Genomic DNA, 57,671 nt, shown 5'->3' on the forward strand with positions numbered 1-57,671 from the left:
AAGCGCCTGCGCGAGCATACGGCGCCGCTCGGCCGCATGCAGTCGCGGCACGGCAGCTTTCTCGTGACGGGCAACCACGAGTATTACGCGGGTGCGCATGAGTGGATCGACGAATTCCGGCGCATCGGGCTGACGGTGCTGCTGAACGAGCACGTGCTGATCGAGCACGACGGCGCGCGCGCGGTGCTCGCGGGCGTGACCGACTTCACCGCCGGCGGGTTCGATCCCGCGCATCGCAGCGACCCCGAGCAGGCGCTGGCGGGCGCGCCGCCCGACGTCGGCACGAAGATCCTGCTCGCGCACCAGCCGCGCAGCGCGGAAGCGGCGAACCGCGCGGGTTTTACCGTGCAGTTGTCGGGGCATACGCACGGCGGCCAGTTCCTGCCGTGGCCGCCGTTCGTGCGGATGCAGCAGCCGGTGATCGGCGGGCTGAACCGCTTCGGCGATCTGTGGCTCTATACGAGCCGCGGCACCGGATACTGGGGGCCGCCGAACCGCTTCGGCGTGCCGTCCGAGATCGCGCTGATCCGGCTGACGCGCGGCGGTTAGCGAGGCGTCATTCGATGCGGGCGATATCGTCGAAGTCGAAGCGCGGGCTGCGCGGGAACAGGCCGGCCGGATCGCCGTAGCCGAGATTCACGAGGAAATTGCTCTTGATCGCGGTGCCGGCGAAGAATTCGGCATCGACCTTCGCGCCGTCGAAGCCCGACATCGGGCCCGCATCGAGGCCGAGCGCGCGCGCGGCGAGGATCAGGTACGCACCTTGCAGCGACGCGTTGCGGAATGCGGTGGCCTCGATCAGCGCATCGTTGCCGGCGAACCAGCTCCGTGCGTCGGCGTGCGGAAACAGGCGCGGCAAGTGATCGTAGAACGCGAAGTCCATGCCGACGATCACGGTAACGGGCGCGGCCATCGTCTTCGCGCGATTGCCTTCGGACAACGCGGGCTTCAGGCGCGCCTTCGCCTCGGGCGACTTGACGAACACGAAGCGCGCCGGGCTCGAGTTCGCCGACGTCGGGCCGAATTTCGTCAGGTCGATCAGCCGGTGCAGCAGCGCGTCGTCGACGGGTTTGTCCTGCCACGCGTTGTGCGTGCGCGCGGTGCGGAACAGTTGATCGAGGGCGGAATCGGAGAGCGTCGTCATGATGGGATCCGGAAAGAAAGCGGCCGGGGCGCGCCGGCCGGCATGGCGGAAGAAAGCGGCGGCACTCGGCAGGGCGCACCGCGATACGCCGCGATGATAGCGTGATGTGCGAAAGCGCATCGCGGTGCGCGGCGGTTGCCTTTGATCGGCCCTTTCATCGGCGAATGACAGCGCATGGCGGCGCGCGGCGCCGTTGGCTAGTATGCAGACATGCGCTGTTCGCCCCGTTCATCGCCCGTTTCTTTCCGACATGTCGACGCCCGATCTTTTCTCTGACACGCCCGCGCCCGACGTGGACTGGTACCCGGCGTGGCTCGCGCAGCCCGACGCCGACCGCGCGCTGGCCGCGCTGATCGGCGAAGTCGCGTGGCGGCAGGACACGATCCGCACGCCGCGTGGGCGCATTCCGTTGCCGAGGCTCACGGCATGGCAGGGCGAGCCGGATGCCGTCTACGTCTATTCGGGGATCCGCAACGTGCCCGCGCCGTGGACGCCGGCCGTGCTCGACCTGAAGCACGCGGTCGAGGCGACGTGCGGCGCGCGCTTCAACAGCGTGTTGCTCAATCGCTACCGCAACGGGCAGGACAGCCTGGGCTGGCATGCGGACAACGAGCCCGAACTCGGCGACGCGCCGGTGATCGCGTCGGTGAGCCTCGGTGCGATGCGCGTGTTCGATCTCCGCCATCGCGCGACCGGCGTCACGCATGCATATCGCCTCATGCACGGCAGCCTGCTCGTGATGCGCGGGCGTACGCAGGCCGAGTGGCAGCATCGCGTGCCGAAGGCGCCGAGCGTGCAGGGCGAGCGCATCAACCTGACGTTCCGGCGCGTGATGCCGGTCGATACGGGCCGGTAGCCGCCGGCCGTCACAGCGGTGCCCGGGGGGGCGGACCATTCCCGCCCCGTTTTCATGACCCAGGAACGGCCGACACAAGCAATCGGCCGCATGTGCGGCACGTTGCCGCATGAGCGTCGCGTCGTCCGGCCAGAAACGGCACTGAGGCCCGTCCCATATAGGTTTCAGACATACTCGATCGACCGTTGGGTTCCGATAGATGAGTGAAACCTCTGATGGTGCGTCGCAACAATCATTGGCTAGACTGTCGAATGGCTGAAACGCGCCGTTCGTATACTGGCGCAACCCTTTCGACATGCCCCGTGCGTTGCCGATGCAATGCGCAAGGGGGCAGGAGCATAACGCGTGACCGTACTCGACCCTTCCTTCGAACCCTCGCTGCACGTCTTCGAACAAGACGGCGGATGGCAATGGGCGCTGACGGTGAAGCGGGCGACCGGCGTCGGGGTGAAAGTCGTTGCATTCAGTCGGGATGGCTTTCGCGGCGAAGCCGAGGCTTATGCCGCCGGCCGGCTTGCCCGCGCCGAGTATGCCGACACCGTGACGGCCTGACGCCCGTCGCGTCGATTCCGCCCGAGGATCGCCTGCACCGCGTGCCGTCCGCTGCCGGACGGCTTTTTCCCGATCGTTTCCCGTTTCCCGTCTTCCGTCTGCCGCGATCGTAACTCGCGCGATACCGCATGCGGTGCGCCGGCGCGCCTGTCCGCCCGCGCTTGCCGCGCCAAATGGTCCGTACCATTCGACACGTGTGTGCCATACGCCGCGCTTAACGTCCTTGCACGGCGCCCGGCGCGCCGGCGATGCGGCCTGCGCCGCGGTTCGGGCGCCGGACGCCGGGCGACGACCCATCGACAAGAATGCAGGTCATGTGCGACGACAGAACCGACTACAACCGCCATGCGCGTGGCGGATCGCGCACGGCGCGGGCGCCGGAACGGGGATTCACGCTGATCGAGGTGCTGATCGCGCTGGCGATCGTGGCGGTGGCGCTCGGCGCCGTGATGCGCGCGATCGGCGCGCTCGCGTCGGATACCGACATGGCGCGCATGCGCCTGCTCGCGTTATGGAGCGCCGACAACGCGCTCGGCGAGATCCGCATCGCCTCGACCTGGCCGTCCGTCGGCACCAACACGTTTGCCTGCCCGCAGGGGCGCTACCGGTTCGTGTGCCGCCAGTCGGTGGCTGCGCTGCCGAGCCCGCTCGTGCGGCGCGTGACGGTGAGCGTCTATCCGTCCGCATCGAGCCGTAACGTGCTCGCCGAAGTCGTCACGGTGATCCAGAATGAAGCGCGCCGCTAAACCGCGCGCGGCGGCGCGTGCGCGCGGCTTCACGCTGATCGAGATGCTGGTCGCGATCGCGCTGCTCGCCGTGATCGCGCTGCTGTCGTGGCGCGGCCTCGACGCGACGATCCGCGGCCGCGACGATATCGCGTCGAATCTGGCGCAAACGCGTCTGCTCGGCCGCTACTTCTCCCAGTTGCAGTTCGACCTGACGAATCTCGTCACGGCCGACGAGGTGTTCGGGCCGCCGCTGCGCATCCGCCCGAACGAACTGGTGATGGTGCGCCATCTCGGGGTCGGCGGCGGGCCGACGCAGATGCAAGTCGTGCGCTACCAGCTCAACGGGCGCGAGCTCGTGCGCAGCGCGTCGCAGCCGCTCGCGTCGCTGGCCGAGGTCGAGGATGCGCTGCATCGCATGGATGCGTTCGCGCGCGTGGTGGTCAGCAACGATGCGCGGACGATGCAGCTTTCCGTATGGATTTCGCCCGGCGGATGGACGACCAGCCAGGCCGACATCGAACAGTCCTATGCGCAGTTTCTCGCGCAGCACGGCATCAGCAACTTCACGTCGATCGGCGTGCCGGTGCCGCGCGGGGTTCGCTTCTCGGTGACGATGGGCGCGCCGGCGGACGAATACGTGCGGACGATTCCGATCGGCCAGTGACGGCGGCGTGCGCGACGCCGGCTCGGCGGGTGTTCCGTCCCCCGGACAAAATGGTCCGTAACTTTCGTCATACGTCTGTTATTGGCCGTCCGTTAGTCTCGTGACGAGCACGGCTGCCGCGACCGGTTCCATCGAACCGGATCGGCGGCGGCATCGGCAAACGGGAAGGGGGCGAACGTGACGGTCGAGCACCGGCATGAGGCACACGCGGGGGCGTCGGGACTCGACGCGTTTGGAGAACGGCAATCGGCGGCGATCCTGAGCCGCGCACAAAACTGGCACAGCGCCGGGCGATTCGACGACGCCGCGCGCGAATATCTCGCGGTGCTCGAGAAGGAGCCGGACAATCCCCAGGCATTGCACCTGTACGGCATCCTGCAGTTCCAGCGCGGTGCGGCGGACGATGCCGAAGCGTTGCTGCGCCAGTCGATCGCGATCGCACCCGGCACGCGCGTGCTGTCGGATCTCGGCGCGATCGCCGGCGAGCGCGGCCGCGTCGGCGAGGCGCTCGAGCATTTCGCGGCCGCGCTGCGAACGACGCCCGACGACGTGCAGACGCTCGTGCGCCGCGGCAACACGCTGCTCGGGCTGCGCCGCCATGACGACGCGCTGGCGTCGTTCGACCGCGCGCTCGCGGTATCGCCGCTGGTGCTCGATGCGCTGTGCAATCGCGGCAGCGCGCTGCGTGCGCTGCGTCGCTTCGACGAGGCGCTCGATACCTACGATCGCGCGCTGATGGTCGACCCGCGTTCCCTTGAATCGTGGTTCAACCGCGGCCTCGTACTGCGCGAGATGCAGCGGCCGGCCGATGCGCTGCAGTGCTTCGAGCGCGCCAACGCGATCCGGCCCGGCATGGCCGCGATCATGGCCGAGCGCGGCCGCACGCTGATCGATCTCGATCGGCCGGGCGAGGCGCTCGACGCATTCAACGAAGCGATCGCGGCCGATCCCGGGCGGATCGACGTGCTGTACAACAGCGCGGTCGCGCTCGAGCGGCTCGGCCGCGCGGACGAAGCGCTCGCACGCTGCGAGCGCGTGCTGAGTCTCGATCCGGACCATGTCCGCGCCCATGCGAGCCGCGGCAACGCATTGCTGCAGCTCAAGCGCCACGACGATGCGCTGGCTGCCTATGCGCGTGCGCTGGCGCTCGATCCGCACTCGGCGGAGACCTTGTGCAATCGCGGCACCGCGTTGCGTTACCTGAAGCGTTACGACGAAGCGCTGGCAAGCTACGACGCCGCGCTTGCGCGCGACGCGCGGTTCGCCGAAGCGTGGACCAACCGCAGCAGCGTGCTGCAGGACCTGCATCGCTACGACGAAGCGATGGCGTCGCTCGACCGTGCGCTCGCGCTGCGCCCCGATCACGCGACGAACTGGCTCAACCGCGGCAACCTCCATTTCGAAACGGCGCGCACGGACGATGCGCTTGCCGCGTACGACCGCGCGATCGCGCTGCAACCCGACTACGCCGAAGCGCATTTCGCGCGCGCGTCGCTGTATCTGATCGACGGCGATTTCGCGCGCGGCTGGCCCGAGTACGAATGGCGGCTGCGCGATGCACAGCTGGCGCGGCACTACCGGCCGTTCGTGCAGCCGGCGTGGCAGGGCGACACGCCGCTCGACGGCCTGACGGTGCTGATTCATGCGGAGCAGGGGTTCGGCGACACGCTGCAGTTCTGCCGCTATGTGCCCCTGGTGGCGGAACGTGGCGCGCGGGTCGTGTTCGAGGTGCAGCCGCAGTTGCGCGCGCTGATGGCGTCGCTGCCTGGCACGGCCCATGTGATCGCGCGCGGCGACCCGTTGCCGGCGTTCGACTGCCAGACGCCGTTGTTGAGCCTGCCGCATGCGTTTCGCACGGAAGAAGCGACGATTCCGCAACCGGGTGCCTATCTGCATGCCGACCCGCAGCGCACGTGCCAGTGGGACGCGCTGCTCGGCGCGCGTCGGCGGCCACGGATCGGGATCGCCTGGGCAGGCAACCCGGAGCACCGGAACGATCACAACCGGTCGATCGATTTCTCGCGGCTCGCGCCGCTGTTCGATCTCGACGTCGACTGGATCAGCCTGCAAAAGCCCGTGCGCGAACGCGACGCGGCGCTGCTCGCGGCGGCGCCGGTGCTTCGCGTCGACGACGAACTCGGCGACTTCGCGGACACGGCCGCGCTGATCGGCGCGCTGGATCTCGTGATCGCAGTCGATTCCGCCGTCGCGCATCTGGCGGGTGCGCTGGGCCACGCGGTCTGGGTGCTGCTGCCCGATCCGGCGGAGTGGCGCTGGATGCGTACGCGCGGCGACAGCCCGTGGTATCCGTCCGCGCGGCTGTTCCGGCAGGCGGCGCCGGGTGACTGGACGGGCGCGATCGAGGCGGTGCGTGCCGCGATCGAGCCGATGACACGTTAGACACGACACGCGATACCAACAGCGACAAGTGGGGGCCACACGATGACACCGAACGGGGAAGGGACGACACTCGCGAGCGCGCCGGTCGCGCCGGATCGCCGTCCGCCCGATACCGCGCAACTCGAACGGCTGCTCGTGCGCGCGCGCAAGGCGCACCACGAGGGCGCGCTGCAGCATGCGGAACACGCTTATACCGAATTGCTGACGCTCGATCCCGAGCATCCGGAGGCGCTGCACCTGCTCGGCGCGGTGCGCTTCCAGCAAGGGCGGCTCGGCGATGCCGAGCCGCTGATGCGGCGCTCGATCGAGCACCGGCCGGTGCCGCTCGCGCTCGCGAATTACGCGGCGGTGCTGACCGGGCTCGGGCGCGAGCACGACGCGCTCGCGCGTCTCGACGAAGCACTTGCGATCAACCCCGTTCATCAGCGCGTGCTGTTTCAGCGCGCGGGCCTGCTCGGGCAACTCGCCCGGTACGACGACGCATGCGCGGTCTACGATCGGCTGCTCGAGCTGACGCCCGGTTTTGCCGACGGCTATGTGAAGCGCAGCGACATGCTGCGCGCGCTCGGCCGTCATGACGAAGCGCTTTCCGATTGCGATCGATCGATCGCGCTGGCCGGGCGTTCGTTCGATGCGATGCGCGGGCGCGGCCTCGCGCTGCGCGAACTCGGCCGCTTCCGCGAAGCGGTCGACAGCTATGGCCACGCGCTCGCGCAGACGCCCGGCAGCGCCGAAGTGCTGTTCCTGCGCGGTGTCGCGTATCTCGATCTGCACGACCCCGAGCGTGCGCTCGCGGATTTCAATGCGGCGATCGCGGCGAGCCCGACTTTCATCGATGCGATCTTCAACAGCTCGATCGCGCTCGAGCAGCTCGGCCGGCACGACGAAGCGCTCGTGCGCTGCGACCGCGTGCTCGCGATCGATCCGCGCCATGCGCGCGCACTGGCGAACCGCGGCAACGCGGCCAGCCACCTGGAACGCTATCGCGACGCGGCCGACAGCTATGCGCGTGCACTCGACGCGGAGCCGCGCAGCACCGGTGTGCTGTGCAACTACGCGAGCGCGCTGATGCGCATCGAACGTCACGACGATGCGCGCGACATGTGCGACCGTGCGCTCGCGCTCGATGCGGGCTACGTGCCTGCGTGGTTCACGCGCGGCCGGGTGCAGCTCGAGACGCATCGCTACGAGGCCGCGCTCGACGATTTCGCGCGGGTGATCGACGCGACACCGCGCGACAAGCTCGCGCATTTTCATAAAGCCAACGCCCTGCGTGCGCTGCGGCGGCACGACGCCGCGCGGCAGGCTTATGCGGACGCGATCGAGATCGATCCCGATTACGTGCTCGCGCACTGCATGCGCGCGTTCCTGTGCCTGTCGATCGGCGATTTCGAAGCGGGGTGGGCCGAGTATGAATGGCGTTGGCGCGATACGCAGCTCGATGCAAGCCGGCGCACGTTCGCGCAGCCGCGCTGGACACACGGGATGCCGCTCGACGGCAAGACGATCCTGCTGTACCCGGAACAGGGGCTCGGCGACACGCTGCAGTTCTGCCGCTATGTCCCCCTCGTGAAAGCGCTCGGCGCACGCGTCGTGCTCGAAGCGCCGGTCGAACTGAAGGCGCTGTTCGCGACGCTCGACGGCGTCGATACGCTCGTCGCGCGCGGCGAGCCGCTGCCGCCGTTCGACCTGCATTGCCCGCTGCTGAGCCTGCCGCTCGAATTCCGCACGGACCTGGCGTCGATTCCCGCCGGCGTGCCGTATCTCGCTGCCGACCCCGTGCGTGTCGCGCAGTGGCGCGAACGGCTCGGCACGGCCACGCGGCCGCGCATCGGCGTCGTTTGGTCCGGCAACCCGCTGCACCTGAACGACCGCAACCGCTCGATGACGCTCGCGGATCTGCTGCCGCTGTTCGACGACCGTTACGAGTGGATCAGCCTTCAGAAAGTGGTTCGCGACGAGGATCGCCCGGTACTCGACGCGAGCGCGGTGCGCTTCGTCGGCGACGATCTTGCGGACTTCGCCGATACGGCGGCGCTGACTGCGCTGATGGACGGCATCGTCAGCGTCGATACATCCGTCGCGCACCTCGCCGGCGCGCTTGGCCGCCCGCTTGCGCTGATGATTCCGCATACGCCCGATTTCCGCTGGTTGATCGATCGGGACGACAGCCCGTGGTATCCGTCCGCGTGCCTGTTCCGCCAGCCGGAGGGCGGGCAGTGGGCACCTGTCGTCGAGCGGATCGCGGCCGAGTTGCCGACGCTCGTCGGCGCAGGCGCGCGATGAGTGCGCGCCGCGAGGCCGCGTCGATGGCGAGCGCCATACCGGGCGCCGCGGCCATGCCGCTGCATGCGGTGCTCGCCGATGCGTTGCGCCAGGCGCGCGCGCGTCTCGAACAGCGCGACTTCGCGGGGGCCGGGCGACTCTACGAAGGCGTGCTGACGATGGCGCCCGATCATGTCGAGGCGCTGCACCTGCTGGGCCTCGTGCACCTGGAGCTCGGCGATCCCGCGCGGGCCGAGCCGCTGATCGCGCGGTCGATGAAGTTCGGATTGAGCCAGCCGTGGAATCTGGCGAACCACGCGGCGGCGCTGACCGGTGTCGGCCGTCATCGCGACGCGCTCGCGCTCGCCGATCGCGCACTCGCGGCCGATCCGGACCATGCGCCGTCGCATGCGGCGCGCGGCGATGCGCTGCTCGCGCTCGGGCAATACGACGCGGCATTGGCGGCCTACGATCGGGCGCTCGTGCGGGAACCGGCTCATGTCGCGGCGTGGCGCAAGCGTGGCGAGACGTTGCGCCGGCTCGAGCGGCCCGCCGATGCGCTGATCAGCGTCGAGCGCGCGTTGCGGCTCGACCCGGGCGATGCGGCCGCGAACATCGAACGCGGGCATGCGTTGCGTGCACTCGGCCATCGCGAGCAGGCGTTGCACAGCTATCAGCTCGCGATGGTCGTGCGTGGCAAGACGCCCGAGCTCGTCTACGCGTGCGGCGTCGTGATGACCGAACTCGGCCGCCCGGCCGACGCGCTCGCGTGTCTCGACGAAGGCCTCGCACGACACCCGAAAGACGAGCAGTTGCTGTACGCGAGTTGCGTCGCGCTGGATCTGCTGCACGCGCGCGACGAATTGCTGAAGCGCTGCGACCGGCTCCTTGCGCTGAATCGCGGTAACGTCGCGGCGTGGGTGGGGCGCGGCAATGCGCTGCTCGGGCTCGAACGTCACGCGGACGCTGCGGAGGCCTACGCGCAAGCGCTGGCGCGCAATCCCGACGATATCGACGCGCGCCGCAACCGCGCGGCTGCGCTGCGTGCGCTCGGCCGGTTCGACGACGCGCTCGCCGATTACGACGCGGCGCTGGCGCTGACGGGCCCGCATGCGGAGCTGCATTACAACCGCGCGCTCGCGTTGCAGCAGCTCGGCCGCTACGACGAGGCGCTCGCGAGCCATGCGGCAGCGGCGGCCGCACCGGAGGAATCCGTGCAGGCATTGTTCACGCGTGCGCTCGCGCGCCAGCATCTCGGCGACGACGATGCGGCGCTGGCGGATTATGTCGATGCATGCCGGCGCGAGCCGAACCACGGCGCCGCGCGCCGTTCGGAGGCGTTCTGCCGGCTGCTGACGGGCGATTTCGACGCGGGCTGGCGGCTGCACGAGGCGCGCTGGGATGCGGCCGACGTGATGCTGCACCGGCGTCATGCGGACCGGCCGCTGTGGACCGGTGACGAGCCGCTCGCCGGCCGCACGCTGCTGCTGCATGCGGAGCAGGGATACGGTGACACGCTGCAGTTCTGCCGTTACGCGAACCTCGCGCACGACGCCGGCGCGACCGTGATCGTCGAGGCGCCGGCCGCGCTGGGCGAATTGCTCGGCACGCTGCGCGGCGTGAGCCGGGTCGTCACCGAAGGGCAGCCCATGCCGGCGTTCGACCTGCAGTGTCCGCTGATGAGCCTGCCGTATGCATTCCGCACGACGCTCGAAACGGTGCCGGCCGACGTACCGTACCTGCGTGCCGATGCGCGACGGCGCGACGCGTGGGCACAACGTCTCGACGCGATGTCGCCGCCCGGCCGGTTGCGAATCGGGCTCGTATGGTCGGGCAACGCGCGCCACGCGAACGACGAAAACCGTTCGATACCGTTTGCCGCGCTCCTACCGCTTGTTGCAGCGCACGACGCGACGTTCGTGAGCCTGCAGCCGCAGGTGCGGGCGCGCGATGCCGACGCGTTCGCCACGAGCGGCGTGCTGTCGTTCGCGGATGCGCTGCACGACTTCTCCGAAACGGCTGCGCTGGTCGACACGCTGGATCTCGTGATCAGCGTCGACACGTCGGTTGCGCACCTCGCTGGCGCGCTCGGGCGGCCCGTCTGGCTGCTGCTGCCGCGCGTACCGGATTGGCGCTGGTTGCTCGAGCGCGACGACTGTCCGTGGTATCCGTCCGCGCGGCTGTTCCGGCAAGCGCGGCCCGGCGACTGGCCGGCCGTGACCGGCCGGGTGGCCGACGCGCTCGGCACGGTGCGCCGCACGCCATCTGTGGCAGCGTGACCGGCCTTCCATGACAAAAGCTACGGACCTTTTCACGGCGGCCGGAATGGTCCGTAACAGTCGCCATGTCATTGCCATTCGCGCTTCGTATGGTCTTCGGATTCCAGCGGCCTGCTTCAGGCGCAACGACATGTACGGTGCCGGACCGGCGCCGCACGCAAATTCCTAGCATCGGGGTGGCAAGAATGGCAGCACGCGCACGTACGGAACGGCAACTTCGCGCAACGGCCTCGCGGTCGGTCCTGAAATCGGAGCTGAGCCCGCTTTACCGCGCGGTCGTGCTGATGCTCGCGGCGGGCGTAACTGCCCATGCGCATGCGGCGGGCATCATGAACCTCGGTCACGTGGCCGCGAGCCCGGCGGGCGGCGGCGCGGGCGGTGCCGGCGGCGTGCCGGGCATGCCGAATCTGGGCGTGTCGCCGCAGCAGGCGCTGCAGGCGAGCCAGCCGTCGATCCGCAACCTCGGCTATGCGGCGCACGCGATCGCCGCGCAGATCGCCGCGCAGCAGAATGCGGCGGCGGCCGCGGCAAAGCTGCCGTCGACCGTGCCGAACGGCCTGGCGCCGGGCGGGCTGCAGGTGGCGGCGGGCGCATCGGGCGATACCAACAACCCGGTGCTGTGGTTCAACGCGAACGCGCCGACGCAGAACGTCGACGCGAGCGGCCACGTGAACGTCGACGTGAAGCAGACCGGACAGAACGCGGTGCTGACGTGGGAGACGATGAACGTCGGCCGGCAGACGACGCTGAACTTCGATCAGTCGGGCGGCACGCAGACGAACGGCGCGAACAACTGGGCCGTGCTGAACCGGATCAACGATCCGAGCGGCAGGCCGAGCCAGATTCTGGGGAACATCACGGCGCAGGGGGCGGTGTATGTGATCAACCGGAACGGGGTACTGTTTGGCGCTGGGTCGCAAGTGAACGTGCATTCGCTGGTGGCGTCGTCGCTCGACGTGCTGAACATGAACAACTACAACCAGACCCTGCAGAACCGGGTGCCGGTTGTGACGGACAGCAGTCTCGCGCAGGACGCGGCGGGGATCGTCGCGAGCAACAAGCAGTTCCTGAGTTTGCCGGCCGGGACGACGGGCGGGCTCGCGTATGCGGAATCGGGCAGTTCGGGCGGGTTGAACGGCAACAGCCGGCTTCCGAACGAGGTGCTCGGTCTGGGCAACCAGGTCAACCTTACCTCCGCGAGCCAGTATCAACCGTGGGGCGACGTCACGATCGAACAGGGCGCGTCGATTACCACGCACGCGAACGGAAACGCGAGCGACGGCGGCTTCGTGATGATCGCCGCACCGAACGTGACGAACGCAGGGCATATCAAGGCGACGGACGGGCAGGTGGTGCTGGCGGCCGGCGTCGGGGTAAGCCTGCGGCCCAACAGCGGCGCCACGACGAATCCGCAGGTGCTGCTGCCGGAACTGAGCGGAAAGATCACGCTGCTCGGCCCGAATGGCCAGATGACCGACATCACGCCGGCCGGTACGCTGACCAATACCGGCATCGTCGAGGCCGCGCGCGGCAATGTGAACCTGCTCGGCAGCCGCGTTGCGCAGAACGGCGTGGTGGGTGTGACGACGAGCGTCAATTCGCCCGGCACGATCACGATTTCCACGGTCGACGAATATTCTTCCAACAATCCGACCGGGGCGGCCTATCTCGGTCAATCGCTTCAGACGACGGACGGTACCGGTGGCGCCAACGACACGCACCGCGCCGGCCTGTTGAGCTTCGGCCCGGATTCGGTGACCACGGTGATGCCGGACGGCAATGGCCAGACGACGCCGTCGACGCCCGGCGCGACCTTCACGCCGGGCAGCATCGGCATGACGGCCGGCTCGGTGTGGTTCCAGGGCGGTTCGCTGATCGAGGCGCCCGGTTCGAAAGTATCTGTTGCGGCGCTGACGCCTTTGGCATCGGGCGCGCAAGCGCCGGCCGGCCAGACCGCCGTGCCAGGCCGGATTTATGTCGACACCGGCGCGACGATCGACGTGTCGGGCCTCGCGAACGTCGAGGTGCCGATCGGGCAGACACTCGTGACGGTCGACCGCATCGGCCAGAACGAACTCGCCGATTCGCCGCTGCTGCGCAACGGCTTCCTGCTCGGGTACAAGAATCTCGTGTTCGACAGCACGCTGACGGGCACGCGCAGCGACGGCGTGCAATGGGTCGGCAGCCCGATCCTGAATCTGTCGGGTTATGTGAACCTGATTCCGCGCACGGTCGGCCAGTTGTTGACCAATGGCGGCTCGATCACGCTGTCGGGCAACGAGGTGATGACCGCGACCGGTTCGTCGATGAACCTCAATGGCGGCTACGTGCATTACGACGGCGGGATCGTCAATACGACGCGGCTCGTCGACGCCAACGGCGCGCTCGTGCCGATCGGACAGGCAAGCCCGAACGACACCTACGTCGGCATTGCGGGGCAATTCGTCGAATCGCATCCGCGCTGGGGCGTGACGAAGACGTGGTACAACCCGCTGCTGACGATGGGCGGCTATCAGGGTGACTACATCGTCGGCGGGAACGCGGGCACGCTCGATATTTACGGGCTGCAGTCCACGGTGCTCGACGGCGACATCAGCGCGCAGGCGTTCGGCGGCGCGAAGCAGATGCAGGGCAACAGCCTGCCGAGCGGCGGGACGTTCAACCTCGGCGCCGATCCGAAGCTCGACGGCGCCGCGCTGGTGCACCTGACATCGAACAACAGTGACGTCGCGTCTGGCACGGCGGGCATGGTTGTGCTCCAGGACAATGCGCCGAAGCTCGCCGACATCGCGCCGGGATTCTCGATCGATACGCCGCTCGACAAGACGGCACTGCAGGCGCTGCCCGCGAACGATCCGCGCAACGTGCTCACGACCACCGTGGTACCGGTCGCGACGCTGAGCAACGGCGGTTTCGCGAACCTGAACGTCACCGAGGACAAGGTCGGCGGCAAGGGGGTAGTGGTTCCGCAGGGCACGCAGCTGAACCTGCAACCGGGTGGGTCCATTACCTTGAACAGCCCGGTGCCGGGTACCGACGTCAACGTGGCCGGGCGGTTGTCCGTGCCGTCGGGATCGATCTCGATCACGAGCGGTGGCAACCTGATCGTCGGCCCGCAGGGCGGGATCAGTGCGGCAGGGCAGTGGGTGAACAACGATGTGCAAGCGGCACCGGGCACGACACCCGGAAACAGCCAGTTCATCAACGGCGGCAGCATTACGCTGTCTGCGCTGCTTGGATCGAACGTCGTCGGCGGCGGGCTGTTCGGCGATACCTCGGGTTCGGTGCTGCTGCAGCCCGGTAGCGTACTGGACGTGTCGAGCGGCGGCGAACTGCTGTCGAACGGGCAGATGCTGATGCAGAACGGCGTGCCTGCCGGACGAGGCGGGAACGTGACGTTGCAGGCGTATTCCGCGACACCTTTGAAGCAGTTTGGCGCGTCGGACGGCGCGCCGACCCTGCCGACCGCACAGCCGACGGCCGGCACGATCGCACTGGGCGGCACGATCCTGAGCGAAGGGTTTTCGGGGGGAGGAACGCTGACGCTGCAGGCGCTCGGATTCCGGATCGGCGGTGCAGAGGCCGCAGCGTCGCCGTGGGATATCGACCTCCCGGAAACCTTCTTCGCGAGGCAGGGCTTTGGCAAGTATGTGCTGAATGCGTTCTACGACACGACGGTCGCACCCGGCGCGTCGGTTGCCGTCACGCAATTGAACCGTATCCCGGACATGCTCGCGCTTCAGCAGGCGGGCACGGGTGCGAACCTGTCGGCGGGGGGGCTGACCACGATTGGCCAGCTCGATGCCTATCACAGGCAGGCAACGAATCTTGTCCTGACGGCGGGCAACGATACGTCGTGGCGCAGCCCGGCCGGCGCGGCGCCCACCTATCCGGGCGTCACCGGCGCGGTCACGCTGTCGGAAGGAGCGTCGATTCACACGGACGCCGGCGCGAGCGTTGGCCTTGGCTCGCCGGCGCAGGTCACGGTACTCGGCTCGATCATTGCACCGGGCGGGTCGATCACGCTGAGCGCGGACGGGAACGGCACGTATGCACAGGCGGGCCAGTTCAACAGTGGTTTCAGAAGCTCGAGCCAGTCGGTGTGGCTCGGCGCGGACGCTTCACTGGACGTATCGGGTACGGCATTGGCCAATCCGCTCGCGGCGCCGGTCAAGATGGGTGGGACGACGGTGGTGCCGAACGCGGGGAAGGTGCTGCCAGGCGGTTCGGTGACGATGTCGAGCGATACGGGCTACGTGGTTGCGCAGGCAGGCTCGAAAATCGATGTGTCGGGTACCTCGGCGAATTTCGACCAGTTGCAGGCAAATGGGGGATACGCGTCGCAACCGGTCTGGGGCGATGCAGGATCGATCACGCTGTCGGCGGCGAACGGATTGTTTGCCGACGCAACGCTGGTGGGGCGTCCGGGCGCGACCCAGGCGCGCGGCGGCACGCTGACGATACTGCCGCATCAGAACGATGGCGCGAGCGGTACGGCGTTGGTCGTGCGGCAAGGCGGAACACTCGTGCCCACGGGGTTGACGCCCGGACAGGATTTCACGTCGGCGATCGATCCGACGACCGGGTTGCCGATCGGCCAGCCGAACGGTGTGCTGCAGTTTGCGGCGGACAGGTTGACCGGGTCCGGCATTGCGAACCTGGTGCTCGGTACGGCCACGCCGCCTGATCTGAACGGCGTGTCGCCGACACCGATTCTGTTCGCGGGCAACGTGACGTTGTCGCTGCCGGAGTCGGTGACTTTGAATGCGGGGCGACTTGCAGCCGTCGACATGGGACAGTTGTCGACGCTGCTGTCGACGCCGGTGCGCAAGCCTGACGGCACGATCGTGCCGGTCGTCAATACCGTGCTGGCACAGGCGCCGCAAGCGCCGCTCGGCGCGGCAGTGGAAATCGATGCGCCGTACGTCGCGTTGTCGGGGCCGATGATTCGGCCGTCGGCGCCAAAATTCACGCCGGTCCCGGCGTTGTCGAATGCGACGCTAACCGTGAACGCGTCGTTCATCGATCTGATGAATCAGGTTCAGCTCAACAATTTTGGCCGAGCGAACTTCACGAGCAGCGGCGACATCCGCTTGAGTTCGACGAACGTCAGCCAGACTCAGACACCGGGCCTGACGCCCGGCATGCTTTATACGCCGGGCGACCTGACCTTCAAGGCGGCCGATCTGTACCCGTCGACTGGCAGTACGTTCGTTGTCGATGCAGTTGGCCCGATCGATCCGGCAACCGGCAAACCGGCACCCACGACGGTCACGTTCGCGTCGAACGGCGCGTCGGGCACGCCGCTGTCCGCGGGCGGGACGTTGCTCGTGGACGCAACGCACATCGTGCAAGGCGGCACGGTGCGTGCGCCGTCCGGCACGCTCGTGTTCGGCGTCGGCGATCCGTCGAATGCGGCGACGCAGGCGCAATTCGGCGGGCTGCCGCTCGTTGCGACGGATTCGGTCAAGCTGGCAAGCGGGAGCGTGACGTCGGTCTCAAACCAGGGCACCGTGATTCCGTATGGCACGACGGTCGACGGGGTCGAGTGGCAGTTCAATCCTGTCGCCGGCAACACGACGCCCGACTTGACCGCGCCGCCCGCGAAATACGTGGGGGTGAACGCCGGCAACGTCGCGCTCGACAAGGGGGCGACGATCGACCTGTCGGGTGGCGGCGACCTGCAGGCGGCCGAATGGGTGCCGGGCACGGGCGGTACACGTGATGTGCTGTCGCAATACAACGTGAGCTACGCGGGCGGCAAGGGCGGGACGGCGGTGCCGGTCAATGCCGGAGCCGGCAACGTCTATGCGATCCTGCCGGGCAAGCAATCGCCGGTCGCGGCTTATGACCCGACGTTCGCGCAAACGGTGCAGCCTTCGACCAATGCGAACGGCACGGCAACGACCGCCACGGCGGCGCTCGGCGTCGCCCAGGCCGGTATGAACGATGCGGTCGGCAAGGCCGTGTATCTGTCGGGCGTACCGGGGCTGCCGGCCGGCTATTACACGCTGCTGCCGGGAAAGTACGCGACAGTGCCGGGCGCGTATCGCGTCACGGTGTCGAACATCGCAGGCAATGTCGCGCCGGGCGCGAGCCAGGTGTTGCCGGATGGCACGGTCGTGACGGGCGGCTATTTTGCCGATGCGCTGACGGGCAGCCGCAGCGCGACGCCGACGCTGTTCAACGTGCAATCAAACAGCGTGTGGCAGCAATATTCGCAGTACACGCTGACCGGCGCGAATGCGTACTTCACGAAACTCGCTTCGACCAAGGGCAACGTGACACCGCCGTTGCCGGTGGACGGTGGCCAACTGGTGCTGGCCGCAACCAAGGCGCTGACGCTCGGCGCGACACTGAATGCGTCCGCCGGCGCGGGCGGTGCGCCGGCCGAGGTCGACATCGCGTCGCAGGACATCCAGATCACTGGCAACGGTGCTGCGGCGCTGCCAGGTTATCTGCAGATCGGTAGCGATGCGCTTGATTCGCTGACCGCAGGCAGCCTGCTGATCGGCGGCACGCGTTCGGCGACGTCGAGCGGTGTCATGATCACGCCGATCGCGAATAGCGTCGTCGTGTCGAACGACGGGAGCACGCCGCTGAAGGGTCCCGAGATCCTGCTGGTCACAAAGACGGACGCCAGCAACGGCGATCCGGACGCAGCGAACGGATTGCGCGTCGACGCTGGTGCATCGATTGCCGCGCAGGGCGATTACCCGGCAGCCAAAGATCAGCCGATCACGATCGCCGGCGATGGCGCGCTGCTGCGCGTGTCCAACGGCGCGATGGTACCGCTCGCACGCACGGGTGGCACGGGCATGGGCCTGCTGACGGTTGGCGCGGGCGCGACGCTCGCGGGTGGCCAGGCGTTGCTGCTCGACTCGTCCGGCAACCTGAAGGTCGATCCATCTGCGGCGCTCTCCGCCAAGGCGATTACCGCCGACGGCTCGGCAATTACGTTCACGAACGCGAGCGGTAGCGCGGCGGCCGGCCTGCCAGGCTTCGTGGTCGATCCGGCCGGTCTCGCCCAGTTCGCGAACGCGCAGCAGGTGACGCTGCGCAGCTACGGCGCAATCGGTTTCATCGGCGACGTGAACGCGACATTCGGCAACAGCATCGATCTGAGCGCGGGCATGTTCACGAGCGATGGCGGGCACGTGACGCTGAATGCGCAGAAGGTCGCGTTCACGAACGAGATGGGTGCCACGCCCGGCACGACGACGGTCGGGAGCGGCACGCTGACGGTCAATGCGCAGGAGATCGACTTTGGCAGCGGCACGAAGACGGCGAGCGGTTTCGGCTCGGCGGCGATGAATGCGACCGGTGGCGTAGTCGGGCAAGGAACCGGAACATTCGACTTCGGTGCGCTGCCGGTGACGCTGAATGCGCCAGTCTACCTGGCGGATACGAGCTCGGCTGCCGCGGTGAAGACGACGGGCACGTTGACGCTCAATGGTGCGTCGGGTACGCCGCTGACGCGCGGCGCGGTTGGCGGCGCTTTGATCTTCATCGGCGGCACGGTTGCCGACAACGGCGCGACGATCAGTGCGCCGGCGGGCAACGTGACGCTCGAAGCGACGAGCGGCAACCTGACGATCGGCAGTGGATCGACGGTCAGTTCGGCGGGCGTATCGAAGCAGTTCTTCGACGTGATGCGTTACGCGCCGGCCGGGTCGATTACGCTGACGGCCGATGCCGGCACCGTTGACGTGCAGGCCGGCTCAACGCTTGATTTCTCGGGGGCCAGCGGCGGTGGCGCGGCAGGCAGCCTGTCGCTCTCGGCGCCGCAGCAGGTCGTGAACCTGAACGGCACGATCAAGGGCGCTGCGGCGAGCGGCTTTGCGGGCGGCTCGTTCTCGCTGAATACCGGTGGCGCGGCCGACCTCGACGCGCTGTCGAAGACGCTCGCTTCCAGCGGCGTGAACCAGTCGATTGCGATCCGTACGAAGACGGGCAACCTGACGCTGTCGCAGGGCAACACGCTGAGCGCGAATTCAGTGCTGCTGACGGCCGATGGCGGATCGGGTAGCTCGGCCGATACGGCGAACGGCAACGTGAATGTGCTTGGGACGATCGACGCATCCGGCAAGGCGGGCGGTGCGATCGATCTGTATGGCCGCAACGGCGTGGATGTCGAAGGTGCGTTGCTGGCGCGCGGTTCGGACCCGCACCAGCGAGGCGGCAAAGTCAACATTGGCACGGCAGCGCTATTCGACCCGACGATCGTCGATGCAAATGGCGATTCGATCGCATACAACACGACTTACGGCTACGAGAATGTTCTGCGCGCGAATGCCGGCACGATTACGCTCGGCGCGAATGCGCTGATCGACGTGTCGGGTGGGACCGCCGGCGGTTTGTCGGGCGGCACGGTGAATTTCCGTGCGCCGCTGCTGATCGACAGCGGCGTGAAGATCAATCTGCCCGAAGCATTCAACGACGGCAAAGGAATTGTCGGCTCGCGTGCGACTTCGCTCGAGGCATATGCCGTATGGAGCACGACGGATGCGACGACAGGCGCGAAGCACTTCGATGGCGTTATCGATCCAGCTGGATGGTATGACCGTAGCGGATATTTGCTGGCAGGCACGTTTACCGCGCAGGGCACGTCCGGCACGCCGGCGACGTTTTCGTTCGCGCCGGACGGTTCAGGCGGTGGCACGCTGACGAACCAGGCGACGGGTGCAACGGCGACCGTCACGCAGGCGCAGCTTCAGGGGGGCAATAGCGCGATCGGGTTCGGCGGACTGAACAACATGTATTTCGCGCCGGCGAGCAACGGTGCGAATACGGATCACCAGACTTTCTACGGATATCAGAACGGCGATGCCTCGACGGCGGCGCCGGGCACGCTGATGGGGTTCGTGCAGCACGGACTCGATACACTGGCCGATCCGTTTGCCGGCAAGAACATTGCGAATACGCGCATCGTGCCCGGAATCGAGCTCGACAACCCGAGTTCCGCAATCAATGGCGGTGACATCCAGGTGCTGACGAACTGGAACCTTGGCGCGGGTGCATCGCCGACGAATCTCGCGTTCCGCTTCGACGGGCAGGCGCCGGTCGTGACGCTGCGCGCGGAGAACAACGTCAAGGTGAACGCGAGCCTGTCGGACGGGTTCTTCCAGATCGCGAACCCGCTGGGCGGTGGGGGGACGATTGCGGTGCCGCCGTTGTCGACCTCGGGCGAAGCCGATGCCATCTTCAAGCTGCCGTCGGGTTACAACGCAGTCTACGGCTATGGAATCTGGTACTACGCGTCAAAGAATGTCGCATTCGCCCCGGGAGTGCCGGCAGGCGGTACGCCTGACGAGGTCGCTGAGTACTACGCACTCTACATGGCGTACGCGAACTTTCTCGACCAGAAGGCGACCAGTCTTTCGTCGGCACTGAACTACGATCCGAATTACAACAATATCGGTATCGTCTACAAGTTGAGAATCAACGGCAACGGTTCGGTTGTAACAGGGCAGCCGAAGGGCCCGGTTGCCCCTTCGGCCGCCGAGCAGGCCGCGAATCCCGGCTCTTACCTGATTTATCTGAATCAGTATCAGAAATACCTCGCCGACTCGGTGCAATTCAAGATTCAGAGCGGCAAGAATCCTCTGGTGGACGTGCTAGCGGCACCGGCCGTCCAGCCTGTTTCCGTCATCACGACACCCACGATCAGCCTTCCGGCGGTGACCGACAACTCACCGTCGCCTACGCCAGTTGCTATCAATCCAATTCCGCTGCAGTCTGCATCGCTAGCGGGCGGCGCGAGCAGTTCGTTCCGGGTAGTGGCGGGTGCGGATCTGAACAGCACGAATCCGCTCGCGCTTCAGGCTCTGCCGGCAGGCGGAGAGACGGGCGGCAAGAGCGTTGTCTTCGATGGGCACGCCACGTATGTCGACAGCAGCGGTTTCGCCGTGCTCGCGCCCACGATGCTTCGTACCGGTACTGGAGCCATCGACGTGGCAGCGGGTAACGGCATTGCATTGTTCAATGCTGCCGCGGCACAAGCGAACGATGCGGATGTGACCGTGCCGGGCGTGATTTACACGGCGGGGGCGCCGGTGGCGTCCGCGCCTTCGGGGGGGCCGACGTTGGCGATCGTACATGCCGGAACCGGCTATCAGGACATTCTCGTTACGCCGGCCGTCAACCCCGATTCAGCCGGTGACATCACGATTCGCGCGCAGGGCGACATCACTGGCGCTGAATACCTGACCGACACAAACGGCGCGGTGACCGGTCAGAAGGGCGCCAATATCAGTCAGTTCTGGTGGCAGTGGATGCAGATCGGCAATCCGACAGGGCTGGTCGGTGCCACCAATCCCGTGATGCAGACCGTCCAGACGTCGATCAACTTCGGCGCATTCGATCAAGGTGTATTGAGTGCGGGCGGGAATGTGTCCGTGTCGGCTGGAGGAAATATTTCGGACCTGTCGGTGTCGTTGCCGACCACATGGTGGCTGACCGGAACTCGGACAGACACGCCGACCGTCAATACGGCTGGCGGCGGCAACCTGTCGGTGCGGGCTGGCGGAGACATTCTGAGCGGCGGCTTTTTCGTCGCCAAAGGAACCGGAACCATTGCGGCCGGCGGGAAGATCGGATCGGACGTTACCGCGCCCGCGCAACTTGACGGTCAACCGCCCGTCACGGTGGATACGTTGCTGGCGACGCAGGACGGCGTACTCAACGTGAATGCGCGACAAGGCGCCAGCATTGGGCGCGTATTCGATCCGTCATATGTGCAGAACAACACGTTGCTTGCCGCATACCGCCAGCAAGCCGACATGCAGGGGTATTCGTCGACATCTGCAGTCAATATCTCGTCGACGACAGGTGACGTGGCGATCGGCACGCTCTCGGCGGTCGACCTGATTGGCGGCGGTGCCACCGCAACGCAGACACCCGGCAGGGTCGACCTGTCGTCCATTCTGCCAGCCTCGGTGAATCTGACCGCATTCACCGGTGGCATTACGGTAGCGGCGAGCGGTGAGCTGTATCCATCGGCGTCGGGCAATCTGAGTCTGATCGCGGACCAGTCGGTCAATCTGTCGAGCATCAATGGATTGGCTTCCGATGGGCGGCCGGTGTTCGGTATGCTCGATGTCGATCCTTCCGCGATGCCTTCACCCGTCGAGCCGAATGTCTTCGTCGTGAATCCGGCGCTCGCAACCGCGGCAGCGCATGATCCGGTTGCCCTGCACGGCGGCGATGTCGTACCCGCACGGATCTACAGTTTGAACGGCGATATTGTCGATGGCATGCTGCAGACGACCGGCGCCTATGCCGGCTTGTACAGCGGCCTGGTGCCCGTCGCGATCGACAAGGCCGCATTGATCCAGGCTGGCCGTGACATCGTCAATCTCTCGTTCATGGGGCAGAACCTGCGCAAGTCGGACGTGACCCGCATCGTGGCAGGGCGGGACATTTACGATACACCGCTCATTCGTTCGACGAGCGCCGTCATACCCGCGTTGGTGCTCGGCGGTCCGGGCACGTTCGATGTCGAAGCCGGCAGGAACATCGGACCGTTGACGAGTCAGGCTCAAGCTTATGCGAGCCTGGGCAGCGGGAGTTATGTCTCCGGGCTTCCAACCGGCATCGACGCAATCGGCAACGCAAACAATCCGTATTTGCCGCATGAAAGCGCGAGCGTCAATGTGTTGTTCGGTGTGGGGCCGGGCATCGACACTGCGTCGTTCATCTCGACGTATGTCGATCCGGCGAAGTCGGTCGCCGGTGTTTCCAGTGCGACGCCGGCGCTCATCACGTTCATGGAGCAATACGAGGCCGGACTCTCGGTCGATTCGGGGCTGGTCAACGATCAGCCGGCGGTCAAGCCGTTGAGCGCGGACGAAGCATGGTCGAAATTCAGGGCGCTACCGCAATATGTCCAGCAACTGTTTGCCGAGCAGGTGCTGTTCAAGGTGCTGACTGCGGTCGGCGAGGACTACAACAATCCCGCCAGTCCTTACTATCAGAAATATGCGCGCGGATACGAGGCCCTCAATACGATGTTCCCCGCCTCGATGGGATACACGGCCAACAATCTCGACGGAGGCAGCAACGGTTCGAACAAGATGCTCGACACGGGCGATCTGGACATTCGCAGCACGACCATCCAGACCCAGCAGGGCGGCAACGTCACGATCCTCGGCCCTGGTGGGCAGGCGTTGATCGGCAGCACTTCTGCGCCGCCGCAGATCATCGATGCCAGCGGCAAAGTGATCGCCGGGCCCGGGACGATGGGGATTCTCACGCTCGAACAGGGGGATATCGATATCTTCACGGATCGCAGCGTGCTGCTCGCGCAGAGCCGGATCTTCACCGAGCAGGGCGGGGACATGACGATCTGGAGCTCGAACGGCGATATCAACGCGGGCAAGGGTGCAAAATCGTCAGCCGATACGCCGGCCCCGCAATATGTTTGCGATGCGAACCACTACTGCACGGTCGATGCACGCGGGCAAGTCACCGGCGCGGGTATCGCGACACTGCAGAGCGTGCCGGGCGTACCGCTCGGCACGATCAACCTGATTGCACCGCGCGGTACGGTCGATGCGGGCGATGCGGGTATTCGTGCCGGCAACCTGAACGTCGCGGCACTGCGCGTCGTGAACGCGGACAATATCCAGGTAACCGGCAAGGCGAGTGGCATTCCGCTCGTGCAGGCGGTGAATACCGGCGCGCTCACGGCTGCGAGTGCAGCCGCATCGGCTGCGACCCAGGTCGCCCAGGATATGGCCAAGAACAACGCATCCGGTGTGTCGTCACGTCGCTGGACGATCTCGGTGCAGGTCGAGGGGTTCGGCGATGCGGGGGGGGACGGCGGGAAGAAGCACAAACAGCAGGTAGGCTACGACGCGTCGAGTTCGGTGTCGATTCTCGGGTTTGGTCAGGCGGGGCCGTCGCAGAGGGCGGTTCTCACGGCCGAGGAGCGTGCACGGTTGGGCAAGATTTGAGTGCAAGACGGTGTGCAGGTTGCCGGAGTGACGGACAGCCTGCACGCTGCCGCATATAACCACGCTCAAACGTGAGCGCACCGTTTCCGCCTTGGGCAAAAGCGGTGCAATGCGGACTTGCCGGATAGACGTAACTTTGTCGTGCTAGCGGCCGGTTCCGGCGCAGACGCTCATGTTGCCGATGTCGAGATTGAAGCCGCTGACATTGCTCAGGAAATCGTTCGAAATGGCTGCCTTGAATGCAGAAGGAACCGTGTCGAAGCCGTTTCCATGAAAGATCGACGCGAATGCCGCACTGTTGTAGTGAGCATTCAGGTAGTCGTGCAGGGCGGTCGCGACTGCTGGATCCGCGTAGCATTGGCTCAGGACGATCTGGCTCGTTCCAGAAACCGGGTAACCCGAGAGCGGATTGCCGCTGTTCGGCACCCAGTTGGCCTGATTGGACGCAGCGGCCCCCAACCTGGGTGGGGTTGCAGGGCCGAGTGCCGCGGACGCATTCGCGTAGGACGGGGCATAGTAGAGCCCGCTCCCGGTATTCACCAGACTCGCGACGGGCAGTTGATATGCACCGGGCGAACTGACGATCACGCTGCATGGTGCGAGAAACGTATTGGTCCAGCTGGGCCCAAGATACGCGACGGCTGCAGTGCCTGCCGACGCCATCGACGTGAGCACGTTTCGTACAGAGCCACTGTGGGTTGCGCCGACAAAAATCGAGCCGACCGGGAAGCTGCCGGGAAACGAGTTCGTGAAGGTCATCGAGTCGACGAAGGTCACACCCGGAGCGGTATTGGCGTTCGTGCAGACTGTCGCCAGATGGTGCGTCAGCAGTTCGGTCGTGCCGCTTCCGTCGACGCGGTAGACGACCGTGATCGGCACGTTGATCGGATACGTAGAACCTGTTTCCAGATTGACAACCTGATTCCACCTGGTGAGCTTGCCGGAGAAGATGCCGCAAAGGTCGTCGTCGTTCAGCGCGATGCTGTGCGCTTGGCTGTGCGTCGTTTTCGGTGTCGTCGTGCTCGTCACGGTTGGTCCGCTGACGATGGGGATCGTGATCGGCGTGACAACGTAAGGAATCTGAATCAGCGGGCCGTCGGTCGCGCCGCGGCCGATCCGATACACAGTGAGTTGCGCTGTCGTTAATGCCGCGTCGCTGTTTGCGAAGGCCACGGTGCCCGTAATACCGGCTCCGAAGTACGACGGCTGATTGCTCAGGAATGCGTTCTGGCCGGCGGCGGAATCGACGGAGTAATACGTGAACGAACCTTCGGCGGTGCCGAACAGGCCGATCTCGGTCGCCGGGTTGCCGATCCAGCCGATCATCGGTGCGACGTTCGACGACCCGCCTCCCATCACGACAGGAAAGGCCATCGAGGTCGATGCGCACATCTCGGTAATCAGCAGGGCGATGAGCTGGTAAATCTTGCGTTGATGAAATCTCATGGGACTGCTCCAGTCAAAGGTGACGCGGAGGCTGGCCGAGTATTTCCATTCAGCAGGCTTGGGTGTGCTGCTGTACGAGATGTACGGGCACGAAGCGTGATCTGTCTACCTGCCTGCGTGTCGGGTACCGTCGCTCGGTGCGAGCGTGACGATCGTGGTTCGATGCCTTTTGCCGACATCGTGCAAGCCGTCGCGCAATGCGGATCGAAAGGGCATATGAAAACTGCGCCCGCGGTTACCCGGAGGCGCAGTCTGTTCGACGACGGACCTTGTGGTCCGTCAACCGCTTAACGACCGGTGACCGAGCCCGTGCAGACGCCCGTGTTGCCGATGTCGAGGTTGTAGCCGCTTGTGTTGCTCAGGAAGTCGGCCGAAATCGCCGTCTGGAAGTTCGACGACACGGTATCGAAGCCGTTGCCATGAACGATCGACGCAAAGCTGGCGTTCGTGAAGTGAGCGTTCAGGAAGTCGTGCACGGCGGTCTTGACCGACGAATCCGCATAGCACTGGCTCAGGATGATCTGGCTGGTGCCGGAAACCGGATAGCCCGAACCCGGATTGCCGACGTTCGGCACCCAGTTGGCCTGATTGGCGGCGCGAGCTTGGCCGCTCGGCACGGTTGCCGTGCTGAGCGCCGTCGTTGCGTTCGCATACGTCGGTGCGTAGTACACGCCGTTCGTCGCGTTCACGAGGCTAGCAACCGGGATCTGGAATGCGCTGGCCGGCGTCACGACCGTGCTTTGCGGAGCCAGGAACGTGTTCGTGTAGTCCGGGCTCAGGTAAGCGACAGCAGCCGTACCGGCCGACTGATAGCTCACCAGTTGCGAACGGACGCCGCCGCTACCCGAAGCCGGCGTGAAGTTTGCCGGTACGCCGCCCGGGAAAGAAGCCGTGAACGTCAGCGAATCGACGAACGTTACGCCCGTGGCCGTATTGGCGCTCGAGCAGACAGCTGCCAGGTGGCGGGTCAGCAGTTCGGTCGTGCCGCTGCCGTCCGAACGGTAGACGACCTTGATCGGCGAGCTGGTCGTCGTGTACGCAGAACCCGTTTGCGGGTTGATGACCTGGTTCCAGTCGGTCAGCTTGCCCGAGAAGATGCCGCACAGGTCGTTATCGTTCAGCGCGATGCTGTGCGCTTGACCCGGCGTCGTTTGCGGCGTCGTCGTGCTCGTGACGGCCGGGCCGTTGACGACCGGCACCGTGATCGGCGTGACGATGTACGGGATCTGGATCAGCGGGCCGTTGGTCGCGCCGAGGCCGGCCTTGTACGACGTGAGCTGGGCGGTCGACAGCGCCGCATCGCTGTTCGCGAAGTGGACCGTGCCCGTGACCGTCGAGCCGAAATACGTCGGCTGGTTGTTCAGGAACGCGTTCTGGCCGGCACCCGAGCCAACCGAGTAGTACGTGAACGAGCCTTCGGCGGTGCCGAACAGGCCGATTTCGGTCGCGGTGTTGCCGATCGCGCCGATGGTCGGTGCGACGAGCGACGAACCGCCGCCGTGGATGTCCGCGGCCATTGCGGCCGTGGCGCCCAGACCGGAAACAACGAGAGCGAGGACTTGACAGATCTTGCGCTTGCTGGATTTCATGAGAAATTTCCTTGAACGAAGATAAACGGGAACCCCTGCTACTGCGGTTGGAATGCTTATGGACCGCCGGGTAAATGTAGGGGGAAATACGAATGACGCGTGTGAATATTTCATAACGAATGGTGCGTAACATTTTTATTGGTTAAGCCATTGCTTTATTCGGCTTGGTAAGGCGTGAATTGGAGCGCTATTCGGTACAGGTTGAGGCGTCCAGATATTGGGATGCAGCCGGGGCCGTTCGACGGATCGTGCGCAGGAGACCACATCACGCGTGGTGGATGCCGTTGGCTTCGCACGTGAGCAATGCACCGCGCTATCCCAACTTCAAGACGGTTTTGTGGCGGATGTTACGGAACATTTCGCGCGCCGATGAATACCTGTGCCTTTGATATATTACTTTCGTTTTGCCGGTGAGCCAGCAAATGGACGGTTGGATAAAGTCGTGTGTATTTAATATGCGATCGATTGGTTTGGTTGATAAAAATGAAATCGTTTTTAAGTTATAAGAATAACGATGCAAGGTAATAAAACCCGTCCAAAAAGGTAGCCCAACATCCGTCACAAATCTGCGCTGGTTCGCTCCGTAGTCTTCCCCGGCGACTCCGTCCGGCACATGGCGCGCCGTCGCCGAAAAAAGTCGCACGCGTGACAAGAGGGCACTGACATGTCGGCATTCCGCTACGAAGCGATCGATCCCACCGGCCGCACGCTGAAAGGCGTGCTCGAAGCCGACAGCGCGCGCGCCGGGCGCAGCCATCTGCGCACGCAAGGTCTCACGCCGCTGATCGTCGAGCTGGCCGCGCAACGCCTGCACGGTGAACGTCATCAGCGCCTGTCGCTCGGCCGCAAGCTGTCGCAGCGCGAGCAGGCGATCATCACGCGTCAGCTCGCGAGCCTGCTGGTCGCGGGGCTGCCGCTCGACGAGTCGCTGTCGGTGCTGAGCGAGCAGGCCGAACGCGACTACGTGCGCGAGCTGATGGCGTCGATCCGCGCGGAAGTCGTCGGTGGCCATTCGTTCGCGAACGCGCTGAGCCAGCATCCGCGTGATTTCCCGGAGATCTATCGCGCGCTCGTCGCGGCCGGCGAGCACACCGGCAAGCTCGGCATCGTGCTGTCGCGCCTGGCCGACTACATCGAGCAAAGCAACGCGCTGAAACAAAAGATCCTGCTCGCGTTCACGTATCCGGGCATCGTCACGCTGATCGCGTTCGGCATCGTCACGTTCCTGCTGAGCTACGTGGTGCCGCAGGTCGCGAACGTGTTCACCAGCACGAAGCAGCAGCTGCCGACGCTGACGGTCGTGATGCTCGCGCTGTCGGACTTCGTGCGGCACTGGTGGTGGGCGTCGCTCGCGGCGATGGTCGCGATCGTCTATGCGATCCGCAAGGTGCTGTCGCGCGATGCGCCGCGGCTCAGGTTCGACACGTGGGTGCTGACCGCGCCGCTCGCCGGCAAGCTCGTACGCGGCTACAACACGGTGCGCTTCGCCAGCACGCTCGGCATTCTCACGGCGGCCGGCGTGCCGATCCTGCGCGCGCTGCAGGCGGCCGGCGAGACGTTGTCGAACCGTGCGATGCGCGCGAACGTCGACGATGCGATCGTGCGCGTGCGCGAGGGCTCGGCACTGTCACGCGCGCTGGCGCATACGAAGACGTTCCCCCCGGTGCTCGTGCACCTGATCCGTTCGGGCGAGGCGACCGGCGACGTGACGACGATGCTCGATCGCGCGTCCGAAGGCGAATCGCGCGAGCTGGAGCGCCGCACGATGTTTCTGACGAGCCTGCTCGAACCGCTGCTGATTCTCGCGATGGGCGGCGTGGTGCTCGTGATCGTGCTGGCGGTGATGATGCCGATCATCGAGCTGAACAACATGGTGCAGTGATGCGCCGCTCAGCGCACGTACGCGTTGGCCTTCTCCGCGGCGGGCAGAGCGATCTCGCGATGCAGCCCGTTGCGGTCGACGACGATCGAGCGTGCGCGAATCTCGGCCAGCTTCGCGGCTTCGCCGATCGCCGCGCCGAGTGACACGACGCGCGAGGCGTCGCCGCCGACGCTGACGATCGCGGCCGCACGGCGCGCATCGAAGGCGAGCACGCCGAGCAGCTGGATGGCATCGCGGCCGTCGTCGGGTTTTGCACCGAACAGCCGCGCGCCGGCAGCAACGTCGATCGGCGCGGGCGGCGGTGCAAGCGTCGCGACCGGCGCATCGGCAGCGCTCAGCATGCGCACGGCCCACAGCGACACGGTCACGAGTGCGGCCGCGGCAGCGAGCGTCGCGGCGAGTGGAACGAGATCGGCGCGCGACGGCGCGATGCGAAGCAGGTCGAGCGGTTTCATGGCGACAGGTCGGTGCGATGAACAGAAGATGTTTTCCATTCTTTGTTGCGAGGGTGAATGCATGATGACGGGGCCCAACGAAACCCGAACGCGATACGCCCGCCACGCGGGAGGACACACACAACGCGGCTTCACGCTGATCGAGATCATGGTGGTGGTCGCGATCCTCGGGATTCTCGCGGCGCTGATCGTGCCGAAGATCATGAGCCGTCCGGACGAGGCGCGCCGCATCGCCGCGAAGCAGGACATCGGCACGATGATGCAGTCGTTGAACCTATATCGCCTGGACAACGGCCGCTATCCGTCGCAGGAGCAGGGGCTGACCGCGCTGATCCAGAAGCCGGCCACCGATCCGGTGCCGAACAATTGGAAGGACGGTGGCTATCTGGAGCGGTTGCCGAAGGATCCGTGGGGCAATCCGTATCAATACCTGAACCCGGGCGCGCATGGCGCGATCGACGTGTTCAGCTACGGCGCGGACGGCAAACCGGGCGGCGAGGGGAACGATGCGGACATCGGCTCGTGGCAGTGACGGCATGACGCTCGCACGCGTCAGGCAAAGGCGTCCGCTCGCGTCGCGCCGCGCGGCCGGCTTCACGCTGCTGGAGATGCTCGTCGTGCTCGTGATCGTCGGGCTGCTGGTCGCGGTCGTGACGCTCGCGCCGTCGCGCAATCGCCGCACGGATCTGGCCGAGGAAGCGCAGCGCCTCGCGAACCTGCTCGAATCCGCCGGCGACGAAGCGCAGGTGCGCTCGACGCCGATCGCATGGCAGCCGGTCGGTGGCGGCTATCGCTTCGTGCAGCGCACCGAAAGCGGCACGTGGGCGCCGATGACCGACGACCTCTATCGCGCGCGCCGCTGGGGCGCCGAAGTCACGGGTGTGTCGGTGCGTTACACGGGCGGCGGCGAAGCGCCGTCGCGGATCGTGCTCGGCAGCGAAGGCATCGATGTGCCGGTGACGATCACGCTGTGGTCCGGCGACGTGCGCATGGCCGTCGTCGGCACGGGCATCGGCAACTTCGTCGTGCGCCGGCCATGAGCCGCTTGTGGCGCTCGCCATGCGCGTGACGCTCGAAAGTGGTGCGCCGAAGTGATTCGCGCGGCTGCACGGTTCACCTGACTGTCACAGTGCCCGCTCACAATCTGACGTTCGCTTGCGACGGAACTGCTCACGGGGGAGCGCGTTCCGGCATGCAACGTGCAACTCCACTTCCGTCCAGGAATTCATGACTCGTTCACGGGCGCCAACCGGTGTCCTGGCGCTCGTCGCGTGGCTCGCGTTCGTCGTGCTGTGCATGCGCGGCGCGCACGCGCAGGAGACCGGTTCCATCGGCCGTCAGCCGGGCAGCGCGGTGCACTTCGATCTGCCCGCGCAGCCGCTCGCGAAGACCTTGCAGGACTTCGCGCGGCTCACCGAGCTGATCATGCTGGCGCCGGCGCCGCTGCTCGACGGGCGCACGAGTGCGCCGGTCCGGGGCGAATTCACGCCGCGCGACGCGCTCGAGCGGATGCTGGCCGGAACGGGGTTGCGCGCGGAATTCTCGCGTCCGGACGAAGCGATCATCGTCGCGCAGCCGGCCGCCGAGGCGGCGCCCGCGACGGCCGACACGCCGGCGGATGCGTCCATGCCGATCGACGGGATCGGCGATTCCGGCGAGCGGCGCGCGTTCGCGGGCCTGCTGCAGGCGCATCTGATCGATGCGCTGTGCGCGCAGCCGGCGGCCGTGCCGGGCAGCTATCGACTCGTCGCGCAGGTGCGCATCGACAACAGGGGGGCGGTGGTGGCGGTCAACATGGTGGCATCGAGCGGTTCGGCCGCCCGCGACGCGGCGGTGATGCGCGCGCTGCGTGCGGTGAAGCTGGACGACGCGCCGCCTGCGGACCTGCCGCAGCCGGTCACGATCCTGTTGCGGCCGGCCGGCAACGGCGTGCATTTCCGTTGCCCGGCGCCGCAGCCGGCCGTTCGGGGCTAGGCCGCGATGACCGACAGCAACCGCACCGGGCTCAGGAAACTGCTGGCGACGCGCTATGCTTATCTGGTCAGGCGCCTCGAACGGGTGACGGGGTCGAAGGACGGCGCCGCCGACGCGCTGCACGAAACCTGGCTGCGCCTCGAGAACGCGAACGTCTCCACGCAGGTGGCGAATGCGGACGCGTATATCCTCGGGATGGCGAACAATGTCGCGATCGACCAGCATCGCCGCGAACGGCGCCATCTGCACGACGACGACGTCGAGACGCTGCTGGAGATGCCCGACGAACTGGCCGATCCGGAGCGCATCGTCGCGGCGCGCCGCAAGGTCGATACACTGAAGGACGTGCTGCGCGGCCTGCCGCCGCGGCGCCGCGCGATCCTGCTGGCCGCGCGCGTGGACGGCCTGCTGAACCGCGAGATCGCCGAGCAGTTCGGCATTTCGCTGCGGCTGGTCGAAAGCGAGCTGAGCGCGGCGATGAAGTACTGCCTGCAACGCATGCAGGAAGAAGACGGTGATACGTACACGGGTTCGCGAGGCGGCCCGCGCAAATTTTGAGTACCCCGACGATGACGAAAGCCCAGGCCGAACCTGCCCACGACGAACTCGACGAAGCGAGTGCGTGGCTGCTGCGTCTGCGCTCGGGGGACGCGAGCCAGGCCGAGGCCGACGCGTTCGAACGCTGGTGCGCCGACCGTCCGCAGGCCGCCGATCTGCTGCGCGACACCTGGAGCGCGTTGCGCACGGCCGCGACCGAACTCGCGCACGAGGAACGCACGGCCGCTGCCTGGGCAAACGTGGCGAAGCGCGAGCGCACGATGCGCACCGGGCGGCGCGCGTTCATCGGTTTCGCGGTCGCGGCCGGCGCGTCGTGGCTGGCGCTGCGCCCGCCGATGGACTTGTGGCCTTCGCTCGGCGATCTCGCGGCCGATTACCACACCGGCACCGGCGAGCAGCGCAGCGTCACGCTGTCGTCACGCGTGACGGTGGAGCTGAATACACAGACGCGCCTTGACGTACTGGCCGCGAGCGATGCCGCGCACGGCGTCGAAGTCGTCGCCGGCGAGGCGGAGATCGACGCGGCTGCGCCGCCGGCCGACCGCGCGACACCGATCCGGCCCGTCACCGTGGTGGCGGGCGGCGGCCGCATGCAGGCGACCGTCGCGCGCTTCAACGTGCGGCGCACCGGCTCGCAGGTCTGCGTGACCTGCCTCTCCGGTACGGTCGCGCTCGAGCATCCACGCGGCGCGCGTACGCTGAAGGCTGACGATCAGGTCGTGTACGACGATCGCGGCGTGCAGCCCGTGTCGCGGATCGATCCGGGCGCCGTCAGCGCATGGCGGCGCGGCATGCTGGTGTTCAACGGCGTGCCGCTCGCGGAAGTCGTCGACGAGATCAACCGCTACCGGCGCGGCAAGGTCATCCTGCGCAGCGCTTCGCTCGGCGCGAACCGGATGCAGGCGCAGTTCCCGATCGCGCGGCTCGACGACGTGATCGACATGGTCGGCCGTCTGTATGGCGCGCACATCACGCGCCTGCCCGGCAACATCGTGCTGCTGAGCTGACCGGCTTCCCGCGCTTTACTTTCCGTTCTTCCTCCCGCCGGCGATGCGTTCGCGTCGCTTCCGGCTGTCCGCGCATTGCGGTTTACGGCCGTCCGATACGACTTGGTCAATGAGGGCCGGCAAACGCCGGGCCGTCTGTCATGGCGGCCCGGTGTGACGTCGTCGGACCCGAGGCGTGGGTGGCAAGCGCCCCGGCCGTGCAGCGATGCGCGGTGCGGGGGATGTGTGTCGATGGAGCTTCGGGCGGTGGCGTGATCATGAACGAATCGCAACGGGATACGGATCCCGGCGACGCGAATACGCGCGCCGATGCGATCCGCGAGGGCGCGGTGCGCTGGTTGCTGTGGTTGCGCACTGGCGACACGACGGAACAGGAACTCGACGCTTTCGCGCGCTGGCGCGCACAGAGCGACGAGCATGCACGCACGGTCCGCGAGCTGATCTGGATGTGGGCCCTGCTTGAGACGGTCGGCCGCCAGGAGCCCGTCGGGCCGACGCGTACGCATTGAGAGGGCGGCTTTTCGCGCGCGCACCGTCGCGGTGCGCAATCGCGCTCGCGCGGAAAGAAAGTATGCGGGTTATGCGGGCTCGCTTCGACCTTGTATATGAGAGAGCGAGGGGGCTGTGCGGAGGGGCTGTAAAGCGGAGACCGGGAACCGGGGGCCTGAATGGGCTCCCGGATCACCGCTCGCACATGATGGCGGGTGCGTGCGGACTACGCGCCGTCCACGTCAGGAAAGCCCGGATTCACGACTCGGGATTCAGGATGGCGCCCCTGGCTGGAAGCCGGCGCGTGCGCCGTTCCAGGCGGCGTCGAGCGGATCGCCGGCATCGCGCAGCGGCTCGCGCAGAAAGGGAAAGCGTTCGACGAACGGTGCGGATTCTTGCAGGGCCACGATATGGTTGACCATCCATTGCAGCAGATCGCCGCCGTGCCGGACCTGTTCCGGCCGCCAGTCCGGCATCGACGAGAAGAGGGCCGAGAAGCCGCTCCAGCGCGACGGACGGTCGTTGTCGCCAGGCCGGAAATAGGTGTTCATCGCGACGTCGTGCGCGTCGGTCAGCGCGCCGACGAACAGCCCGTGCGGCGTCGGCACGCCGATCTGATGCCAGCCTTCCGCGAGGGCGAGCGAGCGCATCACGCGCGCCGCAACGAACGCGATGCGCGTTTCATGCTCGATTTCCGCCAGCGACATCACGCCGTTGCGCTGCATGCAGCGCGCGACCGCGTGCGGCCGGATCACGTTCGACGCGAAGCTGCGCAGCACGAGGTCGGGCACCGTCAGTTGAAGCTGGAATTCGCGCAGACCATGCTCGGCGCTCATCGTCGAGAAGTTGACGAACAACCCTTCGGCATGACCGAGCGCACCGACGTACGGCTCGAGCCCGAGGCGCGCGAGCTTCGGCGCGATCTGGCGCTCGAGCAGCCGCATCAGGTTGCGGCGGTTACGCACGCCCGTGAAATCGTCGAGACCGCGCGTGACGACGTCGCTGATTTCCCAGCGGCGCTCGTCGGCGACGAGCCGCGGCGAGCCGCTCAGGTCGAACCGGGCGCGGCCATGGGCCACGCGGGGATCTACGTACATGCCGGTGCCTCGTGCATCGATTGCGGGCGGACCGCAGCGGCGGCGCGCCGTCGCGCGGGTCCGGTCGCCCACGATGCTGCGGCGTCGCGGGCAGCCCGTCAAGTGCGAACGTATCGCGACGCACGCGTGCGCATGCCGTTGCGGCGGCGCGTGCGATCAACCAGACAGTGTGGGGTAATCCGATGATGCGCACGATCGTGGAACGCTTTGTCGAGCAGAGCCCTATGACGATCATGGCGCGGCTCGTGCTGCAATGCGCGCTGCACGACGACTGGATCGGCGCCGCTGCGGACGCCGGCGACGAACCCGACGGCGAGTCGATCCGCGAGGCGCTGTTTGCGCTCGCCGTCGACGCGATCGCGTCGATTGCCGCGTGGCAGCGGATGCCGGATGCCGGCGTGGCCGCTACGCCTGGGTTCGGCGCGGCCGTGACGGCACTGCACGATTGCATGAGCCGGTGGCGTGCCGGCTGGGGGCGTGCGCTGGCAAAGGACAGTGTCGAACTGCTGCTGCCGGTCGCGTCGGCGCATAACGCCGACGGCGCGCATGCAGTCGACGGGATGCGGCTGCGTGTGCTGGACGGTACCGGCGAGGCTTGCGCGCCACAGGCCGGCGGATGCGACTGCGGGCGCGCGTGCGACGACCCCGCACGTGATGCGGCGGCGAGCGGTGCGCGAGTCCTGCCGGTCTACGATCCGGAGCTCGGGATGATCGTCGACTTGCTGCCTTGCGAGCGTGGCCGGACGCACGAGCGTGCGTTCGTCGGCGCGCTGCTCGAAACGGTGCGGCCCGGCGAGCTGTGGATCGTCGATGGGCGCTTCGATACGGACGCGCTCCTTTCCGGCTGGCCGCGCCGCGGCGGCGCGTTCGTGCTGCGTGAATACGGCCGCTCGGCCGCGTGCCGGCCGCTTGGCGACTGGCAGGAGGGCGGCGTGTTCGGCGACGGGCGGCTGCGCGAACAATCCGTCGGGATGGCCGGCGAAGGCGGCGTGTCGGGCGCGTTTCGGCGCATCGAATGGCTCCGCGCGGAGGTGCCGGGCGAAGTCGTCACGCTGTTGACCGATCTGCCGGCCGAGCGGTTCGACGCACCGCAGGTCGTGGCGCTGTCTTGCCGGCGCTGGCGCGACGCGCTGCCGCTGGCGCTCGAGCCCGTCACGGGCGGCGCGCCGTTCGGCGCCGTGCCCGCGCGCGCGGCGCTGCTCGCGAGCGGGATCGCCGCGTTTGCATACAACGCGTTCAGCGTGATGACGCGCGTCGTCGGCGGTGCGCTCGATCTCGACGCGCGTGACGTCGACCGCTTGCCGTCGCTGATCGCCGACGGTGTGACGGCGACCTACGCGGGCATGATGATCGCGCTGCCGCCCGACTGGTGGCAGCGTTACGACCAGCTGCCCGCGGCGACGCTCGGCCAGATCGTGCGGATGCTCGCCGTGCACGTCGATCCGCGCAGCGAGCGGCGCAGGCGCCGCGACAACCGGCTGTCCGCGAAATCGCAGGCGCTGCTGCGCGCGGCGACGCTCGACCACCTGCTGCATGACGACGGCGGCGATCCCGCCGCGAACGTGTTCAGCCTGCGCACGATCGCGATGGCGACGCGCGACTTCAGCAGCAACCCGTCGAAGGCGCTGCGGCATGCGGGCGAGGCGCTCGTGATGGTGACCAAGTACAACCGGCCGATCGCGCTGCTCGTGTCGATCGACGACTGGAACCGGCTGCTCGGCGAAGTGCGCGAGACGAGCTTCACGCGGCTGTCGTTCGATGCGGCGGTGACGCCGCAAGGCGTGCGTGCGGTCGGGTTGGGCGAGTTGTCGCGGGTCTAGCGTGCCGCCGGCCCGTCGGCTTCAACTCGTGAGCCGTCGTACCCAGATGACCGACGTCCACGCGAAATTGCCGCTGCCGTAGCGCGCGATCAGCGTGTCGATACGCGTGTTGATCCGCGTCGAGTGCACGCGGCAATGCACGAGGAAATAGCCGCTGTTCACGCCGACGGCCGAGCCGTCCGGCAGCGTCGGGTTGCCGCCCTGCGCCGGCAGCAGGTATTCGGCGATGTCGCCGGTACTGACGAAATAGGCAGTCGCGCGCCGGTCGACGAGCCGCTTGGCCTGACTCGGCGACAGCCTCGGAATCGCGGCGATGAGCACGGGTTCGGCCGCGGTGTTCGCATTGACGACGGTCAGGTCGGGCAGGATCGTCACGAATGGCGCGATCGCTTCGATCACGCGCGCGTCGTAGCCGGGAATGCGCGCGAGATCGTCGACGGACACGAGCTGCAGCGGCCAGCCGTCAGGGCCGTTCGCGTCGCGCAGCGAGCGCAGCATGTAGTCGGCCGTCGATTGCGCGAGCGCGGGATCGAGCGACAGCTGGCCGAGCAGGCGCCGGTACGCCAGCACGCCTTCGCCGCTGGACTGCCACGGCTTGCCGGGCGCCGCGCGCGACACGAGGTTCGTCAGGTTGAAGCGCGCCTGCGCGTCCTCGACGCTGCCCGAGATCCACGCGCGCGACAGCTCGGCGTTGACCGCCAGCGCGTCGGACGGCAGCAGGTCCGAGAGCTGTACGTCGGCGATCGGTGCGGACCACGGCTGGCCGACGAACGTGACGTTCGACGTCGCGCTTTGCGCGCGCAGCGTCGCGCGCGCCCATTCGACCGCGGCGCGCTCGATCCACATCGTCTGCGTGGCGAGCCGCTGGTTCTCGACGTCGCGCGTCGCGACCTGCTGGCGCCATAGCACGCTGGCGGCCAGCGTGGCCGCCAGCGCGACGACGAGCAGCACCGTCACGATCGCGATACCGCGTTCGCGCCGCGCGCGCGCCGTCCTTCCCGTCCCGTATCGATGCATCCGCGTGCCTCCGCAGTGTCTGTCCGCGCGGTGCGCTCACACCTCGAACGCCAGCCACGCATGCGCGATGCTCGCATGCGCAGATGACGTGACGCCGAACAGCGCGGCGAGCCCCGCGACCCAGCACGCGAGCGTCGCGGGACGCATGCCGTCGTTTGCCAGCGGGCCGACCAGGCTGGCGATTGCGTGCGAGCGCCACAGCAGCAGCACGAACAGCGCACAGCCGACGGCCATCGCGATGCCGAACATGTGTGCCGCGACGACCGGGCGCCGCGTGAACGGCATGCGGTGATGCCGCTGGTTCGTCGCGACGATTGCGACCCCGTTTGCGACGGGCACGATTGCCATCGCGAGTCCCCAGAACAGCGGCTGGTCGCTCGCCGGATTGATCAGCAGCAGCGTGCCGATCATCCAGATCGGCGGCGCGAGCAAGGTGAGGACGGACCACGACAGCAGTTGCCACGCGAGCCACGGCCCGCGCCAGCGCAGCGGCGGAATCAGCGCGGCATGAGCGGCGGGCGGAAGCGGCCGGCCCGGCATTCCGGCGGCGCCGGACAATCGCCCGGCGAGCCACCGTACGAGCATCGTGGCGAATGACATGGAGGGTCCTGTCGATGACGTGTTCTGGTCTCAATAGCTAGGACGAAGCGGGCAGCCGCAAGCCGCAGGATTTCGCGCATGCCGGCGGTTTGCCTCGCTGCACATCGCGATTGCGCGGCGCCGCGTAAACGGTCTCGACGATCGCTTGCCGTGTTTCGCGAGCGTTTCGTGAATATCTTCAGCGGAATGTCACAAAAACTTCCCGGTTGAAACCCGAGGATTGTCGGGCTGTTCGTCGGCACGTCGCGCTTTTTGCGCGTCGGTCGGCCAGACGGCGACACGTTTGCCGGCCGTCCGCGCGCAACGGCGGACCGCCGAGCGCCGCACGCCGGCCACGCGACGACACGTACACGAAACGGGGGCCACGCAAGGTCATGCGCCGCTTCTCGCCAGTCTTGCGCGAGGGGCGGCTGCGCGCGCATTGCAGGCCGCGTGCGTCGATCGTTTGCCGGTGCAGGCGGATCGATCGACGTCACGCAAAAAACATTGCGGCAATGCGCGCTTCGTTCCGTCTAGGTAGGTGGGAGCTGCGACTCGGTGCGCGGCAAGCGGCCCCGATGCGCCGTGCCGGCGCGCGGGGGCACGCGGATACGCGCATTTTTTCTCATCAGGCGGCATGAAGCCGACAGGTGCATGACAGTGGAACAGTTCGAGGAAACCAGGGCGACCGGCGATAGCGGCGCGCCGGCGGACGATGCATCGGCACGGCAGGCGGAGGCGTTGTCGCCGGTCATCAACCTGCGCGACACGGGGCGCTTCCTGCAGGTGCTCGAGGCGCTCAAGTGCTCGCTGGCCGTGAGCCGCCGTCCGTCCGGCGTCGCCGTGATCGGTGTTGACGATGGCGTCCCCACGCTGTCCGCGTGCCTGTTGCCGCGCTCGATGGGGATGGCCGTGTCCGGCAACCGGCTCGCGGTCGCGACGATGCACGAGCTGATGGTGTTCGCGAACGTGTCGACGCTTGCGCCGCGCTATCCGGTTCGCCCCGATCATTACGACGCGATGTTCGTGCCGCGCATGTCCTACTACACCGGCGATCTCGACCTGCACGACATGGCGTTCGACAAGCACGTCCTGCTCGCGGTCAACACGCGCTATTCGTGTATCAGCGTGATCGACGGCTATTTCAACTTCACGCCGATCTGGCAGCCGCCGTTCGTGACGGAAACCGCACCGGACGATCGTTGCCACCTGAACGGCATGGCGTTTGCCGAGGGCAAGGTGCGCTTCGTGACCGCGCTCGGCATGAGCAACGAGCCGTTCGGCTGGCGGAGCGGGATGGCCGGCAGCGGCATCGTGATGGAGGTGCCGTCGGGCCGGGTCGTCGCATCGGGGCTGTCGATGCCGCATTCGCCGCGCGTGATCGGCGGGCGGCTGCATGTGCTCGAAGGCGGCCGCGGCCACGTGCTGCAGATCGATCCGCAATCCGGTGCGCGGCGTGTGCTCGCGAAGCTGCCTGGCTTTACGCACGGTCTCGCCGAGTACGGCGGCGTGTTGTTCGTCGGCCTGTCGAAGCTGCGTGACAAACGCGGCCCGCAGGGGTTGCCGATCGAAAGCGAATCGGATGTGCTGGTCGCCGGGGTGGCCGCGCTCGACGCGAACACCGGCGACGTGCTCGGCATCCTTCAGTTCTTCAACGGCGTCGACGAGATCTTCGACGTGCAGGTGCTTCCGAACGTGCGGCGCGCCGAAATCCTGAGCCCGCATCAATGGGCCGAGACACCGTCGATCGTGACGATGCAGGGCGGCTTCTGGCAGACGCGTCCGCGTGAGGACGATGAACCCGCGAATACGGTGGAGAAGGCGTGATGAAGATCGCTGGTTGCGGGTTTCCCGGTGTCGTTTCGTCCTTATCGATAGATGGGGCTCGCTCAGGGTGGGATGCCTCGCCGCGGCGGGCCGGCGGGGTGCTGTGGCTCACGGGGCTGTCGGGCGCGGGCAAGACGACGCTGGCCGACGCAGTGGCCGCGCGACTGGGCGACCAATGGATGCTTCCGGTGGTGCTCGATGGCGACCGGTTGCGGAAGGGGTTGAATCGGGATCTCGGTTTTACGGTGCAGGATCGTTTCGAGAACGTGCGACGCATCGCCGAAGTCGCGGCACTGTTGAGCGAATCCGGCGCGCTTGCGATCGTCGCGGTCATTTCACCGCTTGCGGCGATGCGCGACGAAGCGAAAGCGATCGTGGGGCCGACATTCCGTGAGGTGTATGTGAGCACGGCGCTGGACTGCTGCGAGGCGCGGGATCCGAAGGGGCTGTATGCGAAGGCGCGGCGTGGCGCGCTGCCGGAGTTCACGGGTGTTTCGGCACCGTACGAACCGCCGGTGGCAGCCGACCTCGAGATCGATGCGGGTCGTGCTTCGCTTGCGATGTGCGTCGATACGCTGGTGCAGTTCGCGTGTGCGCAGTTTGGCGGTGCGGTCGATGCGGGGGCGGCGCGGATGCATCACGGATAAGGTCGCTGCGGTGATCGGAACAGCATTGCGCAGGTCATGCTAAGGATGACGAATAAATCGTCATCAAAGTGAAACAGGCATTTGATAGCGGAGCGAACGGCTGGCGCGGGGCGCTTTGCGTCGATCCGGAACAACAAAGGGGAATGGCGCATGCCGCCGAGAGTAGACCGCAAGTCACGCGAACGATGGCGGCTGAACTGCCGATGCCTGGCTGGCGTCGTGCTGGCCGGTGGGCTGGGCGTCGCGCCGGGGATTCATGCGCAGGAAGCCGCGCCGGCCGCGAAGGCGGCACCGGCCGCACCGCAGTCGTTCGACGTGAACGCCTTCGTGGTGCGCGGCAACACGACGTTGCCGACGCTCGAGATCGAGAAGGCCGTGTACCCGTTCGAAGGGCCGGGCCGGACGCTCGCCGACGTGAACGCGGCGCGTGACGCGTTGCAGAAGGCGTACCAGGAGCGCGGCTACCAGTCGGTCGTCGTCGAGCTGCCGCAGCAGCAGGTGAAGAATGGCGTGATCCTGCTGCAGGTGACGGAAGCGAAGGTCGGGCGCCTGCGCGTCGACGGCGCGAAATACAACTCGCCGCAGAACATTCGCGACGCGGTGCCCGCGCTGGCCGAAGGCCAGGTGCCCGATTTCAATCAGGCGCAACAGCAGCTCACCGACCTGAACCGCTCGGCGGACCGGCAGGTGATTCCGATCCTCAAGCCGGGTGCGCTACCGCAGACGGTCGACGTCGACCTGAAGGTCGACGATCACAGCCCGTTGCACGGCACGCTCGAGCTGAACAACGACAACAGCCCCGGCACATCGACGTTGCGCACGAGCGCGAGCCTCAGTTACTCGAATCTGTGGCAACTCGGCCACGTGATTTCGGGCACCTATGTGATCGCGCCGCAGCATCCGAACGACGCGCGCGTCTACGCGTTTTCGTATCTCGCACCGATCAAGGACTCGCGCTGGAGTTTCCTCGCGACGGTCGTGCACTCGGACAGCAACGTCGCGTCGGTCGGCGGCACGAATGTGCTCGGCAAGGGCACGACCTACGGCTTCACCGCGATCTACGCGCTGCCGGCGACGGAAACCTATGCGCATTCGGTCAGCATCGAGATCGACCGCAAGCATTACGACGAGAACGTGAGCCTGGTGGGCCAGACGTCCACGGCGCCGCTGACCTATGTGCCGGTGACGTTCTCGTACAACGGCCAACTCAGCCTGAAGAACTCGCAGACATCGTTCTCCGCGTCGCTGACGACGAACATTCGCGGCCTCGGCAGCGACTGGGGCGCCTGGGACAACAAGCGCTACAACGCGACGCCCGATTTCGTGTACGGCAAGTTCGACGTCAACCACACGCAGCGTTTCGCGAACGACATGCAGGCCAATGCGCACGTCAGCGCACAGATCTCGAACTCGCCGCTCGTGTCGAGCGAGCAGTTCGCCGCGGGCGGGATGAACAGCGTGCGCGGCTACATGCAGGCCGAGGACACGGCCGACAGCGGCGTGATCGCATCGGTCGAATTGCGCAGCCCGTCGCTCGCCAAATGGCTCGGCGGCGCGGTCGGCAGCCGCGTGAACGAATGGCGCTTCCACGCGTTTTTCGACGCGGCGCACCTGTGGCTGCTGAGCCCGCTGCCGGAGCAGACATCGCGCTTCAACCTGATGAGCGTCGGCGTCGGCACGCGGCTGCAGATCATGAAGTACGCGAGCGCGGATTTCGAGGCCGGGTGGCCATTGAAGGCGGGCGTCTATACGCGGCAGTACAGCCCGCGATTCGATTTCTACGTGCGGCTGGGGTTCTGACGAATTTTTTTGATCGTGCCGGGGTGATGCGACGAGCGCGGCGCCCGCACATTCGGGGAGTGGATCGTGAAGCGAGTCTTGTTTTTCCTGTTGGCGGTGATGCTCGGCGTGCTGCCCGGCATTGCGAACGCATGGTGGCAGAACGACTGGTCGTACCGGAAGGCGATCACGATCGACGCGAGCGCGAAGGGCGCCAATCTCGCGGAATCGGCCGGCCGCGTGCCGCTGCTGATTCGTCTGCATTCGGGCAACTTCCAGTTCGACGGGTTGGCCGACAACGGCGCCGATATCCGCTTCGTCGCGGCCGACGACAAGACGCCGCTGAATTACCACATCGAACAATACGATCCGGTGCTAGGCGTCGCGCTGATCTGGGTGGACGTTCCGAAGATGCCGGCCGGCGCCGCGGAGTCGATCTGGATGTACTACGGCAACAAGAAGGCGCCGGATGGCGGCAAGCCGGCCGAGACGTTCGATCCTGACTACACGCTCGTCTATCACTTCAACGGCGCGGCTGGCGCGCCGCCGAAGGATGCGACCGCATACGGCAACAACGCGCAGAACGCGTCGTTCAAGACGGTCGAGGACGGCATCGTCGGCAAGGGCGCGCGGTTCGACGGCAGCGGGTCGCTGACGCTGCCGGCGAGCCCGTCGCTGAATGTGCCGGCCGGCGGCAGCTTCACCTTCAGCGCATGGGTGAAGCCGTCGGCGCTCGCGCCGAACACGCTGCTGTACAGCCGTCGCGACGGCGTGAACGCGCTGCTGATCGGCCTCGACAACGGCGTGCCGTTCGCGGAAGTCGACGGCGCGTCCAACAGCCCGGCACCAGTGCGCACGCCGGCCGCTGCGCCGGTTGCAGCGAACCAGTGGACGTATCTCGCGGTCACGGCCGACGGCAAGAACCTGACCGTCTACGTGAACGGCAAGCAGGCCGCGCAGGTCGCGGCGGCGCTGCCCGCGCTGAACGGCACGGCGACGATCGGCGCGGACGCCGCCGGCGCGCCGGCCGGCCTGGCCGCCTACGCGGGCGCGCTCGACGAACTGCGCTTGTCGAAAATCGCGCGCACGCCCGCCGCGCTCGCCGTCGACGCACTTGCGCAGGGCTCGGAATCGAAGCTCGTCGCCTACGGCGCAGACGAGAAGCAGTCGGGCTTCGGCTTCGGCTACTTCGGCGTGATCGTGCAGTCGGTGACCGTCGACGCGTGGGTCGTCATCACGATCCTGCTCGGCATGGCGCTCGTGTCGTGGATCGTGATGTGGACGAAGGCGCGCTACGTCGGCACCGTCGACAAGGCCAACCAGTATTTCGTGCAGCGCTTCCGCGAAGTGGCCGGGCGACACCTGGTCGGTCTCGCGCATGTCGACGAAGCGAGCGACGAAGGCCGCCGGCTGTACCAGTCGTCGCTATACCGGCTGTACAAGGCCGGCGTGCATGAAATCCACAGCCGCGTGGACGGCAACGGCCGCACGGTGATCACGTCGGAATCGATCGAGGCGATTCGCGCGTCGATGGACGCGACGCTCGTGCGCGAGAACCAGCGGCTGTCGAAATCGATGGTACTGCTGACGATCGCGATCTCGGGCGGCCCGTTCCTCGGGCTGCTGGGCACGGTGGTGGGCGTGATGATCACGTTTGCCGCGATCGCGGCGGCCGGCGACGTGAACGTGAACGCGATCGCGCCGGGTATCGCGGCCGCGCTGCTCGCCACCGTCACGGGCCTGTTCGTCGCGATCCCCGCGCTGTTTGGCTACAACTACCTGCTGATCCGCAACAAGAACGTGACCGCGAACATGCAGGTGTTCGTCGACGAATTCGTCACTCGCCTCGCCGAAGCACACCGCGCGCCCGATCACGCGGTGCTGGCCGACTGACGCACGCAGGAGACCACCATGCAGGTTCAGGACGACGACAAGCCGTACGACGACATCAACATCACGCCGATGCTCGACCTCGCGTACGTGCTGCTGATCATCTTCATCATCATGACGACCGCGTCGGTGCAGGGCATCAAGGTCGATTTGCCGAAGGCGAGCTCGTCCGCGAGTCTCGCGAAGCCGAAGACGAAGGCAATTACTGTCGCCGATTCGGGACAGGTGTTCCTCGACGCGTACCCGGTGACGATGGACGAACTCGAGAGCCGGTTGCGCACCGAGAAGGCAACCAGTCCGGATTTTCCGATCGTGCTGAAGGGCGACGCGGGCGTGCAGTACCAGAAGGTGATGGACGTGCTCGACCTGCTGCGCCGCCTCGATCTGTCGCAGGTCGGTCTCGTGACCGGCAAGGCGAAGCAGGGCGGCTGACGCGATGGAAATGACCTACAACGGCGGCCCGCCGGACAAGGGCCCCGGCCGCTACGTGAAGCCCGTCGCGATCGCGCTGGTGCTCGCGGGCGTCGCCGCGCTGATCTGGCATTTCGCGGGCGACACCGCAGGCGTGAAGCGCGTGAGCGCGCCGCAGGTGACGACGGTGATTCCGTTGCCGCCGCCCCCGCCGCCGCCGAAACAGAAGCCGCCGCCCGAGAAGGTGAAGGAAGAGGTCAAGACGCCGGTCGACCGGCCGACGATCGCGCCGAAGCCGTCCGAGGCGCCGAAGCCGTCGGACAACCAGCCGAAGCAGATGACGATGAATGCGCCCGCGCAGGCCGGCACCGACGGCTTCAGCATCGGCGCGGGCGACGGCTCGGGGATGGTCGGCAGCGGAGGGGGCGGCAAGTTCGGCAACGCGAGCTACGCGCAATACATGGTGTACGTGCTGCAGCGCGCGATCGAACAGGACAAGGGTGTGCAGGAGGCCGGCGGCGCGCGCTTCGCGGGGAGCCTGAACCTGTGGATGGACCCATCCGGGCGGATCACGAAGGTGACGGTCGCGCAGTCGACCGGCGACGCGAAGATCGATGCAGCCGTGGTCGCGGCGGTCGAAGCGCTCGGCAAGGTCGACGAGGTGCCGCCGCCCGCGACCGCGTATCCGGTGCTCGTCAGGCTCCAGGGGCGCAAGCCGGCATGACGATGCGTGCGCGACATGGCGAATGAATCATGGGGCGGCGCCGTTGCACGGTTGCTGCCGGAAAAGAAACGAAAATTGTTTGGAGTGCTTCGATGATTCGGAAGATGAACGGATGGGGCGGGTTGCCCCGCAGCGACGCGATGCCCGCGCGTCTGTCGCGCGTCGGCGCGGCGGTGCTGACGCTCGGGCTGACTTGCGCGTCTGCCGCGCACGGGCAATCGCTCGAGGCGCAGGCCGCGTCGGGGAAAGCCGCGCCGACCGAGAGCGTGGTGATCAACCTGATCAACCTGCTCGTGAAGCGCGGCGTGCTCACGCAGCAGAACGCGAACGAGCTGATCAGCGAGGCGCGCACCGAGGCCGTGCAGGCGAGATCGGCCCGCGCATCGGGCGCGCCGGTCGTGGCGGGCGGCGTGGTCAACCCGCCGACGCAGCCGGGCGACGTCGCGGTGCCGTACGTGCCGCAGCTCGTGCGCGACCAGATCCGCGACCAGGTGAAGCAGGAAGTGATCGCGCAGGCGAAGGCCGAGAACTGGGCGCAGCCGAACACGTTCCCCGACTGGGTGTCGCGCATCAAGCTCGACGGCGACCTGCGCGTGCGTGACGAGTATCACTTCTACGGCGGCGGCAACACGAACGGCGTGACGAATTTCGCGGCGATCAACCAGGCCGGCGGATTCGACGTCAACCCGAACACCAACAACACGCAGATCCCCACGCAGAACACGCGCGAGAACCGCAACAACCTGCTGCGCTACCGCGCGCGGCTCGGCGTGACGGCGACGCTGTCCGACGAGATGATCGCCGGCATCCAGCTCGCGAGCGGCAACGACAACGGGCCCGTGTCGACCACGGCCACCGCGGGCGGCGGCTTCGCGAAGAAGAACATCTGGCTGAACAAGGCGTTCTTCGCGTACCGGCCGACGCCGTGGCTGAACCTGACGGCCGGCCGCTTCGACAATCCGTTCTTCAAGTCGGACCTGGTGTTCTCCGACGACCTGATGATGGACGGGCTTGCCGCGAACCTGCGCCATGCGCTGCCGTGGAATCCGGACGTCACGCTGTTCGGCACGCTCGGCGTGTTCCCGATCCAGTACACGAGCGAGAACTTCCCGTCGAACAGCACCGACAAGGCCGGCAGCGACACGAAGTGGATGTTCGGCGCGCAGTTCGGCGCGGACTGGAAGATCGATGCGAAGAACCGGCTGCGCGGCGCGGTCGCGTACTACGACTTCCAGAACATGCGCGGCACGCTGTCGTCGCCGTGCGCGCTGTATCTCGGCGCGACGAACTGCAGCACCGACAACGAGGCGCCCGCGTTCATGCAGGGCGGCAATACGCTGATCGCGCTGCGCAACATCGTGCAGAACCCGAACCTCGCGCCGGGCATGACGCCGCAGCCGCAGCTGTTCGGCCTCGCCTACAACTACCGGCTGCTCGACCTGAAGGCGCAGTGGGATACCGTGGTGGCCGACCGCTTCAAGCTGCGCCTGGACGGCGAATACGTGCGCAACCTCGCGTACAACGACAACAAGGCGTTCGCGGCGGCGTCGCTGCCGGTCAACAACTACGAATCGACGTCGGTGAACGCGACGCGCGCCGACTACCGCAGCGGGCCGAACGGCTTCCTCGCGAAGGCGACGATCGGCGAGCCGGAGCCGCGCGAGAAGGGCCAGTGGAATTTCTCGGTCGCTTACAAGTATCTGCAGCCGGACGCCGTGCTCGACGCGTTCAACGATCCGGACTTCCATCTCGGCGGCACCAATGCGCGCGGCTACGTGATCGGCGCCGCGTACGCGGTCGCACGCGACACGTGGGTGTCGGCCCGCTACCTGAGCTCGAAGGAAGTGTACGGGCCGCCGGTGTCGATCGACGTGCTGCAGATCGAGCTCAATGCTCGCTTCTGACCGGAGCCGCGAATGAATACGACCTATCGCGCGATGCTCGCGGCCGGTGTTGCCGGGATGCTGCTGCTGGCGGCCGGCGGCGCGCACGCGCAGAGCATCGAGGAGAAGCTGCGCAGCCAGTTGCGCTCGACCGTGCAGGAGCTGCGCCAGTTGCAGGACAGCCAGGCGCAGTTGCAAAGCGACAAGGCGGCGGCCGAGAAGCAGCGCGACGACGCGCTCGCGCAACTGAAGGCGTTGCAGGGGCAGCTTGCTGCCGCGCGCGGCGATTCGGGCGCCGAGGCGGCGGCGAAGCGCGCGCTCGCGCAGGAGCGCGCGGGCCGCGAGCAGGACGCGAAGTCGCTGGCGAAATACAAGGCGTCCTACGAGGACCTGCTCGCCGTGTCGCGCGCCCGCGATGCGCAGTACACGCAACTGCAGAAGGACGCAGCCGCGCGTGACACGCAACTGAAAACCTGCCAGGCACACAATGCCGAGCTGTATCGCGTGGGACACGAGATTCTCGACGCGTACGAGCATGTCGGGATCGGCACGTTCTTCTCGTCGCGGCAGCCGTTCGCGCAGTCGGCGCGCGTGAAGTATGACGATCTCGCGCAACGCTACGGCGATGCGCTGTATGCGGGCAAGTACGACCCGGCCGCGCGTCCGGCCGCTGCGGCACCGGCGTCGGCCGCGGCCGCGGCGGCGAGCGCCCAGTGAGCGCACGGCTCGAAGCCGCACTCGAGCCGATCGATTCGATGAACACGGAGAAGACCGACATGAAAGACAAGCAAACGAACGCCGGCGACGAACGCGCGGCACACGATGCGCCGATCGAAGCGATCAGCGCCGAGCGCCTGGCCGACGTGTTGCGCCGCGCGGGCTACCGCGTGACGGCCGCCGAGCAGAACGGCACGGTGCAACTGATGAGCGCGAGCCAGGGCATCGGTTTCGCGGTGCGCTTCGGCAACCCGGCCATGGCGTTCGCGCCGCAGGGCGCCGATGCGCAGGCCGCGGGGCTGTCGTACATCGACTACACGTTGTCGTGCGTGCTGCAGGTGCAGGGCGAATTGCCGGCGGAACTCGTCGCCGAGTGGAACCGTACCAAGCGCTTCGCGCGTCTCGCGAGCCACGGGCAGTTTCTTGCGCTGGAGATGGACGTCGTCGTCGCGGGCGGCGTGTCCGAACGCTACCTGCGCTCGACGATCGAGCTGTGGGACCGGTTGATCCAGGAATTCCTGCTGCACCTGCGCAACCGGCCCGCGATGGCCGAGCAGGAAGCGGCGGCGGGCGGGGAGGCGGTGGTTCCGACCGAGGCTCCACCCACGGCTACGGTTGCACGCGAGGCCGCCGCACAGTCATGACCGCCGCGACCTGGAGCGCGGGCCGACGGATCGCCGCCGCGCTGCGCGCGCTGCTGCCCGATGGCCGGCCCCCGGATGGCCGGCCCCCGGATGGCCGGCCCCGGGATCGTCGCCCGCACGACGCGAGTCCGACGTCCGCCGCTGACGCCCCCGCCGCATGGGTGATGTATGCGGAAGGCGTCGCACACGCGCTGCGGACCGTGCTCGACGGCGACGACGCGGCCGTGTGCCGGCTGCGCGCCGATGTCGGGCGCTGGGCCGACCGGCTAGCCGATACCGGCGACGACGTGCCCGTGCTGCCGGTGCGCGCATGGCTCGACCGGGGCGGGCGCGTGACGCGGGTCGACAGCGCGCCGGCCACCGATCCTGCGGTCGACGCCGCGCTGCACGACGCGCTGGTGGGCCGCGCGATCGGCACGGCACCGCCGCGCGGGATGACCCAGCCGATCGTGATGCGCGTGACGCTGACCGGCATGCGCTAGCGCGGGACGGCGAGGAACGGAACGACGCGGACACCGCGCGACGGACGGTGTACGCGATTCAAAGAAACAATCGAGAGGGCTGTCGAATCATGATGACGAAGGTGAAGACGCTGGCGATGCTGGCGGGCAGTCTCGCGCTGAGCGCGCCGCTCGTCGCGCACGCACAGGACGACGTGATCGCGAACGCCGCGCAGGCGTCGGTCACGCAGGCCGACATCGCGGGGCTGTTGAAGGCGGTGAGCCCGGAAGGGCGCGAACGCCTCGCGGCCGACCCGGCGGCGCTGGACCAGGTCGTGCGTTCGACGCTGGCGCAGAAGGCCGTGCTGGCCGAGGCGAAATCGAAGGGCTGGGACAAGCAGGCGCAGGTGCAGGCGGCCGTCGAGCAGGCGCAGCGCGACATCGTCGTGCGCAGCTATCTGACGTCGGTGAGTACGCCGTCGGCCGACTATCCGTCGGACGCGGAGATCCAGACCGCGTATGACAGGAACCGCGCGGCGTTCACCGCGCCGCGCGCGCTGCACGTCGCGCAGATCTATATCGCGGTGCCGCCGAACGCGGATGCCGCGACGCTCGACAAGGCGCGCAAGCAGGCGGCCGACCTCGCGAACCGCGCGCGCAGCGGCGATTTCGCGGCACTCGCGAAGGCGAATTCGCAGGACAAGGCGAGCGCCGCGAACGGCGGCGATCTCGGCTTCGTGCCCGACCAGTCGATGCTGCCGGCCGTCCGGCAGGCGGCCGACGCGCTGAAGCCGGGCCAGGTCTCCGCGCCGATCCAGACGCCTGCCGGCTTTCACGTCGTGAAGCTGATCGACGTGCGCGCGGCCGCGCCGCGCCCGCTGGCCGACGTGAAGGAGCAATTGCGCGCGATGCTGCGCGCGCAGCGCACGCAGCAGAATGCGCAGGCGTATCTCGCGAAGCTGGCCGCGAACGCGCCGATCAACGAAGACGCGCTGAAGAAAGCGCTCGCGTCGGCCCGGTAGGCGCACTCATGGCGCTTGTCCGTTCGACGCCGCGCGTCGCGGCCCCCGACGCGCGCACGCCGGCGCGGCGTCGCCAGCCCGCCGCATCCGACCGTCCGCGCATGCCGAAGGCGAACCCGTGGCCGGGCCGGCCCGGCGAATGGCCGACGCATTGCCCGCTTTGCTTCGGCGCGCTGGAGCCGTTGCCCGGTGCGGGAGGCTTTGCGCGGCACCGCAGCGCACGGTGTTCCGCGCAGTGCGTGCTCACGACGCGCCAGTATCAGCCGGACGAACTGACGATACGCGGCTCGCGCGACGCGCAGGTCGCGGCGCGTCATCGCGAGCGCTTCATCGCGCAGTGGTCGCGTCATTACGCGCTGATGCGGCGCGCGTGGCCCGCGCTCACGATCGGGCGCTTCATCGCGGTGATCGCATGCGTGGACGTCGCGGATCTCTGGTCGTACCGGATGCTGCGCGACGACGATCTCGCGGCCGTGTTGCTCGTGCTGGCCGGCTTCTTGCGCGTGCCGGATGTGCCGGGCGTCGACACGTCGGGCGTCGATACGTCGGCCGGCGACGCACGCGCGCCCGCGGTGCGCTGGGTGCGGTTCTGGTTCGACGCGAGCGTGCGCGACGTCGGCGATCTGTGGGCGGCTGGCAGCGACGCGCCTCCGCTGTTTCGCGTCGACTATCGCGAACCGGTCGTCACGCCGTATCCGACCGGTGCGCAGGTACACGCATGGCAGCCGGTGGACGGCATGCGCGATGCGTGGACGCGGCCCGCCGATGCGAATGAACCGGCCGTCGACGCATCCGATCGCGCGGCGTTCGAGCGCTTTCTGGCGCGGGCGCCGGCGTCGCGTGCGAGCGTGTGAGTGCGGCAGCGCGAACGCGACGGAGCCATCACTGAAGGAGCCGCGGATGAAGATGCGACGAAACGGACTTGCTGCGATCGTCTGCCTGCTGCTGGCGTCCGGCGCTGCCGCGCAGGGCGGCCGCGCGGCGGCGAGTGCGGCCATGCCTGCGCCGGCCAGCCCGGGTTCGGCTGCGAAGCCGGTATGCGTCGATGCGGAAGTCGACGGCAAGCGCGCGCTGTCGTATGACTGTCTGAGCCAGCAACTGACGCCGAAGGCAGAACCGCAGGCGGGCGCATCGCAGGCGGATTCGGAGCGGCTGTCGAAGCAGCCGTCGAATCGTCTCGGCACGTTCAACCTGTCGACCGAGCGGAACCGCTTCGGCTCGAACTGGGGCCGGTCGGTGACGCCGCAGCGGCCCGATGCGCCGGTGGCGGTGCCGCCGAAGTGAGGCGGGCGGCAGGGGGCGCGGCGCGGGCATCGACGGGCCGGCGGCGGTCCGGCGCAAATCGACGAGGATCAGCGACATGACAGCGGACAAGCACACGGGCCGGACTTTGGCGTTGCAGGCGATCGCGGGCGTGCTCGCGTTCGCCTGCGCATGCTCGACGGCACCGGCCGCCGAGCGGCCCGCGCAGGTGGGTGCTGCCCCGCCGACCGTCGTGCTGCCGAACTTCGCCGCGCTGGTCCGGCGCGTCGGCCCGGCCGTCGTCAACATCAGCGTCACGCGTGAAGTCACGCAGATGGGCATCCAGTTGCCGCCGGGCATCGCGCCCGATCATCCGCTCGCGCCGTTTCTCGCGCGGCGCGTGATCGGCAACCGCGAGGAAGTGAGCCTCGGCTCCGGCTTCATGGTCAGTGCGGACGGCGTGATCCTGACCAACCGGCACGTGGTCGGCGACGCGACCAACATCGACGTGAAGCTCACCGACAAGCGCCAGTTCAAGGGGCGCGTGATCGGCAGCGATCCCGTGTCCGACGTCGCGGTGATCCGCATCGACGCGCGCAACCTGCCGGTCGTCGAGACCGGCGACCCCGCGCGCACGGAGGTCGGCGACTGGGTGATGGCGATCGGTTCGCCGTACGGGTTCGCGAACACGGTCACGCAGGGCATCGTCAGCGCGAAATCGCGCTCGTTGCCCGGCGAGCGCGCGATCCCGTTCATCCAGACCGACGTGCCGATCAACCCCGGCAATTCGGGCGGCCCGCTGTTCGACCTCGGCGGCCGCGTGATCGCGATCAACTCGATGATCTTCTCGAAGACGGGCGGTTATCAGGGGCTCGCGTTCGCGATTCCGATCGACATCGCACTCGACGTGAAGGACCAGTTGCTGCGGACCGGCAAGGTCACGCGCGGCCGGCTCGGCGTGGCCGTGCAGGAAGTGAGCCAGGCGCTCGCGCGTTCGTTCGGCCTCGCGAGCCCGGACGGCGCGCTGATCACGATGGTCGAGCCGGATGGTCCGGCCGCGCACGCGGGCCTGCAGGCGGGCGACGTGGTGCTCGCGGTCGACGGCAAGCCGGTCGCCGAATCGGCGGACCTGCTCGGCACGGTCGCGGGCATGCGGGCCGGGCGGCAGGCCGACCTGCTCGTGTGGCGCGCCGGCCGGGCGATGCATGTGATCGCGACGGTCGGCGCATTCGACAGCGGTACGGCGTCGGCCGGCGGCGAGCAAGGGCCCGCGCGGTTCGGGCTGGCGCTGCGCGCGGCGACGGAGCAGGAACGCCGGCAGCTCGGCGTCGGCCAGGCGCTCGTCGTCGAGCAGGCGAGCGGCCAGGCCGCCCGCGCGGGTTTGCAGCCGGGCGACATCGTGCTGTCGGTGAACGGCACGCCGGTCGCGAGCATCGGCGCGCTGATGACCGAGATCGACGCCGCGCACGGCAACGTCGCGCTGCTGGTCCAGCGCGGCGGCACGCGGCTGTATGTGCCGATCGAGCTCGGGTGAGCGGGCGAAACCGGGCGGCACGAGGGCAACGCGAATGGCAGCACGAATGGCCGCGCACGAAACCGCGCGCGGGGCGATTGGTCGAGACGGGAGGCGGGATGAAGCGAATGCAGGAGTGGGGCGCATCCGGATGGCTGCGGGCGATCGTCGTCGCATCGGCGTTGGCCGTGGGTGCCGCGCCGGCCGTCGCGCAGACTGCCGACGTGCCGCAGGCGTGGATCCGCTACGGGCAGCTCGCCGGGCAGCAGTTCCAGACGCGGCTCGAAGCGGACGGCGACGCGGCCGACCGGCTGCACCGCTATCTCGAAGCGCGCGTGCTGAACGCGAGTGCCGATGCGCCACCGCCCGCGATCGTCGTGCGCGCGTGGATCGGCGCGAACGGCGCCGTCACGCGCGTCGAATTCGCGTCGCTGGGCGATTCCGATGCGGACGCGACGCTGCGGCAACTGCTCACGGCCGGCGGCCCGCTGGCCGAGCCGCCGCCGCCCGACATGCTGCAGCCGTTGCGCGTGCGCCTGCGGCTCGCGCCGAATCCTGACGCGGCGGCCGCCGCACCGGCGTCGGCGGCGCGCACGCCGTGACGCGTGGGCCGGCCGATGCTGGCGGATATCGTCATACGATATGCGGTTATTGCGTTGGCGGGGCGACGATGCCCTTTTTCCTCAAAAGGACCCACCCCTGCAACTGACCCAGTCAGGCGGCAACGTGTTTCATGCCGCGATCGCGGCAGGCGGCAGCCGGATCCGGGCCGTGAACGGCGGCCGTCCGGGCAGCGGATGGAGGTATGCGGTCGATCTTGCACGCGTCCTCGGGCAGGATGCGGCCGGCGGTTTTACGTACAACCGCGCGAACATCCGGATCCACCTGTCGCGCCTCTAGGCGACGCGGCGCTGAATTCCGCGCGGATCGCCGTCTTTCAGCCGCCCGGCGCGGGCAACGGCGAGCGGCCGTGTTCTCGCCGTTCGGCGATTTCCGCATGGCGTCGCGCTGTCCATCGCTGCTATCCTCTCGACCGTGAATGACTCTGCATGGGGTCGCGGATGCGCATGCCGCATCGCGGCGCAGCGCGCGGGTGCGAGCCTGTGCGCGCGCTGGAGTAGCATGACTGAATATCCACGACGATCCATGACCTGTTTCGTGACTGATTTCCTTCCGTCCATGTCCACATGGCCAAGACAACGATGAGCGACGCCCCCGATCCTGCCGCTGCCGGCGACGATGAATCGTCCGGCGGCGCGTCGTCGTATCTGGTTCCGGGCCTCGAACGCGGGCTGCGGATCCTCGCCGAATTCTCGGCGCGCGAACCCGTGCTCGGCGCGCCCGAGCTGTCGAAGCGCATCGGCATCCCGCGCACGACCACGTTCCGTCTGCTGCAGACGCTCGAGGCGCTCGGTTTTCTCGAACGCGTGAACGGCGACCGCCATTTCCGGCTCGGCGTCGGCGTGCTGCGGCTCGGCTTCGAATACCTGAATTCGCTGGAACTGACCGATCTCGGCACCCCCGTGCTCGAACGGCTGCGCGACGCGACGGGCCTGTCGACGCACCTGCTGATCCGCGACCAGCGCGATGTCGTGTTCGTCGCGAAGGCGCAGAGCAACACGTCGATGTTCGGTTCGGTGAAGGTACACGTCGGCACGCGGCTGCCCGCACATGCGACCGTGCACGGGCACGTGCTGATGGGCGACCTCACGCGCGACGCGTTGCGTCAGCTGTATCCGGAAAAGCGGCTCGAACAATTTACCGAACGCACGCCGGGTACCGTCGACGAACTTTACGAGCGCGTGCGTCACTACGCGCGGCTCGGCTACGCGGTCAGCGAGGCCGCGTTCGAGAGCGGCATCTCGGCCGTGACCGCGCCCGTGCGCGACCATTCGGGCGCGATCGTCGCGGCGATCACCGCGACGGTGCCGCGCTCGGAGATCGGCGAGGCCGGCGAGAAGGAGCGGCTCGTCGAAGCGGTTTGCGGTGCGGCGGTCGACCTGTCGCAGCGCCTGAACTACCGGCCGCTCGAAAGCGACCCGACGTTCGCGCACGCGCGCCACCGGGTCGCGATGTTCTGATCCGTCGCACGCGCCGCGTCGCGCGGCTTTATCCATCCATCGCCAATGAAAAAGAGCAGCCCGCGGGCTGCTCTTTTCGTTTCCGGCCTCGGGCGCGGGCGCCCGTCACCGCTCAGAACGAATGGTGGATGCCGGTCAGCACGATCACCTGGTTCGCGGTGCTCGATACGCCGGCCGTGAAGAATGCGGCCTTCGCGCCGCCCGAACCGTGTTCGTACAGCACGTTCGCGTACAGCTGCGTGCGCTTGGACAGCGCATAGATGTCGCCGAGCTCGACCTGCGTCCAGCGGCGGCCGGCCAGCGTCGTGGTCGCCGCGCCGCCCGCGATCGTGTTGAACGCGCTGCTGCGGTAGTTCACGCCCGCGTCGTAGCTCTGGAACGTATCCGAAAAGCCGTTCGACTGCATCTTCGTGCGCGTGTACAGGCCGTGCACGAGGAAGTCGCCGAACTGGTAGGACGCGCCCGCGCCGATGTTCTCGACCTTGCTCGCGATGTAGCCGTTCGCGGTGTTCTGCCCCTGGAACGACGTGATGCCGGTCGTGCCGATCAGGATCGAGCGGTCATGCTCGTTCGAGTACACGGCGGATGCCTTGAACGGCCCGTTCGCATAGTTCAGCGCGACGCCGACCGACTTGCCGGTCGAGAAGTTCGTCGTGTTGCCGAGCGCCATCGTCGCCGCGGCCGAGAAGCCGGCGAAGCTCGGCGAACGGTACTTGACCGCGTTGTTGTACGGCACGTTGCCGGTCGCGGCGAGCCCGTCGATGTTGCCGGGGTGGAATGCGTACCAGCTCAGCGCCAGGTAGGCCGTGCTGAGCGGATCGAGATAGTCGAACGACAGCGGCGTCTGGCGGCCGAGCGTCAGCGTGCCGTAGCGTTCCGAGCTGAGGCCGACGAATGCCGCGCGGTTCCAGATCGTGTTCGCGGTCGCGAACTGGCCGTTGTTCGTATAGAAGCCGTTTTCGAGCTGGAAGATCGCCGACAGGCCGTCGCCGAGGTCTTCCTTGCCCTTCAGGCCCCACCGATCGGGCTGTGTATTGCCCTGGATCATCGCCCACTTCGCATGGCCGCCGACGTTATTCACGTACGCGACGCCCGCATCCGTGCTGCCGTACAGCACCACGCTGCTCTGCGCCCACGCGCCCGACGCGGCGCCCAATCCGATCACTGCTGCTGCTACCGCATGCTTGACCATTTGATCTCCTGAATCTCCAACCTGATGAAAACCTGCCGTGGCGGCGCGCGCGGGAACGGCCGGCCGTCGCGCGTTTTCGCCATCGAGTGGGCATTTTTATGTTCCATATAAGGAACAGCGTGCCTCTGATGGAATGGAGTATAGAGGCGTCCAGCACCGGATCAAAAATAATTTTTTCGGGACGGATGGGTTTCGGGCCGATGCCCAGTGTCGGTGCGCGAAGCCCGCGTAAACCCGGTAAATCCCCGCCATATAACAAAAAAATTCGTTTGACGAGGTCGGCGCGCGTGATCGCCGACCCGTCGGTCAGTGTTTTCCCTAGGACGTGCAGCTTTTTGTTTTACTCGCGGAAAGTCGCTCCTATAATCACCATCCATAAACTGCTGTTCCGGATATGGAACAAATCCGGAGCGAACCGAGAGTCGATCAGAAGGAAAGGTGTGAGATGTCTGAACAATGGGTTTGTGCCGGGCACGCCGGCGCGCTGTCGGAAGACACGCCGATCGAGTTCAAGCGGACCGACGGCGTCGAAATCGGGATCTACCGCGTCGGCGACGAGGTGTATGCGCTCGAGAACGTGTGCCCGCATGCATACGCGCTACTGACGCAGGGGTTCGTCGACGAAGGCACCGTCGAATGCCCGCTGCACGAGGCCGTGTTCGACATCAAGACGGGCGAATGCCTGAAGGGGCCGGGCGGACGCACACTGAAGCAGTACGCGGTGCGGCTGGCCGGCGAGGAAATCCAGATCAAGGTGGAATGACATGAAAGAAGCGACCGTCAACTTCAATCCCTTCCTGAAGCCGTGGGTGGCGCCGCAGCCGAACAACGTCGCCGGTAAGGGGCAGATCGAGATCCCGGGCCAGGTCGAGAACCAGGTGTGGCAGAACCGCAAGGCCGAGCCTACCCAATATGAAAACGACCTCGGCGATGCGCTCGAACGCGTGTTCGAGAGCGGGGCGACCGAGCTGGACGATGTCGTCGCGGGCCTGAACCGCATCGGCTTTCGCGCGCCGGACGGCACGGCGTGGACGCCTGAGCGCTTTCGCGCCGAAATGGCCTCGCTGGCGGAATGAGCGCGCGCGCCGCGTGACCGCCGACCCGACGACAACCGCATCCGGAGCACACTGATGACGTCCCCCGCACAACACGAAACACAACACGACCCGGTCCGCGCGTATCTCGACCGCGGCATCAAGAACTACTGGTATCCCGTCGCCCCGAGCTGGCAGGTGTCGAACGCGCCCGTCGGCCTCACGCGCCTGTCCGAGCAGATCGTGCTGTGGCGCGATCACGAAGGCAAGGTTCACGCGCTGGAAGATCGCTGCCCGCACCGCGGCGCGCGCCTGTCGCTCGGCTGGAACCTCGGCGGCAACATTGCCTGCTGGTATCACGGCATCGAAGTCGACGGCGGCGGCACCGTCAATCGCGTGCCGGCGGTCGCGAACTGCCCGCTCGAAGGCATGAAGTGCGTGAAGTCGTATCCGGTCGAAGAGAAGGCCGGTGCGATCTTCCTGTGGTTCGGCGACGAAGCGCACGGCGAGCCGGCGCCGCTGAACCTGCCCGAGGAACTGGTCGACGACGCGTACGGCCACTTCCTGTGCGTGTCGAACTGGAAGTGCAATTACCAGTACGCGATCGACAACGTGATGGACCCGATGCACGGCGCGTACCTGCATGCCACCTCGCACTCGATGGCCGAAGGCGACAAGCAGGCCGACATGCGCGTGCGCAAGACGGAAACGGGCCTGATGTTCGAAAAGATCGGCCAGCGCGACGTGAACTTCGACTGGGTCGAGCTCGGCGAAACGGGCTGCCTGTGGATGCGCCTCGCGATTCCGTACAAGCAGAAGTTCGGCCCGGGCGGCAACTTCGGGATCATTGGCTTCGCGACGCCGGTCG

At 67.2% G+C, this 57,671-nt stretch carries 45 protein-coding genes (2 of these 45 only partly in view); 37 read left to right on the forward strand and 8 right to left on the reverse strand.

Features of this window, described 5'->3' with window-relative positions:
* A protein-coding gene (locus tag WS75_RS30170) for a metallophosphoesterase (protein WP_059686186.1) crosses the window boundary here: on the forward strand, nt 1-549 show its final stretch. Its footprint begins 600 nt before the window's first position; 549 of the gene's 1,149 nt are visible here — the last part of the coding sequence; its start codon lies beyond the left edge, outside the window; the stop codon is at nt 547-549.
* A gap of 7 nt (nt 550-556) precedes the next feature.
* Here the strand turns inward: WS75_RS30170 and WS75_RS30175 are convergent, their stop codons facing one another.
* Complete coding sequence (locus tag WS75_RS30175) at nt 557-1,144, reverse strand: malonic semialdehyde reductase (protein WP_059686188.1); 588 nt, start codon at nt 1,142-1,144, stop codon at nt 557-559.
* A 250-nt stretch (nt 1,145-1,394) separates the two neighbouring features.
* Here WS75_RS30175 and WS75_RS30180 point away from each other — a divergent pair, with 250 nt between their 5' ends.
* The 8 genes from WS75_RS30180 to WS75_RS30215 all read left to right on the forward strand — a co-directional run bounded on the left by WS75_RS30180 (nt 1,395) and on the right by WS75_RS30215 (nt 23,844).
* Nucleotides 1,395-2,000: an alpha-ketoglutarate-dependent dioxygenase AlkB family protein gene (locus WS75_RS30180; protein ID WP_059686190.1), complete on the forward strand. Its 606-nt coding sequence runs from the start codon at nt 1,395-1,397 to the stop codon at nt 1,998-2,000.
* 345 nt (nt 2,001-2,345) lie between these two features.
* Nucleotides 2,346-2,552: a hypothetical protein gene (locus tag WS75_RS30185; protein WP_059686192.1), complete on the forward strand. Its 207-nt coding sequence runs from the start codon at nt 2,346-2,348 to the stop codon at nt 2,550-2,552.
* A gap of 314 nt (nt 2,553-2,866) precedes the next feature.
* On the forward strand, nt 2,867-3,298 hold the full coding sequence (gspI, locus tag WS75_RS30190) for a type II secretion system minor pseudopilin GspI (RefSeq protein ID WP_043179123.1): 432 nt from the start codon (nt 2,867-2,869) through the stop codon (nt 3,296-3,298).
* Complete coding sequence (locus WS75_RS30195; protein ID WP_059686193.1) at nt 3,282-3,944, forward strand: PulJ/GspJ family protein; 663 nt, start codon at nt 3,282-3,284, stop codon at nt 3,942-3,944. Before gspI ends, WS75_RS30195 begins: the two co-directional genes overlap by 17 nt.
* A 177-nt stretch (nt 3,945-4,121) precedes the next feature.
* Nucleotides 4,122-6,344, forward strand: coding sequence for a tetratricopeptide repeat protein (locus tag WS75_RS30200; protein ID WP_059686196.1), 2,223 nt, complete (start codon nt 4,122-4,124; stop codon nt 6,342-6,344).
* A 42-nt stretch (nt 6,345-6,386) separates the two neighbouring features.
* The gene (locus tag WS75_RS30205; protein WP_059686197.1) at nt 6,387-8,630 is read left to right on the forward strand and encodes a tetratricopeptide repeat protein; all 2,244 of its coding nucleotides are present in this window, start codon (nt 6,387-6,389) and stop codon (nt 8,628-8,630) included.
* Nucleotides 8,627-10,888 (forward strand): tetratricopeptide repeat protein, encoded by a 2,262-nt coding sequence (locus WS75_RS30210; RefSeq protein WP_082729792.1) that lies wholly within the window; start codon nt 8,627-8,629, stop codon nt 10,886-10,888. Before WS75_RS30205 ends, WS75_RS30210 begins: the two co-directional genes overlap by 4 nt.
* Before the next feature lie 185 nt (nt 10,889-11,073).
* A complete protein-coding gene (locus WS75_RS30215; protein WP_082729793.1) occupies nt 11,074-23,844 on the forward strand; it encodes a filamentous haemagglutinin family protein in 12,771 nt (4,256 codons plus the stop codon).
* A 144-nt stretch (nt 23,845-23,988) separates the two neighbouring features.
* Here WS75_RS30215 and WS75_RS30220 read toward each other — a convergent pair whose 3' ends face one another.
* Both WS75_RS30220 and WS75_RS30225 read right to left on the reverse strand, forming a co-directional pair.
* Nucleotides 23,989-25,290: a substrate-binding domain-containing protein gene (locus tag WS75_RS30220; RefSeq protein WP_059686199.1), complete on the reverse strand. Its 1,302-nt coding sequence runs from the start codon at nt 25,288-25,290 to the stop codon at nt 23,989-23,991.
* 287 nt (nt 25,291-25,577) lie between these two features.
* Entirely contained in the window at nt 25,578-26,879 is a 1,302-nt protein-coding gene (locus tag WS75_RS30225; RefSeq protein WP_059686201.1) for a substrate-binding domain-containing protein, read from the reverse strand.
* Nucleotides 26,880-27,543: 664 nt separating this feature from the next.
* On the opposite strand from WS75_RS30225, the gene gspF reads away from it, so the two are divergent.
* A complete protein-coding gene (gspF, locus tag WS75_RS30230) occupies nt 27,544-28,761 on the forward strand; it encodes a type II secretion system inner membrane protein GspF (RefSeq protein ID WP_039344047.1) in 1,218 nt (405 codons plus the stop codon).
* 8 nt (nt 28,762-28,769) lie between these two features.
* On the opposite strand, the gene WS75_RS30235 is transcribed toward gspF, so the two are convergent.
* Complete coding sequence (locus tag WS75_RS30235; RefSeq protein WP_059686203.1) at nt 28,770-29,216, reverse strand: general secretion pathway protein GspC; 447 nt, start codon at nt 29,214-29,216, stop codon at nt 28,770-28,772.
* Between the two features lie 64 nt (nt 29,217-29,280).
* Between WS75_RS30235 and gspG the strand changes: the two genes are divergently transcribed.
* The 6 genes from gspG (at nt 29,281) to WS75_RS30265 (ending at nt 33,264) form a co-directional block, all read left to right on the forward strand.
* Entirely contained in the window at nt 29,281-29,748 is a 468-nt protein-coding gene (gene gspG / locus WS75_RS30240) for a type II secretion system major pseudopilin GspG (RefSeq protein ID WP_059686422.1), read from the forward strand.
* Nucleotides 29,749-29,752: 4 nt separating this feature from the next.
* Nucleotides 29,753-30,256, forward strand: coding sequence for a GspH/FimT family pseudopilin (locus WS75_RS30245; protein WP_059686205.1), 504 nt, complete (start codon nt 29,753-29,755; stop codon nt 30,254-30,256).
* Between the two features lie 187 nt (nt 30,257-30,443).
* Nucleotides 30,444-31,190 carry a secretin and TonB N-terminal domain-containing protein gene (locus WS75_RS30250; protein WP_059686207.1) on the forward strand — a complete coding sequence of 249 codons (747 nt, stop codon included), beginning with the start codon at nt 30,444-30,446 and terminating at the stop codon, nt 31,188-31,190.
* 6 nt (nt 31,191-31,196) lie between these two features.
* Entirely contained in the window at nt 31,197-31,748 is a 552-nt protein-coding gene (locus WS75_RS30255; protein WP_059686209.1) for an RNA polymerase sigma factor, read from the forward strand.
* Nucleotides 31,749-31,759: 11 nt separating this feature from the next.
* Complete coding sequence (locus WS75_RS30260; RefSeq protein ID WP_059686212.1) at nt 31,760-32,755, forward strand: FecR family protein; 996 nt, start codon at nt 31,760-31,762, stop codon at nt 32,753-32,755.
* A 257-nt stretch (nt 32,756-33,012) separates the two neighbouring features.
* On the forward strand, nt 33,013-33,264 hold the full coding sequence (locus tag WS75_RS30265) for a FecR/PupR family sigma factor regulator (protein WP_257129484.1): 252 nt from the start codon (nt 33,013-33,015) through the stop codon (nt 33,262-33,264).
* A gap of 252 nt (nt 33,265-33,516) precedes the next feature.
* Here the strand turns inward: WS75_RS30265 and WS75_RS30270 are convergent, their stop codons facing one another.
* Nucleotides 33,517-34,341, reverse strand: coding sequence for a hypothetical protein (locus tag WS75_RS30270; RefSeq protein ID WP_059686215.1), 825 nt, complete (start codon nt 34,339-34,341; stop codon nt 33,517-33,519).
* 182 nt (nt 34,342-34,523) lie between these two features.
* Between WS75_RS30270 and WS75_RS30275 the strand changes: the two genes are divergently transcribed.
* Nucleotides 34,524-36,161 (forward strand): transposase, encoded by a 1,638-nt coding sequence (locus tag WS75_RS30275; protein ID WP_059686217.1) that lies wholly within the window; start codon nt 34,524-34,526, stop codon nt 36,159-36,161.
* 21 nt (nt 36,162-36,182) lie between these two features.
* Here WS75_RS30275 and gspK read toward each other — a convergent pair whose 3' ends face one another.
* Nucleotides 36,183-37,178 (reverse strand): type II secretion system minor pseudopilin GspK, encoded by a 996-nt coding sequence (gene gspK, locus WS75_RS30280; protein ID WP_059686219.1) that lies wholly within the window; start codon nt 37,176-37,178, stop codon nt 36,183-36,185.
* A gap of 36 nt (nt 37,179-37,214) precedes the next feature.
* The gene (locus tag WS75_RS30285) at nt 37,215-37,778 is read right to left on the reverse strand and encodes a hypothetical protein (RefSeq protein ID WP_059686221.1); all 564 of its coding nucleotides are present in this window, start codon (nt 37,776-37,778) and stop codon (nt 37,215-37,217) included.
* Between the two features lie 633 nt (nt 37,779-38,411).
* Between WS75_RS30285 and WS75_RS30290 the strand changes: the two genes are divergently transcribed.
* From WS75_RS30290 to WS75_RS30370, 17 genes are all read left to right on the forward strand, one after another.
* Nucleotides 38,412-39,584 (forward strand): TIGR03032 family protein, encoded by a 1,173-nt coding sequence (locus WS75_RS30290; protein ID WP_059686223.1) that lies wholly within the window; start codon nt 38,412-38,414, stop codon nt 39,582-39,584.
* Nucleotides 39,584-40,231, forward strand: coding sequence for an adenylyl-sulfate kinase (gene cysC / locus WS75_RS30295; RefSeq protein WP_059686225.1), 648 nt, complete (start codon nt 39,584-39,586; stop codon nt 40,229-40,231). The genes WS75_RS30290 and cysC overlap by 1 nt, the downstream gene beginning before the upstream one ends.
* A gap of 150 nt (nt 40,232-40,381) precedes the next feature.
* Entirely contained in the window at nt 40,382-42,031 is a 1,650-nt protein-coding gene (locus WS75_RS30300) for a ShlB/FhaC/HecB family hemolysin secretion/activation protein (protein ID WP_059686227.1), read from the forward strand.
* A gap of 66 nt (nt 42,032-42,097) precedes the next feature.
* Complete coding sequence (locus WS75_RS30305; RefSeq protein ID WP_059686229.1) at nt 42,098-43,903, forward strand: DUF2341 domain-containing protein; 1,806 nt, start codon at nt 42,098-42,100, stop codon at nt 43,901-43,903.
* A gap of 18 nt (nt 43,904-43,921) precedes the next feature.
* The gene (locus WS75_RS30310; protein WP_021161942.1) at nt 43,922-44,332 is read left to right on the forward strand and encodes an ExbD/TolR family protein; all 411 of its coding nucleotides are present in this window, start codon (nt 43,922-43,924) and stop codon (nt 44,330-44,332) included.
* Between the two features lie 4 nt (nt 44,333-44,336).
* Nucleotides 44,337-45,035, forward strand: a complete 699-nt coding sequence (locus WS75_RS30315; protein ID WP_059686232.1) for a TonB family protein — start codon at nt 44,337-44,339, stop codon at nt 45,033-45,035.
* A gap of 92 nt (nt 45,036-45,127) precedes the next feature.
* Nucleotides 45,128-46,939: a putative porin gene (locus tag WS75_RS30320; RefSeq protein WP_082729796.1), complete on the forward strand. Its 1,812-nt coding sequence runs from the start codon at nt 45,128-45,130 to the stop codon at nt 46,937-46,939.
* A gap of 12 nt (nt 46,940-46,951) precedes the next feature.
* Nucleotides 46,952-47,635 (forward strand): hypothetical protein, encoded by a 684-nt coding sequence (locus WS75_RS30325; protein ID WP_059686235.1) that lies wholly within the window; start codon nt 46,952-46,954, stop codon nt 47,633-47,635.
* 59 nt (nt 47,636-47,694) lie between these two features.
* Nucleotides 47,695-48,279, forward strand: a complete 585-nt coding sequence (locus WS75_RS30330) for a YbjN domain-containing protein (RefSeq protein ID WP_059686426.1) — start codon at nt 47,695-47,697, stop codon at nt 48,277-48,279.
* Nucleotides 48,276-48,761 carry a hypothetical protein gene (locus tag WS75_RS30335; RefSeq protein WP_059686237.1) on the forward strand — a complete coding sequence of 162 codons (486 nt, stop codon included), beginning with the start codon at nt 48,276-48,278 and terminating at the stop codon, nt 48,759-48,761. The genes WS75_RS30330 and WS75_RS30335 overlap by 4 nt, the downstream gene beginning before the upstream one ends.
* 89 nt (nt 48,762-48,850) lie before the next feature.
* Nucleotides 48,851-49,741: a peptidylprolyl isomerase gene (locus tag WS75_RS30340; RefSeq protein WP_059686239.1), complete on the forward strand. Its 891-nt coding sequence runs from the start codon at nt 48,851-48,853 to the stop codon at nt 49,739-49,741.
* An 8-nt stretch (nt 49,742-49,749) separates the two neighbouring features.
* Nucleotides 49,750-50,595 carry a hypothetical protein gene (locus WS75_RS30345; RefSeq protein ID WP_059686241.1) on the forward strand — a complete coding sequence of 282 codons (846 nt, stop codon included), beginning with the start codon at nt 49,750-49,752 and terminating at the stop codon, nt 50,593-50,595.
* A 46-nt stretch (nt 50,596-50,641) separates the two neighbouring features.
* Complete coding sequence (locus tag WS75_RS30350) at nt 50,642-51,025, forward strand: hypothetical protein (protein WP_059686243.1); 384 nt, start codon at nt 50,642-50,644, stop codon at nt 51,023-51,025.
* Nucleotides 51,026-51,101: 76 nt separating this feature from the next.
* Nucleotides 51,102-52,517: a Do family serine endopeptidase gene (locus tag WS75_RS30355; RefSeq protein ID WP_059686245.1), complete on the forward strand. Its 1,416-nt coding sequence runs from the start codon at nt 51,102-51,104 to the stop codon at nt 52,515-52,517.
* 98 nt (nt 52,518-52,615) lie between these two features.
* Nucleotides 52,616-53,098, forward strand: coding sequence for a hypothetical protein (locus WS75_RS30360; protein WP_059686247.1), 483 nt, complete (start codon nt 52,616-52,618; stop codon nt 53,096-53,098).
* A gap of 124 nt (nt 53,099-53,222) precedes the next feature.
* Nucleotides 53,223-53,396: a hypothetical protein gene (locus WS75_RS30365; RefSeq protein WP_257129487.1), complete on the forward strand. Its 174-nt coding sequence runs from the start codon at nt 53,223-53,225 to the stop codon at nt 53,394-53,396.
* 287 nt (nt 53,397-53,683) lie between these two features.
* Complete coding sequence (locus WS75_RS30370; RefSeq protein WP_059686249.1) at nt 53,684-54,577, forward strand: IclR family transcriptional regulator; 894 nt, start codon at nt 53,684-53,686, stop codon at nt 54,575-54,577.
* Between the two features lie 112 nt (nt 54,578-54,689).
* Here the strand turns inward: WS75_RS30370 and WS75_RS30375 are convergent, their stop codons facing one another.
* Nucleotides 54,690-55,769 (reverse strand): porin, encoded by a 1,080-nt coding sequence (locus WS75_RS30375; protein ID WP_059686251.1) that lies wholly within the window; start codon nt 55,767-55,769, stop codon nt 54,690-54,692.
* 445 nt (nt 55,770-56,214) lie between these two features.
* On the opposite strand from WS75_RS30375, the gene WS75_RS30380 reads away from it, so the two are divergent.
* The 3 genes in view from WS75_RS30380 to WS75_RS30390 are tightly spaced (at most 54 nt apart) and all read left to right on the forward strand, a layout consistent with a single transcriptional unit that may run on beyond the window.
* On the forward strand, nt 56,215-56,532 hold the full coding sequence (locus WS75_RS30380) for a non-heme iron oxygenase ferredoxin subunit (protein ID WP_059686253.1): 318 nt from the start codon (nt 56,215-56,217) through the stop codon (nt 56,530-56,532).
* Between the two features lies 1 nt (nt 56,533).
* Nucleotides 56,534-56,845, forward strand: a complete 312-nt coding sequence (locus WS75_RS30385) for a recombinase-like helix-turn-helix domain-containing protein (RefSeq protein WP_059608472.1) — start codon at nt 56,534-56,536, stop codon at nt 56,843-56,845.
* A gap of 54 nt (nt 56,846-56,899) precedes the next feature.
* Nucleotides 56,900-57,671, forward strand: partial view of an aromatic ring-hydroxylating dioxygenase subunit alpha gene (locus tag WS75_RS30390; protein WP_059686257.1) — the 5' portion only. The gene runs 305 nt beyond the window's last position; the window shows 772 of its 1,077 coding nt (coding positions 1-772); it begins with the start codon at nt 56,900-56,902; its stop codon lies off the right edge, out of view.

This window comes from Burkholderia sp. FL-7-2-10-S1-D7 (assembly GCF_001524185.1).
In the GTDB taxonomy this organism is placed as follows: Bacteria; Pseudomonadota; Gammaproteobacteria; order Burkholderiales; family Burkholderiaceae; genus Burkholderia; species Burkholderia diffusa.

Excerpts from the sequence above, each read along its gene's own strand:
- WS75_RS30330 (WP_059686426.1), top strand. The coding sequence starts at position 47,695 with ATGAAAGACAAGCAAACGAACGCCGGCGACGAACGCGCGGCACACGAT.
- gspK (WP_059686219.1), bottom strand. The coding sequence starts at position 37,178 with ATGCATCGATACGGGACGGGAAGGACGGCGCGCGCGCGGCGCGAACGC.
- WS75_RS30175 (WP_059686188.1), bottom strand. The coding sequence starts at position 1,144 with ATGACGACGCTCTCCGATTCCGCCCTCGATCAACTGTTCCGCACCGCG.
- WS75_RS30340 (WP_059686239.1), top strand. The coding sequence starts at position 48,851 with ATGATGACGAAGGTGAAGACGCTGGCGATGCTGGCGGGCAGTCTCGCG.
- WS75_RS30205 (WP_059686197.1), top strand. The coding sequence starts at position 6,387 with ATGACACCGAACGGGGAAGGGACGACACTCGCGAGCGCGCCGGTCGCG.
- gspF (WP_039344047.1), top strand. The coding sequence starts at position 27,544 with ATGTCGGCATTCCGCTACGAAGCGATCGATCCCACCGGCCGCACGCTG.
- WS75_RS30215 (WP_082729793.1), top strand. The coding sequence starts at position 11,074 with ATGGCAGCACGCGCACGTACGGAACGGCAACTTCGCGCAACGGCCTCG.
- gspI (WP_043179123.1), top strand. The coding sequence starts at position 2,867 with ATGTGCGACGACAGAACCGACTACAACCGCCATGCGCGTGGCGGATCG.
- WS75_RS30355 (WP_059686245.1), top strand. The coding sequence starts at position 51,102 with ATGACAGCGGACAAGCACACGGGCCGGACTTTGGCGTTGCAGGCGATC.
- WS75_RS30260 (WP_059686212.1), top strand. The coding sequence starts at position 31,760 with ATGACGAAAGCCCAGGCCGAACCTGCCCACGACGAACTCGACGAAGCG.
- WS75_RS30255 (WP_059686209.1), top strand. The coding sequence starts at position 31,197 with ATGACCGACAGCAACCGCACCGGGCTCAGGAAACTGCTGGCGACGCGC.
- WS75_RS30320 (WP_082729796.1), top strand. The coding sequence starts at position 45,128 with ATGATTCGGAAGATGAACGGATGGGGCGGGTTGCCCCGCAGCGACGCG.
- WS75_RS30300 (WP_059686227.1), top strand. The coding sequence starts at position 40,382 with ATGCCGCCGAGAGTAGACCGCAAGTCACGCGAACGATGGCGGCTGAAC.
- WS75_RS30285 (WP_059686221.1), bottom strand. The coding sequence starts at position 37,778 with ATGTCATTCGCCACGATGCTCGTACGGTGGCTCGCCGGGCGATTGTCC.
- WS75_RS30370 (WP_059686249.1), top strand. The coding sequence starts at position 53,684 with ATGGCCAAGACAACGATGAGCGACGCCCCCGATCCTGCCGCTGCCGGC.
- WS75_RS30180 (WP_059686190.1), top strand. The coding sequence starts at position 1,395 with ATGTCGACGCCCGATCTTTTCTCTGACACGCCCGCGCCCGACGTGGAC.
- WS75_RS30350 (WP_059686243.1), top strand. The coding sequence starts at position 50,642 with ATGAAGATGCGACGAAACGGACTTGCTGCGATCGTCTGCCTGCTGCTG.
- WS75_RS30195 (WP_059686193.1), top strand. The coding sequence starts at position 3,282 with ATGAAGCGCGCCGCTAAACCGCGCGCGGCGGCGCGTGCGCGCGGCTTC.
- WS75_RS30225 (WP_059686201.1), bottom strand. The coding sequence starts at position 26,879 with ATGAAATCCAGCAAGCGCAAGATCTGTCAAGTCCTCGCTCTCGTTGTT.
- cysC (WP_059686225.1), top strand. The coding sequence starts at position 39,584 with ATGAAGATCGCTGGTTGCGGGTTTCCCGGTGTCGTTTCGTCCTTATCG.
- WS75_RS30325 (WP_059686235.1), top strand. The coding sequence starts at position 46,952 with ATGAATACGACCTATCGCGCGATGCTCGCGGCCGGTGTTGCCGGGATG.
- WS75_RS30270 (WP_059686215.1), bottom strand. The coding sequence starts at position 34,341 with ATGTACGTAGATCCCCGCGTGGCCCATGGCCGCGCCCGGTTCGACCTG.
- WS75_RS30210 (WP_082729792.1), top strand. The coding sequence starts at position 8,627 with ATGAGTGCGCGCCGCGAGGCCGCGTCGATGGCGAGCGCCATACCGGGC.
- WS75_RS30220 (WP_059686199.1), bottom strand. The coding sequence starts at position 25,290 with ATGAGATTTCATCAACGCAAGATTTACCAGCTCATCGCCCTGCTGATT.
- WS75_RS30380 (WP_059686253.1), top strand. The coding sequence starts at position 56,215 with ATGTCTGAACAATGGGTTTGTGCCGGGCACGCCGGCGCGCTGTCGGAA.
- WS75_RS30360 (WP_059686247.1), top strand. The coding sequence starts at position 52,616 with ATGAAGCGAATGCAGGAGTGGGGCGCATCCGGATGGCTGCGGGCGATC.
- WS75_RS30375 (WP_059686251.1), bottom strand. The coding sequence starts at position 55,769 with ATGGTCAAGCATGCGGTAGCAGCAGCAGTGATCGGATTGGGCGCCGCG.
- gspG (WP_059686422.1), top strand. The coding sequence starts at position 29,281 with ATGACGGGGCCCAACGAAACCCGAACGCGATACGCCCGCCACGCGGGA.
- WS75_RS30335 (WP_059686237.1), top strand. The coding sequence starts at position 48,276 with ATGACCGCCGCGACCTGGAGCGCGGGCCGACGGATCGCCGCCGCGCTG.
- WS75_RS30235 (WP_059686203.1), bottom strand. The coding sequence starts at position 29,216 with ATGAAACCGCTCGACCTGCTTCGCATCGCGCCGTCGCGCGCCGATCTC.
- WS75_RS30265 (WP_257129484.1), top strand. The coding sequence starts at position 33,013 with ATGAACGAATCGCAACGGGATACGGATCCCGGCGACGCGAATACGCGC.
- WS75_RS30315 (WP_059686232.1), top strand. The coding sequence starts at position 44,337 with ATGGAAATGACCTACAACGGCGGCCCGCCGGACAAGGGCCCCGGCCGC.
- WS75_RS30345 (WP_059686241.1), top strand. The coding sequence starts at position 49,750 with ATGGCGCTTGTCCGTTCGACGCCGCGCGTCGCGGCCCCCGACGCGCGC.
- WS75_RS30245 (WP_059686205.1), top strand. The coding sequence starts at position 29,753 with ATGACGCTCGCACGCGTCAGGCAAAGGCGTCCGCTCGCGTCGCGCCGC.
- WS75_RS30275 (WP_059686217.1), top strand. The coding sequence starts at position 34,524 with ATGATGCGCACGATCGTGGAACGCTTTGTCGAGCAGAGCCCTATGACG.
- WS75_RS30310 (WP_021161942.1), top strand. The coding sequence starts at position 43,922 with ATGCAGGTTCAGGACGACGACAAGCCGTACGACGACATCAACATCACG.
- WS75_RS30385 (WP_059608472.1), top strand. The coding sequence starts at position 56,534 with ATGAAAGAAGCGACCGTCAACTTCAATCCCTTCCTGAAGCCGTGGGTG.
- WS75_RS30290 (WP_059686223.1), top strand. The coding sequence starts at position 38,412 with ATGACAGTGGAACAGTTCGAGGAAACCAGGGCGACCGGCGATAGCGGC.
- WS75_RS30250 (WP_059686207.1), top strand. The coding sequence starts at position 30,444 with ATGACTCGTTCACGGGCGCCAACCGGTGTCCTGGCGCTCGTCGCGTGG.